This window comes from Flavobacterium sp. (assembly GCF_031381455.1).
Lineage (GTDB): Bacteria > Bacteroidota > Bacteroidia > Flavobacteriales > Flavobacteriaceae > Flavobacterium.
Genome location: NZ_JANMXZ010000014.1, coordinates 1 through 57,671, shown reverse-complemented (window position 1 = coordinate 57,671; position 57,671 = coordinate 1). Strand labels below are relative to the sequence as shown.

The 57,671-nt window shown below is 34.4% G+C and carries 58 protein-coding genes and 1 pseudogene (1 of these 59 running past the window's edge); 21 read left to right on the top strand and 38 right to left on the bottom strand.

Going from position 1 to position 57,671, the window contains the following annotated elements:
* The 9 genes and pseudogenes from RMN97_RS04690 to RMN97_RS04645 all read right to left on the bottom strand — a co-directional run.
* On the bottom strand, positions 1-3,308 hold the 5' portion of the coding sequence (locus RMN97_RS04690) for a T9SS type B sorting domain-containing protein (protein WP_309613370.1). It extends 1,822 nt beyond the left edge of the window; only the first 3,308 of its 5,130 coding nucleotides appear in the window; its start codon is at positions 3,306-3,308; its stop codon lies beyond the left edge, outside the window.
* A gap of 84 nt (positions 3,309-3,392) precedes the next feature.
* Positions 3,393-4,229 (bottom strand): ABC transporter permease, encoded by an 837-nt coding sequence (locus RMN97_RS04685; RefSeq protein WP_309613369.1) that lies wholly within the window; start codon positions 4,227-4,229, stop codon positions 3,393-3,395.
* A gap of 1 nt (position 4,230) precedes the next feature.
* Positions 4,231-5,127: an ATP-binding cassette domain-containing protein gene (locus tag RMN97_RS04680; RefSeq protein ID WP_309613368.1), complete on the bottom strand. Its 897-nt coding sequence runs from the start codon at positions 5,125-5,127 to the stop codon at positions 4,231-4,233.
* Positions 5,128-5,175: 48 nt separating this feature from the next.
* Positions 5,176-5,439 carry a hypothetical protein gene (locus RMN97_RS04675; protein WP_309613367.1) on the bottom strand — a complete coding sequence of 88 codons (264 nt, stop codon included), beginning with the start codon at positions 5,437-5,439 and terminating at the stop codon, positions 5,176-5,178.
* A gap of 124 nt (positions 5,440-5,563) precedes the next feature.
* Positions 5,564-7,246 carry a hypothetical protein gene (locus tag RMN97_RS04670; RefSeq protein ID WP_309613366.1) on the bottom strand — a complete coding sequence of 561 codons (1,683 nt, stop codon included), beginning with the start codon at positions 7,244-7,246 and terminating at the stop codon, positions 5,564-5,566.
* A gap of 331 nt (positions 7,247-7,577) precedes the next feature.
* Entirely contained in the window at positions 7,578-8,636 is a 1,059-nt protein-coding gene (locus RMN97_RS04665; RefSeq protein ID WP_309613365.1) for a nucleoid-associated protein, read from the bottom strand.
* A gap of 41 nt (positions 8,637-8,677) precedes the next feature.
* Positions 8,678-9,028 (bottom strand): annotated as a pseudogene (locus tag RMN97_RS04660) (four helix bundle protein).
* 83 nt (positions 9,029-9,111) lie between these two features.
* Positions 9,112-9,648 carry an IS1096 element passenger TnpR family protein gene (locus tag RMN97_RS04650; RefSeq protein ID WP_309613363.1) on the bottom strand — a complete coding sequence of 179 codons (537 nt, stop codon included), beginning with the start codon at positions 9,646-9,648 and terminating at the stop codon, positions 9,112-9,114.
* 81 nt (positions 9,649-9,729) lie between these two features.
* On the bottom strand, positions 9,730-10,692 hold the full coding sequence (locus RMN97_RS04645; protein ID WP_409024875.1) for a lipid A deacylase LpxR family protein: 963 nt from the start codon (positions 10,690-10,692) through the stop codon (positions 9,730-9,732).
* 407 nt (positions 10,693-11,099) lie between these two features.
* On the opposite strand from RMN97_RS04645, the gene RMN97_RS04640 reads away from it, so the two are divergent.
* The 7 genes from RMN97_RS04640 (at position 11,100) to RMN97_RS04610 (ending at position 17,266) form a co-directional block, all read left to right on the top strand.
* A complete protein-coding gene (locus RMN97_RS04640; RefSeq protein WP_309613361.1) occupies positions 11,100-13,241 on the top strand; it encodes a TonB-dependent receptor in 2,142 nt (713 codons plus the stop codon).
* Between the two features lie 281 nt (positions 13,242-13,522).
* On the top strand, positions 13,523-14,143 hold the full coding sequence (locus tag RMN97_RS04635) for a hypothetical protein (protein WP_309613360.1): 621 nt from the start codon (positions 13,523-13,525) through the stop codon (positions 14,141-14,143).
* A gap of 71 nt (positions 14,144-14,214) precedes the next feature.
* Positions 14,215-14,385 carry a hypothetical protein gene (locus RMN97_RS04630; protein WP_309613359.1) on the top strand — a complete coding sequence of 57 codons (171 nt, stop codon included), beginning with the start codon at positions 14,215-14,217 and terminating at the stop codon, positions 14,383-14,385.
* 10 nt (positions 14,386-14,395) lie between these two features.
* Entirely contained in the window at positions 14,396-15,727 is a 1,332-nt protein-coding gene (locus tag RMN97_RS04625) for a 2TM domain-containing protein (protein WP_309613358.1), read from the top strand.
* Positions 15,728-15,825: 98 nt separating this feature from the next.
* Entirely contained in the window at positions 15,826-16,125 is a 300-nt protein-coding gene (locus tag RMN97_RS04620) for a 2TM domain-containing protein (RefSeq protein ID WP_309613357.1), read from the top strand.
* Positions 16,100-16,429 (top strand): 2TM domain-containing protein, encoded by a 330-nt coding sequence (locus tag RMN97_RS04615; RefSeq protein WP_309613356.1) that lies wholly within the window; start codon positions 16,100-16,102, stop codon positions 16,427-16,429. Before RMN97_RS04620 ends, RMN97_RS04615 begins: the two co-directional genes overlap by 26 nt.
* An 81-nt stretch (positions 16,430-16,510) precedes the next feature.
* On the top strand, positions 16,511-17,266 hold the full coding sequence (locus RMN97_RS04610) for a LytTR family DNA-binding domain-containing protein (RefSeq protein ID WP_309613355.1): 756 nt from the start codon (positions 16,511-16,513) through the stop codon (positions 17,264-17,266).
* A 16-nt stretch (positions 17,267-17,282) separates the two neighbouring features.
* Here the strand turns inward: RMN97_RS04610 and RMN97_RS04605 are convergent, their stop codons facing one another.
* Positions 17,283-17,870, bottom strand: coding sequence for a hypothetical protein (locus RMN97_RS04605; protein ID WP_309613354.1), 588 nt, complete (start codon positions 17,868-17,870; stop codon positions 17,283-17,285).
* Positions 17,871-18,549: 679 nt separating this feature from the next.
* On the opposite strand from RMN97_RS04605, the gene RMN97_RS04600 reads away from it, so the two are divergent.
* Both RMN97_RS04600 and RMN97_RS04595 read left to right on the top strand, forming a co-directional pair.
* Positions 18,550-19,035: a TlpA family protein disulfide reductase gene (locus RMN97_RS04600; protein ID WP_309613353.1), complete on the top strand. Its 486-nt coding sequence runs from the start codon at positions 18,550-18,552 to the stop codon at positions 19,033-19,035.
* Between the two features lie 6 nt (positions 19,036-19,041).
* Positions 19,042-19,647, top strand: a complete 606-nt coding sequence (locus RMN97_RS04595; RefSeq protein ID WP_309613352.1) for a thioredoxin family protein — start codon at positions 19,042-19,044, stop codon at positions 19,645-19,647.
* 87 nt (positions 19,648-19,734) lie between these two features.
* Here RMN97_RS04595 and RMN97_RS04590 read toward each other — a convergent pair whose 3' ends face one another.
* From RMN97_RS04590 to RMN97_RS04555, 8 genes are all read right to left on the bottom strand, one after another.
* On the bottom strand, positions 19,735-19,917 hold the full coding sequence (locus RMN97_RS04590; RefSeq protein ID WP_309613351.1) for a CsbD family protein: 183 nt from the start codon (positions 19,915-19,917) through the stop codon (positions 19,735-19,737).
* Positions 19,918-20,004: 87 nt separating this feature from the next.
* Complete coding sequence (locus tag RMN97_RS04585; protein WP_309613350.1) at positions 20,005-20,775, bottom strand: CDP-alcohol phosphatidyltransferase family protein; 771 nt, start codon at positions 20,773-20,775, stop codon at positions 20,005-20,007.
* A 48-nt stretch (positions 20,776-20,823) separates the two neighbouring features.
* Entirely contained in the window at positions 20,824-21,843 is a 1,020-nt protein-coding gene (locus RMN97_RS04580; RefSeq protein ID WP_309613349.1) for a COX15/CtaA family protein, read from the bottom strand.
* Between the two features lie 144 nt (positions 21,844-21,987).
* On the bottom strand, positions 21,988-23,409 hold the full coding sequence (locus RMN97_RS04575) for an HD domain-containing protein (RefSeq protein WP_309613348.1): 1,422 nt from the start codon (positions 23,407-23,409) through the stop codon (positions 21,988-21,990).
* Between the two features lie 27 nt (positions 23,410-23,436).
* The gene (locus RMN97_RS04570) at positions 23,437-23,820 is read right to left on the bottom strand and encodes a GxxExxY protein (protein ID WP_309613347.1); all 384 of its coding nucleotides are present in this window, start codon (positions 23,818-23,820) and stop codon (positions 23,437-23,439) included.
* A gap of 39 nt (positions 23,821-23,859) precedes the next feature.
* Positions 23,860-24,426, bottom strand: a complete 567-nt coding sequence (locus RMN97_RS04565) for an L-threonylcarbamoyladenylate synthase (protein WP_309613346.1) — start codon at positions 24,424-24,426, stop codon at positions 23,860-23,862.
* A 3-nt stretch (positions 24,427-24,429) separates the two neighbouring features.
* Positions 24,430-26,406, bottom strand: a complete 1,977-nt coding sequence (locus tag RMN97_RS04560; protein WP_309613345.1) for a sulfatase-like hydrolase/transferase — start codon at positions 26,404-26,406, stop codon at positions 24,430-24,432.
* A gap of 21 nt (positions 26,407-26,427) precedes the next feature.
* On the bottom strand, positions 26,428-27,279 hold the full coding sequence (locus RMN97_RS04555; protein ID WP_309613344.1) for a glycosyltransferase: 852 nt from the start codon (positions 27,277-27,279) through the stop codon (positions 26,428-26,430).
* A 130-nt stretch (positions 27,280-27,409) separates the two neighbouring features.
* Here RMN97_RS04555 and RMN97_RS04550 point away from each other — a divergent pair, with 130 nt between their 5' ends.
* From RMN97_RS04550 to RMN97_RS04540, 3 genes are all read left to right on the top strand, one after another.
* Complete coding sequence (locus tag RMN97_RS04550; protein WP_309613343.1) at positions 27,410-28,225, top strand: glycosyltransferase family 2 protein; 816 nt, start codon at positions 27,410-27,412, stop codon at positions 28,223-28,225.
* 150 nt (positions 28,226-28,375) lie between these two features.
* Positions 28,376-29,191, top strand: coding sequence for a glycosyltransferase family 2 protein (locus RMN97_RS04545; RefSeq protein WP_309613342.1), 816 nt, complete (start codon positions 28,376-28,378; stop codon positions 29,189-29,191).
* A 234-nt stretch (positions 29,192-29,425) separates the two neighbouring features.
* Complete coding sequence (locus RMN97_RS04540; protein ID WP_309613341.1) at positions 29,426-30,541, top strand: glycosyltransferase; 1,116 nt, start codon at positions 29,426-29,428, stop codon at positions 30,539-30,541.
* Positions 30,542-30,569: 28 nt separating this feature from the next.
* On the opposite strand, the gene RMN97_RS04535 is transcribed toward RMN97_RS04540, so the two are convergent.
* Positions 30,570-31,385 carry a 2,3,4,5-tetrahydropyridine-2,6-dicarboxylate N-succinyltransferase gene (locus RMN97_RS04535; RefSeq protein ID WP_309613340.1) on the bottom strand — a complete coding sequence of 272 codons (816 nt, stop codon included), beginning with the start codon at positions 31,383-31,385 and terminating at the stop codon, positions 30,570-30,572.
* Positions 31,386-31,496: 111 nt separating this feature from the next.
* Between RMN97_RS04535 and RMN97_RS04530 the strand changes: the two genes are divergently transcribed.
* From RMN97_RS04530 to RMN97_RS04500, 7 genes are all read left to right on the top strand, one after another.
* Positions 31,497-32,390, top strand: coding sequence for a copper resistance protein NlpE N-terminal domain-containing protein (locus RMN97_RS04530; protein ID WP_309613339.1), 894 nt, complete (start codon positions 31,497-31,499; stop codon positions 32,388-32,390).
* A gap of 102 nt (positions 32,391-32,492) precedes the next feature.
* Entirely contained in the window at positions 32,493-33,074 is a 582-nt protein-coding gene (locus tag RMN97_RS04525) for an META domain-containing protein (protein WP_309613338.1), read from the top strand.
* A 99-nt stretch (positions 33,075-33,173) separates the two neighbouring features.
* Positions 33,174-33,590: a Holliday junction resolvase RuvX gene (ruvX, locus tag RMN97_RS04520; protein WP_309613337.1), complete on the top strand. Its 417-nt coding sequence runs from the start codon at positions 33,174-33,176 to the stop codon at positions 33,588-33,590.
* A 30-nt stretch (positions 33,591-33,620) separates the two neighbouring features.
* Positions 33,621-34,211, top strand: a complete 591-nt coding sequence (def, locus tag RMN97_RS04515; protein ID WP_309613336.1) for a peptide deformylase — start codon at positions 33,621-33,623, stop codon at positions 34,209-34,211.
* A gap of 199 nt (positions 34,212-34,410) precedes the next feature.
* On the top strand, positions 34,411-34,890 hold the full coding sequence (locus RMN97_RS04510) for a DUF5606 domain-containing protein (protein WP_309613335.1): 480 nt from the start codon (positions 34,411-34,413) through the stop codon (positions 34,888-34,890).
* 147 nt (positions 34,891-35,037) lie between these two features.
* Positions 35,038-35,811: a nucleoside triphosphate pyrophosphohydrolase gene (mazG, locus tag RMN97_RS04505; RefSeq protein WP_309613334.1), complete on the top strand. Its 774-nt coding sequence runs from the start codon at positions 35,038-35,040 to the stop codon at positions 35,809-35,811.
* A gap of 98 nt (positions 35,812-35,909) precedes the next feature.
* Positions 35,910-37,352: an amino acid permease gene (locus RMN97_RS04500; RefSeq protein WP_309613333.1), complete on the top strand. Its 1,443-nt coding sequence runs from the start codon at positions 35,910-35,912 to the stop codon at positions 37,350-37,352.
* A 51-nt stretch (positions 37,353-37,403) separates the two neighbouring features.
* On the opposite strand, the gene RMN97_RS04495 is transcribed toward RMN97_RS04500, so the two are convergent.
* Genes RMN97_RS04495 through rluF form a run of 6 tightly spaced genes read right to left on the bottom strand, consistent with a single transcriptional unit; the run spans position 37,404 to position 42,667 of the window.
* The gene (locus RMN97_RS04495; RefSeq protein WP_309613392.1) at positions 37,404-38,645 is read right to left on the bottom strand and encodes a peptidylprolyl isomerase; all 1,242 of its coding nucleotides are present in this window, start codon (positions 38,643-38,645) and stop codon (positions 37,404-37,406) included.
* Between the two features lie 51 nt (positions 38,646-38,696).
* The gene (locus tag RMN97_RS04490) at positions 38,697-39,827 is read right to left on the bottom strand and encodes a peptidylprolyl isomerase (protein ID WP_309613332.1); all 1,131 of its coding nucleotides are present in this window, start codon (positions 39,825-39,827) and stop codon (positions 38,697-38,699) included.
* Complete coding sequence (gene gldI, locus RMN97_RS04485) at positions 39,820-40,407, bottom strand: gliding motility-associated peptidyl-prolyl isomerase GldI (protein ID WP_309613331.1); 588 nt, start codon at positions 40,405-40,407, stop codon at positions 39,820-39,822. Before gldI ends, RMN97_RS04490 begins: the two co-directional genes overlap by 8 nt.
* A 4-nt stretch (positions 40,408-40,411) precedes the next feature.
* On the bottom strand, positions 40,412-41,416 hold the full coding sequence (locus tag RMN97_RS04480) for a bifunctional oligoribonuclease/PAP phosphatase NrnA (protein WP_309613330.1): 1,005 nt from the start codon (positions 41,414-41,416) through the stop codon (positions 40,412-40,414).
* Positions 41,417-41,476: 60 nt separating this feature from the next.
* Complete coding sequence (gene crcB / locus RMN97_RS04475; RefSeq protein WP_309613329.1) at positions 41,477-41,860, bottom strand: fluoride efflux transporter CrcB; 384 nt, start codon at positions 41,858-41,860, stop codon at positions 41,477-41,479.
* Between the two features lie 6 nt (positions 41,861-41,866).
* Positions 41,867-42,667 (bottom strand): 23S rRNA pseudouridine(2604) synthase RluF, encoded by an 801-nt coding sequence (gene rluF, locus RMN97_RS04470; RefSeq protein ID WP_309613328.1) that lies wholly within the window; start codon positions 42,665-42,667, stop codon positions 41,867-41,869.
* A 127-nt stretch (positions 42,668-42,794) separates the two neighbouring features.
* Between rluF and RMN97_RS04465 the strand changes: the two genes are divergently transcribed.
* Together RMN97_RS04465 and RMN97_RS04460 are read left to right on the top strand one after the other, a co-directional pair.
* The gene (locus RMN97_RS04465) at positions 42,795-43,667 is read left to right on the top strand and encodes a cyanophycinase (protein WP_309613327.1); all 873 of its coding nucleotides are present in this window, start codon (positions 42,795-42,797) and stop codon (positions 43,665-43,667) included.
* 85 nt (positions 43,668-43,752) lie between these two features.
* Positions 43,753-44,595, top strand: coding sequence for an isoaspartyl peptidase/L-asparaginase (locus RMN97_RS04460; RefSeq protein ID WP_309613326.1), 843 nt, complete (start codon positions 43,753-43,755; stop codon positions 44,593-44,595).
* A gap of 59 nt (positions 44,596-44,654) precedes the next feature.
* Here the strand turns inward: RMN97_RS04460 and RMN97_RS04455 are convergent, their stop codons facing one another.
* The 13 genes from RMN97_RS04455 to RMN97_RS04395 form a co-directional block, all read right to left on the bottom strand.
* Complete coding sequence (locus RMN97_RS04455) at positions 44,655-46,514, bottom strand: M14 family metallopeptidase (RefSeq protein WP_309613325.1); 1,860 nt, start codon at positions 46,512-46,514, stop codon at positions 44,655-44,657.
* A 10-nt stretch (positions 46,515-46,524) separates the two neighbouring features.
* Complete coding sequence (locus RMN97_RS04450; RefSeq protein WP_309613324.1) at positions 46,525-47,775, bottom strand: DUF418 domain-containing protein; 1,251 nt, start codon at positions 47,773-47,775, stop codon at positions 46,525-46,527.
* Positions 47,776-47,777: 2 nt separating this feature from the next.
* Positions 47,778-49,100 carry an APC family permease gene (locus RMN97_RS04445; protein WP_309613323.1) on the bottom strand — a complete coding sequence of 441 codons (1,323 nt, stop codon included), beginning with the start codon at positions 49,098-49,100 and terminating at the stop codon, positions 47,778-47,780.
* A gap of 5 nt (positions 49,101-49,105) precedes the next feature.
* Positions 49,106-50,401 (bottom strand): DUF418 domain-containing protein, encoded by a 1,296-nt coding sequence (locus RMN97_RS04440; protein ID WP_309613322.1) that lies wholly within the window; start codon positions 50,399-50,401, stop codon positions 49,106-49,108.
* Between the two features lie 69 nt (positions 50,402-50,470).
* Positions 50,471-51,007, bottom strand: coding sequence for a GNAT family N-acetyltransferase (locus RMN97_RS04435; RefSeq protein ID WP_309613321.1), 537 nt, complete (start codon positions 51,005-51,007; stop codon positions 50,471-50,473).
* Between the two features lie 61 nt (positions 51,008-51,068).
* Positions 51,069-52,514 (bottom strand): amidohydrolase family protein, encoded by a 1,446-nt coding sequence (locus RMN97_RS04430; RefSeq protein WP_309613320.1) that lies wholly within the window; start codon positions 52,512-52,514, stop codon positions 51,069-51,071.
* 10 nt (positions 52,515-52,524) lie between these two features.
* Positions 52,525-52,974: a DUF4440 domain-containing protein gene (locus RMN97_RS04425; RefSeq protein ID WP_309613319.1), complete on the bottom strand. Its 450-nt coding sequence runs from the start codon at positions 52,972-52,974 to the stop codon at positions 52,525-52,527.
* A 15-nt stretch (positions 52,975-52,989) separates the two neighbouring features.
* Entirely contained in the window at positions 52,990-54,165 is a 1,176-nt protein-coding gene (locus tag RMN97_RS04420) for a heparan-alpha-glucosaminide N-acetyltransferase domain-containing protein (protein ID WP_309613318.1), read from the bottom strand.
* Positions 54,162-54,608, bottom strand: coding sequence for a VOC family protein (locus tag RMN97_RS04415; protein WP_309613317.1), 447 nt, complete (start codon positions 54,606-54,608; stop codon positions 54,162-54,164). Before RMN97_RS04415 ends, RMN97_RS04420 begins: the two co-directional genes overlap by 4 nt.
* A gap of 104 nt (positions 54,609-54,712) precedes the next feature.
* Positions 54,713-55,426 (bottom strand): hypothetical protein, encoded by a 714-nt coding sequence (locus RMN97_RS04410; RefSeq protein WP_309613316.1) that lies wholly within the window; start codon positions 55,424-55,426, stop codon positions 54,713-54,715.
* Between the two features lie 101 nt (positions 55,427-55,527).
* Positions 55,528-56,382 carry an SDR family oxidoreductase gene (locus RMN97_RS04405; RefSeq protein ID WP_309613315.1) on the bottom strand — a complete coding sequence of 285 codons (855 nt, stop codon included), beginning with the start codon at positions 56,380-56,382 and terminating at the stop codon, positions 55,528-55,530.
* 29 nt (positions 56,383-56,411) lie between these two features.
* Entirely contained in the window at positions 56,412-56,549 is a 138-nt protein-coding gene (locus RMN97_RS04400) for a hypothetical protein (protein ID WP_309613314.1), read from the bottom strand.
* A 34-nt stretch (positions 56,550-56,583) separates the two neighbouring features.
* Positions 56,584-57,522, bottom strand: coding sequence for an NAD-dependent epimerase/dehydratase family protein (locus RMN97_RS04395; RefSeq protein ID WP_309613313.1), 939 nt, complete (start codon positions 57,520-57,522; stop codon positions 56,584-56,586).
* Positions 57,523-57,671 lie beyond the last annotated feature (149 nt).

The window sequence follows — 57,671 nt, the reverse complement described above, 5'->3', positions numbered from 1 at the left end:
GTATAATAAGTAAAAGTTTCAATCAGATAATTAGTCGAAATGACATCATTTTTTTGTGTCAGATTGAAAGTTGAAATACCATCAGTATCATCATCACATTGTTTTAATGTGATTGGCGTTGTAATAACGGGTAAAGGATAAGTCGTAAGTGTTGCTGCAGACGAATATAATCCACAAGCATTTCCGTTTTTGATTAAATATACACGATACTGATAACCAACCATTGATGGTGTTACATTCGAAACGGTTAATGCATTGGTTCCAGCGCCAGAGTAAGTAGCATTGTTAAAAATCAGCGACCAAGTTGCTCCGCTATCTGTTGATAATTGCCATTGATACGTGTTTACCACATTGCTAGTGATGGTAAAAGTGACACTTTGGAGCTCGCATGCAGTACTACTTTGGGGTTGTGTATTAATGATTATTGGTGCAGCAGTTATATAATCCGGATTTGGATTTCCATAGCCGATTCCGCTTGTTACTAGTCCGTTGTTGGAATTAACAGTCGGAGGCGTTGTTCCTCCCAATAACCCATCGAGATTGCTATCTAAATAACCCGCTTCGATTACGTCATTACATAAATCGTTGTCGCTGTCTAATTGTATAGCATTGTAAATCCCGTCCGCATCTGTGTCGGCAAGAACATAAATAGGTTTTAAAATTCCACTATCGGCAGCAGTTTCTAATGGATTAAATAATCCGTTCGCACCAAAATTTCCACCGTCTATTACCCCATTGCTATCAGCATCAGTGACATTAAAACCGCCTTCGTCTAAATCGTGAATTCCATCGTTGTCTGAATCTAAATCTAAATAATTCGTAACTCCATCGGTATCAGTGTCAGCGGGAACAATTCCACTACCAAAAATATCATCAATTCCGTCACCATTAACATCAATATTCGAAAGCGTTATACTGCTTTGTGCTTGAGCTTCGTATAAATCTGTAATAGAATCATTATCGCTATCATAATCGTTTTGGTCAGCAACTCCATCTAAATCTGAATCTTTTGGTATACAGGTTGCAATTAAACGTAACCCAACTCTACTCGTGGCTGAGTCTGATAGATTAATGTTGGTTATAATAATCGAATTTATCAAATTTCCTCTGACTGAAAATAGTCCAGTTCCAGCGGCTAATGAAATACTGCTATTCAATCGGAATCGGATTTCAAAAGAAGAATATTGTGTGATGCCGCTTTCAAAAATCCCATCATAATTGGTGTCAATCAATAGTTCATTAATCGGATTTAAAACAGTCAATGTTTTATTTACGGGACATGTTATTCTGATTTCTGTTGAAGAAGTAAATAAATCACTAGGATTGGCGACAGTGGTATATTCAATCGCTAAACTTATTGGCGAGGTGAAATTTGAAACGGTATAACTCACGGAATTGTCTTTCCCTAGTGCTGCTTCTGTTACAAAATTTCCAGTAGCGTCACCAACAATTGGAGTAGTAGAAGGTATTGCTGTTCCTGAAAAAGCAATTGCTCCAGTATAAGGATTACTATAAGTGCTCCCAGCCACAATTGCTCCAGCGGTTGTATTGGTCAGATTGAAATTTTGATCACCAAATGATTCATTGCAATTGGTAATTCCGTCATTGTCATTGTCAAGGTCAACATTATCATTTACACCATCATTATCACTATCATTTGGACAAGAGCTTACGGGTATGTTGTCTGAATCTTTCGGAGTGGTGCAACCAGCAATAGTTGCTGAAACATAATAATATCCTGGACCTAAACCTGTCGGAGCATTCAAAGGTTGGTACGTATTATTCGTAGCGCCAGGAATTAGACTTCCGTTAAAATACCATTGAAAGACATCAAAAGGGCTGAGTGAATTTACACTTAATACAGAGTTTGGGATACAACCCAATTGTGTTATATCAACTTCGTTAAAGGATATTTCGGGTTTGAAAGTAAAACCGGAATAATACCCTCCAAAGGTTGCAGCTTGTTCAGAACCATAAGCCGCTAAATACAATTCGCCAGTGGAATAAACAGAAACATTACCACTTAAACCAGTCATCACATAGGTTTCATAATTTGGATTTCCAGTTACGGATAATGGCCCATCTACTGTTACTCCAATTCCAGCTAAGCTTGCCAAATTATAGTTTGTACCATTGATGATAAAATTGAGTGTAGCAGCCGTAGTTGTAACTAAGGTTACTCTTCCGGTAAATTGACGAGTGCCAATAAAATCAATAAATGGAATATTGTCAATTACCCTTGGGGTTTGACAACTTAATGGTGGTACAAAAAAGAGTTCTTGATTTCTTTGATCTATAGCACCATCATCACCAACGCTTTGATAGGCAAAAATTTTATTAGTTGAACTAACAAATAAGTTTCCATTGGCTGAATAATCTGCTCCGGTTAATGCTAAATATTCACCGGCAAGTATGTTATAAACCGGTGCAGAACCGTTTAATGTTATTTGGGTGTCTTCATCAGCGACCAAAAGTATTTTTTCTACAGCGTCAATTCCAGTACTTTTTATAAAAATATAATCGTTCGTAGTCAATCGTTCTGCAGGAACTATTTGATCAAAACCCAAATCAAGATTCCCTACGGCATTGCTACCTCCAAACGAACCGCAGTTTACCGCAATTGGCTTGTCTGCTAATACTAAAGAACCAATTAACCCATTCCTATTGGCTGGAGTTGGTCCTTGAACTGCCATGACATAACTTTCACCTCTATTTAAAACGATGCTATAAGGGTTGCTTCCTGTTCCGCTATTAACTAATTCCACTCCAGTTCTAATTCCACTAAAATTGACAGTTGTGTTATTCTCTGTTGCTAAAACAGAAACAAAAGTATAATGAATATCTATATAATTTGTAACCAAATTATTTTCAAAAGCTCCAATTCGAAAGCGAAGTCCTAGTGAAGCCAAACCTTTTGATACTAATTCTCCGGCTTGATTACCGGTTACGTCGGTAACTCTGGCCGAGACATAGACTAAGTCATCAGCTTCAACAATATATCCTTTATTGTTTAAAATGGAACTTACCAAACTGGTATCGACACTTAATTGAGTACTACTTCCAAAACCAACACTATACACATAAGGAACATCTCTAGAAACAGATCCTGTGATTACAGTACCTCCAAGTTCAATGATCCTAAAATTGACTGGATTTACGTTTGGTGTTGAGATGTATAAAAATTGTTCATCAGGAGTTACACTTGCTGAACAGGAAAGAGCCGGAATATAATGGGTTTTACTAAATTGTGACAGACAATTCAACGAAAAAAGCAAAACAAAAAGTAAATAGAGTAACTTCATTTTCATTCGCTAAAATTAGCAAATAAATAAGAAAACATAAAGAGAACTTGGTCTATTTATGTTTTCTTTAAGAATTGATTGATGATTGAACTATAAATCTCTCTTTTTGATGATTTTATGGGATAAGAAAACAAATAAAGCTGTCCAAACCAAAACGATTAGAATGGAAGAAAAATGGACATCATAATCTTTGACATTTGTATCACCAACCGCAGTTTGAATATTTTTTATAACACTCAATCGTGTAAACGGTTCCACAATTAAATTACTCATTGATTCTAATGGAAAGAATCGAGTGATTTGTGACGCGGTATCACTTTTTGGAAAAATTTTAAACGTTAAAATTCCGTTAGCGATACCTTCTATAATATTCCAGACAAAAAGGAATCCTATTGCAAAAGCGGAACGTTTTACCAAAACTCCCAAAAACAAACAAAAAGAAAAAAATCCGACCAACTTAACAAAGTAACCTAGTAAATAGTCCATGTCAGAAAAGACAATGCCTAACTCGGTATAAGATGAAAAGCTAAAGCCTAAAATCAATGACATTACAAAAACAAAAACAGTAGAAACAAAAGCAAAAAGAACAACGGTCAGGAATTTAGAAAGTACGAATTCTTTCTTACTCATTCCGTCAATGAGGTTTTGTTTTAATGTTCCATAACTGTATTCATTAGCCATCATCGAGACGATTACAATGGCCAAAAAGAATTTAAGAATTGCAGCGATATAGGTGTTAAAATGCCAAATAAATGGGAAGTTAAAAATCCCCATTTCGGCAAAATGCAATTGAAAATTTCCAATATTTATATTAATGGAAGCTATCAATGCAATAAACGACAGTATCACAAAATAGCTTATTGTTAATACTCTGCTGGCGCGATTTTTCCAGATTTTTTGTAATTCTATGGCGAGTAATCTTTTCATATTAGTTTTTTGTTAATTCAAGAAATTGTTCTTCTAAGCTCATTTTTTTAAACACCAAATGGTTGAGGTAAATTCCTTTTTCTGCCAAATAGCGATTCAAAAGGGAAGCATCAAATTGCGTTTTAAAATGAACAATTACTTTTCCTTCTGCTTCCGAAATTTTTTCAACTTCGGGATGATTTTTTAGTGTTTCTATAAGTTTAGAATTACTATCTGCTTGCAATTCAAAAAAACCACCTTGATTACTCATACCATCAACGGTTCCGCTATAAAGGATTTTACCAAATCGCAAAACCAAAACATGACTGCACACTTTTTCGACTTCATCTAATAAATGCGACGCCAATAAAATAGTTGTTCCTTGTGAAGCAATCAAACGAATAATATCGCGAATTTGATGAATTCCTTGTGGGTCTAAACCATTAGTTGGTTCATCGAGAATTAAAATTTCGGGGTCATTTAAAAGGGCAGAAGCAATGGCTAATCGTTGTTTCATACCCAAAGAAAAGGTTTTGAATTTGCTATCTTTTCTATCTGTCAGCCCGACAATTTCTAGCTTTTCATTTACTTTAGAATAATCAATGTTTTTTATTTTACAAACCAATTCCAAATTTTCTTGGGCTGTCATGTATGGATAAAAATTCGGACGTTCAATAATGGCTCCCACTTTTTTCAGCGCTTCATGTGTTTGCATTTTTCCGTCAAACCAACTGTAATCGCCAGAAGTTTTGTTGACAACATTTAAAACAATTCCCAATGTTGTAGATTTTCCCGAACCATTGGGTCCAAGAATTCCATAGACATTGCCTTTATGTATTTCGAGAGAAACGTTATTTACGGCGTGAATTTTACCGTAACGTTTGTGAAGATTTTTGATAGAAAGTATGGTAGATTCCAACGACTATTTTTTTAAAGTTTTGAATAGGACGATAAAAACCTTATTTTGTTACGAGTCTTTACGAAAGTAGAATTTGGAAAGAAATTGTTTCTTTAAATTCAGATAAAAAAGCGTTTCATTGATGTCTTTAAGTTTTGATGTCAATGTAATTTTTTGACCTCTCATGTCGTTTGTTACCTGCATTTTACAAGTTTTACACTCAAACTCACTAAAATGGTTGTTTACTTTTTTGGTCTCTACAAAGCGATGTCCAAGTAGGGAACAGCGATAATTTTTTTTCACCATTCCATCAGTTATGTAATTTGTTTCCATGAAGTTAAGGTATTGGTTTGGTGAAATAAACATAACAATTTACTGATGAAATGCCAAAATTAATCGATGAATTACACTATTTTCATAGTTTGTAATTAATATACTTACAATTTATAAACCTAAATTAATTATAAGGAACAATCATTGGCTCACCAATTTGGAAATCAGGCAAGGATAAATCATCGTTTTTAAAAGTATTAGTTTTAAAAACATTGGTTCCCTGAAAAGGAATTGAAGGGTAGAAAGAGAATGAAATCTGGAAACTATTAAATACTAAATAGTCGTTATTTATCAAAACGCCCAAACTAAAAATGGAATACAATTTATCATTAAGAATTTTATTGGTTTCATCACCAAGCATTCCTAAAGTCATATTGAAGAATGGACTAAAATGGAATCCATGCCAATTTCCTGGGACATACGTTTGCGTTTGAAAAGTTGTGAAAAGTTTTTTCGTTCCATTAATCAAAGGGTTATTAAAGCCGGAAATCCCATTTTGTTCAGAAATAGTGACTCTGTCTGCTATAATTGGAACTCTGTGATTTCCCATTACAAATGTGGGTTTAATAAATTGCCTTACTCTCCAACTGCCAATAGAAAGCAAATTGGTAAAATAATTAGCCTCAATTCGTAAAGTCGTTTCTTGTGAATTGCCACCATTGAAAAAACTTCCTAATTCGACATTAATTCCAGCATAACCAACGGGGAAATAAGTACCATACGCAAATCGTCCACCAAAATAAGTCCTTCTCCTATTATTCTTGTCTTGAAAACCACCTGTTATCGCATAAACTTGGCCATAGGGTACATCTTCAATGATGCCAAAATTGAATAAATATTTGTCTTCAGAAAATTTTTGGGTATTGACACCAATGGTAGCTAAATATAATTTTTCGGAAGCAAAAAACTGTGATGAATCATACTGTAATGCAGGTTTATTGAAATAAGCTACGTTTTTAAACCCTAAAGTGGTAACAAGATTTGTAGTTCTGAAATCTTCACTTTTTCCGCCAAATATTTTAAAAGAATGACCAGCCCAATATTGTTGTGTTTGTAATTTGAAAATTTGATTTGCAAAAACACCGGTTGCATCCGGAAGTGAATCTACATAAAATCTATTTTCAAAATAGGCACCACCAGCCAGCCTTGTTAATGGAGAGAAAAATTGTCTTTCAATTCGAGCGCTTCGGGTTATATTATCATTCAAATCATTCTCATAAGCAAAGGTCGTTTTTATAAAAGTATTTTTGATGTTATTTATCGTATAGCGAACATCGTAAGCTTTTTTTCCGTCATCAAATCTTTTTGTAAAATTATTTTCAATTTCATGACCCAAGCCAAAAAAATTTCTTTCGGTTAAATCAAAATTCCCTCTTGAACCGGAAATCGAACCACTTGGAATCAAGCTCCACGAATCTAAAACACGAACAGAAATATCTACAGAATCTTTGCTATTTGGAATTTCGACAGGTTTAATAATAACGCTTCTAACATAGCGTTGCTTTCTGATTAAACGCTCCGATTCTTTGGCAATAAGAGAATCTAAAGGTTCATTTTTTTTGAAAAGTAATAAATTTCGAATCGTCCAATTTTTGGTTTTTAAATGCAAACCATTTCCAAATTTTTCAAATCCTTTTTCGGGTTGATCTTTATAATTATCAACAGCATATCCAAAAGGATCTAAAGTTTCGATTATAATTTCCCGAATGATTTTGCCTTCGTTTCTGTCAAATGTTTTTTTTATCAAAAACCGCTTTCGGGCACCTTTTTGAGATTTAGTTTCGCTTCTTTTGGATTTGAAAAGCATGCGATAAACTAACTTATTGAACTTATTTTTCTTGGAATAATTTTCTATGTTTTTATAAACTTTAACCGAATCGTTACCGCTGTTTTTTTCCTTTACCTGCGCATGAAGGCAAGCAGATATGAAAAATAAAATGAAAAATAGGTATTTGTATTTCATAGCAAATTCGAATCAAGCAAATATAATAGCTTTTGACAATCTGATAATTATATAATTCTTAGTTTTATTTATGTTTTACAATTATAAAAAAACCCCGATAGTTTATCTATTGAGGATTTTGTAATATAAAAGAGCACTGTTCACTGCTACTGAAAACCTGCCTACCGGCTCAACACTAACTTTTCTGTTCTTTATTGAAATATACTAAGTAGTAATACATTTGTTTTTCTTCATCCCAACCTTTTTCTACATATTTTTCGGCACTTTCAGGATTTATAAAATCGAGTTTGATTTGGATATTGGTGTCCAAATTAATTACATTTTTTATCGATTTTCGAGCATCAGAAACAGCACTATTTGCAATGGGGAAAGTGGTAACATCTTCAATACTGTATTTTTCGCCTTTATCAACTTTGTAGTTTTTGAATTCCGGAATTAAGTCTGGATTATCCAAAACTTCATTTAGGAAATTACTTTCTTCAAACTGATCGTTTTTGGCAAAATAATTTACCGAACGATTCATAAACATTACTTCTTCTTTCTTGTCTTCGGCTGGAAAAACAACATCTTTGGCAAATCCCTGACAGAATTTTAAATACTTCTTTGTAATGAAATTTTCATCCTGAAAGGCATCAACCGAAAGGAAATGTTCCAACCAATAACGCGTATCATAACGATTGCTGTCGATGCTTAAAATTTTATAGCCTTCTTCTTTTTTGTAGTTAAAAATTAAACAACCTTTATCCAATTTATTAAGATTAATTCCTTGTTGCAGAATCATTTCAAGTGATTTTCCTTTTTCTTCAAACTGCATAAAGTCAGACATGATTTCACTTTTGAAAACACCAATAGCATCAACAACATTGTTATCGATGTTTAAGTTGGTCAAATACGCCACATAAACTTCGCCGTTCTTAATGTGTGGATGATTGGATTGCTCAAAAAGATGGTTTGTAATCTTCTTTGAAACTTCGTGAACATCACTTGGATTCGTGAAAATTTCAGTTGCAAAATTGAACATGTCGTTATATTCTAAATCAACTTCGTGGGCAAACTGGAAATAGTTCTCCTCTTTTTCGCGAAACGATTTGAAGAAATATTCCTTAAGCAAAGGAACAATTTCGTCGTTTAAATTATAAGGCTGTACCGAGAGAAATAGGGATTCATTTCTGTTTTTGTTTCCAACTCGGTGTATTGATAAACTCTCAATATGAGTGTTAAATAGGTTGATCATAGTTTTAGTTGCTGAGTAACTGAGTGTCTGAGTTGCTTAGTTTATTTCAATTTTTTTGAAAAGGAAACAATCATGGCTTCTAGCTCTCTAGTTTCTTCATATAAATTTTTAAATTCGTTTTCGTTTAAGTAATTAATATTTTTTGCAATCTCGATTTGTGTTTGAAATTCAAATAAAGAGCTGATGGCAATATTTATAAATCTGAAAAATTCTTTATTACTATCTCTCCCAAAACCTTCTGCAATATTACTTGGGAGTGATATTGCGCTTCTTCTAATTTGAGATGTTAAACCAAATAATTATTCCTTTGGAAATTTTTGTGTTATTTGATAAGTGTTTGTTACTAAAGCCATTGCTTTTTGCCAAATAAATAAGTCTCTGAATGTTTTCATGGTGTACATTTTTAGTTTGTACAAACATAAGAAAAAACCTAAAAACTCAGTTACTTAGTCACTCAGCAACTCAGCAACTTAGTTTAATTCCAATTCTCTTCAAATCCGAAATCTTCAAAACTATCATCACCACCAAAAGCATCCAAATCATCTTCATCTAAATCGTCTTCAAATTCAGAATAGAAATCTTCTCCTTCAGCCTCGAATTCTTTTTCAGGCGCGATAGCAGGTAATTCACCATGAGTAAACAACAAACTTGGATATGTTAATCCAACTTCAGCTTCTTCAACTGCTGCAAGTTCAACAAGGAATGTCCACATATTGATAAAATCATATACATAAATAATCTTAGTTTGATCTTCGCCAAGCAATTGATTTAAGGTATAATCGCTCATTGTTTTTTGCTCGCCGGGAATATCGCCGGTATCAAACATCGGAATTTCCTCTTCTTGATTCCAGGTGTCATCACAAGTATAAAACGAAGCAACTTCTAATCCGTCAAAACCAAAAGCATTAACGATAGCGTTGTGTAAATCTTCTAAAGTGTCTTCTTCCTGAATAGCAATATCTCTGAAAATATCATCTTCGGCATCAAGAATTGCTCTGAATTTATAAATCATAATCGTAATTTTAATAAGCGAGCAAAGGTAAAATTTAATTTATGATATATGAATTGCGAAATGCTAATTGTTGAAAAGATTTTAAAGTTTAAACCCAATCCGAATTCCGCCCCATTTAAATTGACTTCCATAACTGAATTCTCGTGTAAGAAGTGTTCGGGAATATTCCAAATAAAGCCAACGGTATTGAAGCACAATTCCATAATTATTTTGAAACGTAAATCGTTCTATGTCACTTTCTTTAATAGTGTAGACACTTTTGTGATTAAACAATCCGCCCTGAAGTGTGGCGTCATAACCAATCAAATTTACAAGTGGTTGTGTATACAAATACAATTGGAATTTACTTTTGTTTTTTAAAGTAGTGAAAGGCGAATTGATAATCCCCAAAGTAGCATTCAATCCAACTGAAGCATTCGTAAACAAAGTTCCTATTCGCAAAGTAGTATTATATTGAACAGTAAAAAAATCATTAAATCGGAGCAGTTGTTTTTCATAGCTAATTTCATAATTCACTATAGCATCATTTTTAATTTGATTGTACCAGCCCAAGGGCATTGTATTTCCAGTTGCTTCATGAATTGCCGTTTGCATATCACCACCAAAAGCCCCCGGACCAATAATTCCAAGATTTAAAGAAGATATAATTCGAGATTTGTTGATGGTATCGGTGGCAATTAAAAAACTTTTCAGCATAATTGCAGCCGCAAAAGGACGATCATAAAACTGAATTTGGTTACTTGCGATATTATTAGCAGTAAAACCGATGTGTTCCAATGAAAGGCCGTATTTGAATTCGCTGTTTTTTGGAGTGATAAAAAGATGGTTAACTGGATTTTTGGCTAATCTTGGAGAAACCAATTCAAAATTATAGCCTTGTGTATACTCTTTATCTGTCGATGTGAAGTAATCATTATCGTAATGAAACCTGAAATAATTGGTGCTTTTCATATCTCGGAATGACGCCATATTATCAATCTTTTGTGCCATAAAAATATTTGGCATTGTAAGGAAAAGAAGCAACAAGAGTTTTACTGTTTTCATTTCATCATCTACGAAATTTTATGTTGTTAAGTTTAGAAGTATTATAGGTTGTCTTTTCAGATAAGCAAATTTCTACTGATAAAAAAAACATCGACGAAAGGTATCAAATTTTAATTTTTTGTATGTCTATCGAGTTTTGCGGTAGTTTACCGATTAAGTTAGATTTAGAAATGGCGAACAACTAATTTAGCTTCAGTTAATTAGATATAAACAAGAAACAACTACCAAGTAGATTTCTTTTAAAGATAAATATCCTGTCAGATAATTAATAATTCAAACGAAAAAAACCTGTTCATGAGCGAACAGGTTTTTTTTTGCAGTTCATCCCCAAAAAATAACAATTCGGTAAACTTAAATTGTATAGTTTTAATGCGAGATACACCTTTGCTGCATCAAAACTTAAACACATGAAATCTCTTTACACTTTAACATTTCTACTAATTGCTTTCATCAGTAATGCACAACAAACCATTTCAGGAACTGTAGTCGATGAAAAAAACAAGCCAATTGTAGGCGCCAATGTTTTTATTGATGGTACTTACGACGGCGCTTCGACAGATGAAAAAGGAAATTTTAATTTTAAAACCACAGCAACCGGAAATCAACTTTTGGTGATTAGTTTTTTGTCTTTTGAAACGATTAAAGTTGCAATAGAAGTTGAAAAATTTCAGAATCAAACCGTTAAGCTTAAAGAAAGTGTTAATACACTTGATGCCGTTGTGATAACAGCCGGAACGTTTAGCGCCGGAGAAAAAAGCAGGGTTTCGGTATTGAAACCTTTGGATATTGTAACAACAGCCGGTTCAGCCGGAAATATTATTGCAGCTTTACAAACATTGCCCGGAACACAAAACGTAGGTGAAGATGGTCGATTGTTTGTGCGTGGAGGCGAAGCTGATGAAACGCAAACTTTTGTAGATGGAATTCGGGTAGCACAACCTTATGGTGCAACAACTAATAATTTACCAACCCGTGGGCGATTTTCTCCGTTTTTGTTTAGCGGAATTTCATTTTCTACTGGTGGTTATTCGGCTGAATATGGAGAAGCTTTGTCGAGTGTTTTATTATTGAACACACTAGATGAACCCGACCAAAATAAAACAGACATTTCGTTTATGACTGTTGGTTTAGGATTTAGTAATACGCAAAAATGGAAAAAAAGCTCGTTGAGTGTCAATACAGCTTATATAGATTTAGCGCCATATCAAGTGGCAATTCCACAGGATGTTGATTGGAATAAACCTTTTCAATCGCTGTCAGGTGAAACGGTGTACCGCTATAATTTTGCCAATGGAATTTTCAAAGCGTATGCTGCTTTTGATGCTTCTCGTTTCGATTTGAACCAAGAAGATATTAATCAGCCGAAGAAAGTGAGAGTAAATTTGAGAAACAATAATTTTTATTTGAACAGTTCGTATAAAGGGAATTTTGGTGGCAACTGGCAAGTTTTTATCGGTTTGAGTTATGGTTATGGTCAGAATAAAATTGGCATTGATGCCAATGATGTAAACAATGCAGAACACGCTTCACACCTGAAATTAAAATTCACCAAAAAACTTTCAGATAGAGTGAAATTGAATTTTGGAACCGATTATTTTATCACCAAATTTGATGAAGATTACAATACGACTTTCAAAAGTGGCTATGATTCTAATATAGCGGCTGTTTATACCGAAGCGGATATTTTTTTCTCTAAAAAGTTTGCCGCTAAAGTTGGAGTTAGAGCTTCAACGAATGATTATATAGATGAAAACAGTATTTCACCAAGAGCTTCTTTGGCGTATAAGATTTCAAAAAACAGTCAGTTTGCTTTTGCCTACGGAAACTTTGAGCAAACACCAAGACAAGAATACCTGAAATATTCAAGTGATTTTAAAACCGAAAAAGCGGCGCATTATATTTTGAATTATCAATATGCAAAAGGCAACAGAACGCTTCGCACTGAAGTTTATTTCAAACAATACAACGATTTGGTGAAATATGATACCGATAACGTGCAATTCGATTCGCAATTTTCAAATGATGGAGAAGGTTATGCCAAAGGATTGGATGTTTTTTGGAGAGATGGCAATAGCATTAAATATTTAGAGTACTGGATTTCCTATTCGTATATCGATACCAAAAGAGATTATAAAAATTACACAGCCGAAGTAACGCCAAGTTTTGTGTCAACGCACAGTTTGTCATTGGTAACAAAATATTGGATATCGGATTGGAAATCACAAGTTGGTTTTACGCAACAATTCAGTTCAGGACGACCTTATAATAATCCGAATGAAACGGCTTTTATGAACGGCAAAACAAAATCGTATAGTAGTTTGAGTTTCAATTGGGCTTATTTATTATCACAACAAAAGATATTGTATTTCTCTGTTTCCAATATTTTAGGAACACAAAATATCTTTGGTTACAATTATGCTGACACTGTAAACGGAAGCGGAATTTATGACAGAAAAGCAGTTACGCCAACAGCCGATCGTTTTTTCTTCGTAGGCTTCTTTTGGACGATTAGCGACAACAAGAAAGATAATCAGTTGAAGAATCTTTAAAGTAGTTGAGTAACTGAGTGGCTGAGTAACTAAGTAAAAAGCTCAGCGACTCAGCCACTCAGTTACTCACAAACTTAAATAAAACAATTCATCCATCAAAAACAACAGTTCAGTAATTATAAATTTTATAAGAGTTACAACCACAATACTTTTACATCAGAATTAATAAAGCAGCTGAGTTGCTAAGTAACTTAGTTCCTGAGTTAAAGAAAAAACTCAGTTACTCAGCCACTCAGTTACTCAGAAACTTAAAAGAAATATCTAACTAAAACAATTTAAACATGAAAACAATTATCACATCAATCGCACTTTTTATCTGTTCGCTGTTATCAGCACAATCTCAGTATGAGCAAGGAATGGGAAAAGCCATGCAGCTTTGGGGCGCAGGAAATGACACAGAAGCAGTTGCCACTTTCGAACGAATCGCATCTGTAGAAAAAACAAATTGGTTGCCAAATTATTACATCGCTTTCATCAACACTATTGATGTTTTTGGAGCCAATGACAAAACTAAAATTCCTGCAATGTTAACCAAAGCTCAAGATGCTATTGACAACGCAACAGTTATTAGTCCAAACAATCCAGAAATCATGGTAGTTCAAGCAATGCTTTACACAGCGATACTGGTTCAGGATCCAATGACAAACGGGCAGAAATACGGAGCATTGGCAATGGAGCAATACAACAAAGCATTAATTATAAATCCAAAAAACCCAAGAGTTTTGTTCTCAAAAGCAGAGTTTGAAATTGGTGGCGCCAAATACTGGGGAACCGATACCAAACCAATGTGTCAAGCAATCGCTAAATCAATTGAACTTTTTGCTAACTTTAAACCTGAAACTCCCTTTCATCCAAGTTGGGGATTGGACAGAGCTCAACAAGCATTAATTAGTTGTAAATAATAAAAAGTAACTAAGTGCCTGATTTTCTTAGTAGCTAAGTCTCTCAGTAACTCAGAAACTTAAAAAAAATCATGGAAAATCAACAAAAAGACACTAACAAAATCGCAGGAACCATCTTCTTAGGATGCATGTTTCTCGTAATTGCAGGAGGAATGCTAATGGACAAAACAGGCGTTGGAACTCTAATCGGATTAGGCGTTGGATTTTTAGCTTCTGCGATGTATAAGCCAGAAAAGAATTAATAACACGAATATGAAATTCACCATAAGAGAACTATTAAGATCATTAGGAATAGGAGTAATTATTTTTCTGATAGTTATTTTGATAAACTTCATTTATGGTGCCAAAATAGCATTCAACAATGAACTTGGCATATTGTTTTTATATACGATGTTGTACTCTGTTACCTTAGGATATGCCAATCAAATGGTGTTTGTTTATTTAGATAGAAAATTTGCAGCCGAGAGATTTTCATTGAAAAGAATGGTAGTTGGATTTGTATCATCCTTTGTGGTTACGCTTTTTATTATTTTTTTATTAAGGATTTTTACAGATGTAATTATTGAAGGCGGAACTTTTGAAAAGTATTGGGCAAACGAAAGACTAGCCAATTATGTTTTTGCCGTTGTAATGACTTTTATTGTACTGTTGTGCTTTTACACTTTTTACATTTATAAAGCCTATAGCGATAGCAAAGTAAAAGAACAAAAGATTATTGCGGGAACTGCTTCGGCACAATTTGAAAGTCTTAAAAACCAAATCGATCCGCATTTCTTATTCAATAGTTTGAATGTGTTGAGTTCATTGATTGAAGAAAATCCAGATAATGCACAAAAGTTTACCACTTCCTTATCTAAAATATACCGTTATGTTTTAGAACAGAAAGACAAAGAATTGGTTTCGGTTGCTGAGGAATTGGCTTTCGCCAAAACCTATATGAACCTTTTGAAAATGCGTTTTGAAAACAGCATCACTTATGAAATCCCAGCTAATTTCGATAATCTCGATGCCAAAGTCGTTCCGCTTTCGTTGCAGCTTTTATTAGAAAACACGATAAAGCATAATGTAGTAAGTGAACAAAAACCGCTACATATCAAGATTTATATCGAGAACAATTATCTTATTGTAGAGAATAATCTACAAAAGAAAGAAGTGCTAGGAGATAGAAAAGGTGTTGGTTTGCAAAATATTGTCAACCGTTATGGCCTGATTTCGGGACGCAAAATGCTGATTGAAGAAAGTCCAACATTCTTCAAAGTAAAAATTCCAATATTGACTAAACAAATTGCTTTTATGGAAACACAAAATATATACAACGAAAACATGGCTTTTATGCGAGCCAAAGATCGCGTAGAAAAACTCAAAGGATTTTATGGCAATTTGATATCTTATTGCTGTGTGATTCCGGTGTTGGTATTTATTAACCTAAAAACTGGCGGATTTCAATGGTTTTGGTTCCCAATGTTTGGTTGGGGAATGGGAGTAACGTTCCATGCTTTCGAAACTTTTGGATATGGGAAATCTTGGGAGGAAAAGAAAATTCAGGAGATTTTAAATAAAGACAAACAGACTAAATGGAACTAACAAAGTAACTAAGTGCATAAGTTTCTGAGTAACTAAGTTTCTGAGTAACTAAGTTTCTCAGGCACTAAGTCACTCAGCGACTCAGCAACTCAAAAAATATGGAACAATTTAATCAAGAATTCGAAAAATACCAACGCGCCCAAAAGCAGGTTGAAGAAATCAAAGGTTTTTACGGACATTTGCTTTCTTATATACTTGTGATGCTCTTTTTTCTATTCATCAACTTAAGATATTCGCCGCAATATTTGTGGTTCTTTTGGCCAATGTTAGGTTGGGGAATAGGATTGTTATTTCACGGACTAAAAGCGTTTAAGTATACGCCATTTCTAGGAAAAGATTGGGAGCAAAGAAAAATAAAAGAATTTATGGATCATGAAAAACAAAATAAATATGAATAATACGCTAACTCCGGACGAAATTAAATACCAGCAGGCATTAAAACGTGTCAAAAGAATCAAGGGATTTTATACGCACTTGATGGTCTATATCGTAATCAATATTGGTCTTCTGATTGTAAATAACAATAACTCTACTGAAAACTTTTGGAGATGGCAAAATTTCAGTACGGTTTTGTTTTGGGGAATCGGATTACTCGCACACGGAATGTCAGTCTTCATGCCAGCTTTGCTAATGGGTAAAGACTGGGAAGAAAGAAAAATTAAGGAACTGATGGAAAAGGAAAAACAAAATAAATGGGAGTAATTTAGTATTCAGTTGGCAGTAGCAGTCTGCAGTTTTGACTCAGCCACTCAGCTCCTTAGTAACTCAGCAACTCAAAAAAAAATGAACATAATAATCATCGAAGACGAAAAACCGGCAGCACGATTACTCCAGCGCAAAGTAGAGAAATTGGGGTTGCAGGTTAATCAAATGTTGCATTCTGTAGAAGAATCTATTCATTGGTTTAATGCCAATCCGCATCCCGATTTGATTTTTCTCGATATACAATTATCCGATGGTTTGTCGTTTGAAATCTTTGAAACCATTACTATCAAAAGTCCGGTGATTTTCACAACAGCTTATGACGAATATGCGTTGCGTGCCTTCAAATTAAACAGCATTGATTATTTACTAAAACCTATAGACGAAGACGATTTAGCAATTGCAATATCAAAATTCAAAAATCAATTTCAAAAAAGTATAATTTCAAATTTAGATTTTGATGTCATTAAAAGGATGTTGGTGAACCCAATGGATAGAAACTACAAAAAACGTTTCACTATCAAAATGGGGCAACAGCTCAAGATGATAAACATTGAAGAAGTAGAATGTTTTTACAGCGAAAACAAAGGAACGTATCTGCACACTTTTGACAACCGCGATTATCTTTTAGACAACACATTGGAACAACTCGAAACCGAACTCGACCCAAAGGATTTTTACCGTGTTTCTCGCAAATTCATCATCCCGATGAAAGGAATAAAAGAAATCCAGATGTACAGCAACTCCAGATTAAAAGTCATGCTTCCAACGTATAAAGACGATGAGGTTATTGTTGCCCGCGAACGTGTGAATGATTTTAAAGAGTGGTTGGGGTAGGGGTTTAAGCACTGAATTAATATTTTGGAGTTCTACTTTGAATTTTATTAATCAAGCTATCTTCACTTTTTATCTTATTTTCAAATTCTTTTTTGGCGGGTAAATTCTCATTTTGATATTTAACCATTATTGGCATTGTCAAAACTATTTTTAAAACCGTATGACAATCTTCAATAGATTTTTGTTTATCATTTATTGTTTTAAAAAGACCGGTTATTTCCTCATTCTTTTCAAAATATTGGTTGTTGCTTTTCTCAATAAAAGCAAGAATTTTTTTTCTGGTTATACTGTCTTTGATATCTTTTGCTTGATATTTAGCTGAAGAATAATAATTTTCAGATTTGCTATTGTAATTATAGAATTTCTTTTGGACTTCGTCAGTTTTAAAATTATCAATTTCAGTTTCTAATTTTTGTAATTCAGGTGATTTTGAAACTAAATCTTGATATAATTCTTCAACCAGATTTCCTCTAGAGCTTCCTCTCGAAAATGATTTGTCTTCTAATGCTTCTGGAATCTCTTTTTTACTTTCAGGTTTTACAGTTTCCTTTTTGCAAGAAAATAATGTGATAATGATAATTGACAAAAGTATTTTTTTTCTCATTGTATTTATGTTTAGACTCAAAGTCGTGAAGTATTACCTATAACGTGCCGCCGCTTGGTGCAGTGGCGACTGCGTGACTTATTTGTTTCTGCTAATATAGAGATTTTCCAGCGGAAAATTGACAACCGGCTTAAGCAACAACCAGCCATTGCACCAAACGGCTGTTAGCAGACGTTTCTTAACTTTCAAGCGATATAGCTACAAAACAATAAATCCAAAATATCAGTGGAATTATACTGAACATCAACATTAGTAAGTTCAATTTCCAATTCCGTTTTAAGTTAACAATGATTGCAATAGAATTGAAAATGGAAAAATATAGTGCGCTAAAACTAAAAATATAACAAGAAACCCAACCAATGTGATATAGCCATCTATGATTTGACATTCTAAAAACTGAAAGCAAACTTGCACAATACCATAATACGCAAAGTATAATTATAATAATCGTGTTTCTTTTCGCGTTTTTATATTCCATGTTTTTAGCAATAATGTTCTGGAAATGTCTGCTAACTAATAAATGGACGCATGTTTCATTTATGAGTATTAATAATTGTAAAAATAGAAAAAAAATAGTACAGAAATAGTTTCTTTAAAGTCAAATGGTATGGTAAATTTTTGTTAAGTAGTTTTCAACCTTGACGTTAAGTTAGTAAATTCGTCAGGCTTAACTTTTTCAATGAAACGATTTTTACTTATATGCTTTTTCTTGACTTTTGTTCAAACTTCTATAGGACAGGAACTTGCGGTATATGATACCTTTGATGATTTCGAAAAAGCAATTATCAAAAATGATGATAAGGTATATGTGGTTAATTTTTGGGCAACTTGGTGTGCGCCTTGCGTAAAAGAGTTACCTTATTTTGAAAAACTGCATCAGCAAAATAAAAACGTAATAGTAATTCTAGCCAGTCTTGACAGTAAAAAAGATATCGAAAAGAAACTTATTCCGTTTATCAAAAGAAAAAAAATAACGGTTCAAGTTGTTTCGTTAAATGATAAAGATTATAACACTTGGCTTCCTAAAATAGACCGAGATTGGTCAGGTTCTATTCCGGCAACATTCATTTTTAGCGGAAATCAAAAGCTGTTTGCCGAACGTGAATTTGATAATTTCACTCAACTTAACGACTATGTCAACACATTCATTAATCAAAAAAAATAATTTATTATGAGAGTTATTCCAATAGTTTTTGCATTTGTTTCTTCCTTTTTAATAGGAGAAACTATGGTTTCTGAAGGGTATCAACCCGGAGACAAAGCCACTGATTTCAAACTAAAATCAGTCGACGGAAAAATGTATAGCATGTCTGATTATAAAGATGCTAAAGGTTTTATTGTTGTCTTTACTTGTAATACGTGTCCGTTTGCCATTAAATATGACGACCGTGTTAATGCTTTAGCCAAAAAATACAAGGCTAAAGGTTATGTGCTGTTAGCCATAAATCCGAATAATCCTGATGTGCAACCTAAAGACGCCTATAACTTGATGCAGGCAAAAGCCAAAGAAAAAGGTTTTGTTTTCCCGTATTTGGTAGATGAAGCACAAAAGATTTATCCTCAATATGGTGCAACGAAAACACCTCATGTATTTTTACTTGATAAAAACTTAGTGGTAAAATACATCGGAGCGATTGATGATAATTCGGATGATTCTTCTGCTGTCAAAGAAAGATATCTGGAAAATGCTATAGCAGCATTGGAAAAAGGAAAAGATCCTTCACCAGAAATAACCAGAGCCATTGGCTGTTCGATAAAAACAAATAAGAAAGTATAAAGAAAAAGTCCCGACATAATCGGGACTTTTTTATTGGAAAAAACTCATTGATGCAGCATTTCCGAATACAATCAAAGTCTAATTTAATTAATCAAATAAGGCTTTAATTTCTTTTTCTGTCTTTCCTATTTTTTCTTGCAATCTTCCCCACATTTCTTGTTCTTTACCTTCATCATAAAGCAAATCATCATCAGTTACCTCTGCATATTTTTGTTTCAATTTTCCTTTTAATTGTTCCCAATCTCCTTTAATTTCTGTTGAATTTGGCATGATTTATAGTTTAAAATTTGTGTACTATAAATTTCATCATTTAGTAAGAAGCCGGTGTTATGAAATTATAAATCAATATTATATAATTCACAGTATTATTTTTTTTCGAATCCCGATGAATGCAAAAATCAGTAGTGTATAAGCGATAAAAAACGGCACTATCCATTCAATCCAACCTAAAGAGAGCATTACGGCAATGATTAATAATTGAAATCCTAATCCATACAAAGAAAGCAAAGTCATAAACCAGTTTGGAAAGCTTTTTACTTTGTAAGCTTGTTGGTCTAAAGCGTGTATAATTTTGTCAAATGCTCCGTAAACAACAGTATAAATTCCGAATAAAATGTTGACCGATTGTTGACTTTCGCCAGGTAAAGCTTTTGGGGTTTTGTATTCGAATATTTTACTTGTACAGTCACCACCAACCGATTTGTTTCTCAAAATAACATAGTAGTAATTGTATAATGTTCCCTGTAATTGAATGCCAACAAAGGCTAAAATAGTGAACCAAATAGAAGTTTTAGAAACATAACAGATTGCCATTAAAAACAGGAAATTCAAAATGATATCAAACACACTGTCTAAATAACGTCCCGAATAGGAAGGTGTTTTTTTTAGTCGGGCCAATTCGCCATCAGCAGCATCAATCCCTGATTTTAAAAGGATAAAAAATCCGGCAAGGAAATAATGATTAGTAAGGATGCAATAAATAGCAATCAATCCGGAAACACCAAAAAGTAGGGTGACATGAATAGGCGTAAAGCAAGTATTCTTTAATTGATGGGCAAAAAACCTTCCGAAAGATCTTCCATAATCGGATAAATCTAAAAATTTATCTTGAGCGGCAAGTTTAGACATTTAAGTTAATAAACAAGGAACTGTGACAATATAGTCTGGGCAAGCATATTATTTTGATAATCTATGTAATGTAAACGTCATTGCGGTCAATAAGAAGAATGCCATCACTTGATGAATTAATCCCAACCAAAGCGGAACGCTATACAATAAAGTAAAGACGCCTAAGGTAAACTGCAAAAAGACAATCAACACCAAGGCATTCAATCCGTTTTGTTGTTGCGCAGATAAAGTATATTTTTTGGATTTGAAATACAAAAACAAAATCAATCCAACCACAACATACGCCATGGTTCTATGCACAAACTGAACGCCACTTTTGCCTTCAGTAAATCGGGCTAACCAAGAATCTTTTTCCAATACAATGCTTTCGTGAAAAAATGTTCCGTCGCTCATTAATGGCCAGTTATTGTGAATCAAACCCGCATTTAAACCGGCTACAAATCCACCATAAATAATCTGAATTAAAAGAAAAACCAACGTTATCCGAGCTAATTTTTTCAACTCGACCACAACAAATTTCTTTTCGGGATAAATCAAATCCAACGCTACCCAAAGTGTATAAGCAAAGGTTATAAAAGCGAAAGTAAGGTGCAACGCTAAACGAAAATGGCTCACATCTGGATTGTCAACCAAACCGCTTTTTACCATAAACCAACCAAAAAAACCTTGTAAAGCACCCATTCCTAGAAGCACGTAGCATTTGTTTAACGTAGCTTTATCGATTCGTTTTTTTATCAGGAAATAGATAAAAGGAATGATAAAGACTAAACCAATAATTCGTCCTATAAAACGGTGAAACCATTCCCAGAAATAAATAAATTTATAATCTGAAAGCTGGAAATCATTGTGAATATTGATTTTTTGGTATTCAGGAAACTGCTTGTAAGCCTCAAAAGCTTCCTGCCATTTAGAATCAGTCATAGGCGGCAACGTATCGGTAACCAAATGCCAATCGGTCATCGATAAACCCGAATTGGTCAGTCGTGTAATTCCGCCAACCACAACCATAATAAATACTAAAACACAACCGGAAAGTAGCCAATAAATAACGGTCTTATCTTTTTTCATTTTTTTGAGTAGCTGAGCAACTGAGAGTCTGAGTAACTGAGTTGCAAATTTAAAACGTAATTCTATTTCTTCAACTGAAACAAATTATAATAATTACTTAATTTTTTTAAGAAAAACGGACTTCTTAGCCACTCAGTAACTCAGCTACTCATCAACTCTTTTCAAACCCATCTTCTCAGCTTTCGCCAAAACAAAATCATAAGCTGCCTGATATTCATTCGGAATTTCTCCTTCGAGAATTGCTTCTTTTACGGCTTCTTTCAAAACACCAATTTCACGTGATGGTTTCAGATTGAAGATTTCCATAATTTCTTCACCGGAAATTGGTGGCTGAAAATTACGAACATGATCGCGTTCTTCCACTTCAATTATTTTATGGCGTACAATATCAAAATTGTTGTGGTACTTTTTAAACTTAGTTGGATTTTTGGTCGTAATATCGGCTTCGCACAAAGTCATTAAATTATCGACATCTTCACCAGCATCAAAAACCAAACGACGCACAGCCGAATCGGTAACAATATCTTCTGAAAGTACGATTGGACGTGAACTCAACATTACCATTTTGGCCACAAATTTCATCTTATTGTTCAACGGCATGTGCAATCTTTCGAAGATTTTCTTTACCATTTTTCCGCCAAGGAATTCGTGTCCGTGAAACGTCCAGCCTTGTTTTTTATTGAACTTTTTGGTAGGTGCTTTTCCAATATCGTGTAGTAAAGCTGCCCAACGCAACCAAACATCATCAGTATTCGGACAAATGTTATCAACGACTTCCAATGTATGATAAAAATTGTTTTTATGGGTATGACCTTCAATTTCTTCCACATTATTCAATGCTGTAAGTTCAGGAAGAATAATATCTAAAAGCCCGGTTTTGTATAAATGTAAAAACCCAATCGACGGTTTGTCTGTTGATAGAATTTTATTCAATTCATCCACAATTCGTTCGCCTGAAATAATCTTGATTCGGTCTTTATTTCTTTCAATGGCTTCCAAAGATTTTGCTTCGATAACAAAGTCCAATTGCGTTGAAAAACGAATTGCACGTAGCATTCGCAAAGGATCATCAGAATAAGTAATATCTGGATTTAAAGGCGTTTTGATGATTTTTTTTTCTAAATCGGTCAAACCGTTGAAAGGGTCAACTAAATCACCATAGTTATTTTGATTTAATGAAAAGGCCAACGCATTAATGGTAAAATCACGACGGTTTTGGTCGTCTTCCAATGTGCCATTTTCCACAAGTGGATTTCGACTGTTTTCAGCATAGCTTTCTTTTCGGGCACCAACAAACTCGATGTCGATTTCTTTATAACGTAACATTGCCGTTCCATAATTCTTGAAAACTTGAACTTTGGGTTTGTGCGGTAATAATTCCGAAACTTTTAAGGCCAAATCAATTCCGGAACCAATAGCAACAATATCAATGTCTTTTTTGAAATCGCGCTGCAAGAAAAAATCACGTACAAAGCCGCCAATAACGTAACTTTCAAGGTTAAGTTCTTGTGATGCTTTTGAAATGATTTCAAAGATTTTATTGTCTAAGGCTTTGTTGTAATTCATAATTTTTCCACCGCAGATTCGCAGATTTTATTTTATTGAATGAGCGATACGTTTATATTCTAATGAAACAGAATTGAAATTTACTAAAAGAGCCAATTCATTATTTGATATTTTCAAATAGTTTAGACATTGATTATAATGAGAATTATTGAAACAATCCACAGTTTTAATTTCTAGGATTATATTATTATAAACCACAAAATCAGCATAAAATTTATGTTTCAGTATTACTTCTTTATATTTTACTGAAAACTCTTTTTCTCTTTCAAAAGGAATGCTTTGGTGTGAAAATTCATATTCTATAGCATCTTTATATACAATTTCAGAAAATCCTTTTCCTAAATTTTTGTGTACTTCGAATAGTATACCAATAATTTGATAGGTTTTGTCTTTATGTAAAAAATCCTCCATAATAACATTTTAATCTGCGAATCTGCGGTTGATTTAAACTTACTTGCGTATAATCTTAACCTGATTATCCAACGAAAGCTTAATAATCGTTGATGGTTTGTTGCAAATTTTTTCGTGCTGCAAATTTACTACATAGTCGACACCTTTTATAATTTCGGGAGCAATTTCTTTGAAAGATTTTGGTGTAAACATTCCCGAGATATTTGCTGAAGTCGAAACCAATGGTTTTTTCATGCGTTCCATCAGTTTGAAACAAAACGGCTCTTTCACCATACGAACGCCAAGTGTTTTGTCATCAGCGATAATATTGGCTGCTACATTCCGAGGATTATCCAGAATTAGAGTAGTTGGCTTCTCCGATAGATCAAGGATTTGCCAAGCGGTTTCCGGGATTTCTTTGAAAACATTGTACATCATTTTTTCGCCATTCATCAACACTATCATGCTTTTAGATTCTTCGCGTTGTTTCAAAGCGTAAATCTTTTTTACCGCTTCGACATTGGTCGCATCGCAGCCAATTCCCCAAACGGTATCGGTAGGATAGAGGATGATTCCGCCATTTTGTATGACTTCGAATGCCTTGTGTACTTCAGAATTTATATCCATTGCTTAATGCTTTACAGTCTTTTTTGTTGCTTTTAAATCGTTTCCTTTCATTGTATAATACCAAGCCAAAGCCATTAGTTTGTTGTGCTTTAATTCCAAATTACTTTTCTTGATATTGGTTTCTTTGAAAGTATTTAAATCAATTGCTTCGATATTCGAACCTTTTGGAAAATAATACAAATTGTTGCTTTCTATCATTTTGTCAAAAGCGATGCCTTCGTTTTTTCCTTTTGTAAACATTGATTCGCCAAAGCTATAGTATTCAAAACCTTTTGGAGCAACTAGTTCGATTAATGTCGGCATAATATCAATATGGCTTCCCGGAGTTAAATTGAGTGATTTCGGAATTGATTTTCCATACATAATATAGGCAACAGACGACTTCTCGTAAAGATTTGGCTTACTGTTGATGAACTTTCGTCCAAAATGATCGCCGGTAAAATTGAATATAGAACTTGTAAATTCTTTTTCAGCTTTCTTTACAAAGTCACCAATCGCTTTATCGCCATACCAAAGATGTCCTAATTCTTTGCGATTCATCGCGCCATCATACTGTTTTTTCATTGCAGGCGGAAAATCATCAGTCGATTTATATGGAAAACCTTTGGCTTCCAGATCAACCGTATAAGGCGCATGATAACTTGTGGTTAGAATGATATTTAACGAATATTTGTTTTTGTCCGTATGTTGCATCACTAAGTTGAAGAGTTTTTCATCTTCAATTCCCCAGCCGCCAGTATCGGTTTTTCCACCGCCATCAACACCTGAATAAATGTTGTCAACGCCATAATATTTAGATAAATCGCCAATGTTTTCCCAGGATAAAAATCCACCGTAATAAAAGTTAGTTTCGTAGCCTAATTTTTTAAACTGGGTGAAAATCGATGTTTCAAACGGAACTCCAGCCGTTCCAATGTGACTCAGATTTATACCACAATTTGGCACGTTGGTCATTATAGCTCCAAAGGAATCTATGGTTGTATTTCCGGATGCTAAAAAGTGATTAAAATGTGTCCCGTTTTTGGCAATAGCATATAGATTATCTGCAAAGTGAAAGCCCTGATATTTATCCATCAAAGGCCACGAATCGTAGCTTTCCATTACTACTAGGAATATCTGTTTTGGCTTTTCTATTGTTGAACCTTGTGCTGTTTTCTTTAAAACATCGGTGACTTTATCCTTTGGAAATGCTGCCTTAAAAAGGTTGTCATCCATATACGGATTTTTGCCACTCAACGCATTCAATCTATTAAAATCTTTAATGGCGTATTTCAATGAGCGAAACGGATTGATAATGGTTTTATTTAAAAAGTTATCTGTAGAAATTCCCGAATATTCGCGTAAAACCGGAATAGAAGTGACCGAACCGCGAATTCCAAATACAAATAAAATAAGAACAATTGTAATTAGTACAAACTTACTTTTTGGGAAATTTAATCGACGTAAAAATCGATAAATCCGTTCTTTATTTTCAAAATATTTGAAGATGAAAATCCCTAAAATAATGGTTATGATTATGATTAAGCTATTGATAATTGGATGAAAATCCACGAGAATTGTATTTAAAACTGCCTTTTTATCATCATACAATCCCAAGAAAAGAAAGTGGTTGAATTGGTCGCCGTATTCCTTGAAATAATTGATAGTTACCACACAAATCAGAGTCGATGAAATGACAAACAAAACCTGATGAATCTTTCGAATGATTTCAATTATTTTGAATTTGCCAAATGGTGAAAGTATCAGCAATAAAATCAGTGGGAGCAATAAGAAGTAGGCAATAGCGGTGCAATCAAAACGAAATCCCATCAGGAAGACATTTATCCATTCGCCAAAATCGATGCTATGTGCTATTTTTTTGTGAAAGAACAGGATAAAAACTCCTCTGAATATTACAAAGAAAAGCGCTCCAAAAAACCAAAAGAAAATCAGATTGCTGAGTTCTTTTAGAAAACCATTCCACTTTAATGCTACAGACATATACTCTTTTTTAGACACCGATTATTTGGCGTTATACAAACCAAGTTTTCTTTTTAGAAGTTTGAAATTTAATTCAAATGTTTGTACAAACTGATTTTTGACGCTGGTAAAAAACCAACCGCTATAGGGAATAGTTTTTTCCATTATTAGTTTATTGATTTCTCCTGAAAGGGCAAAATCCTTTCTTAACGCTTCCCATTTTACCAATCCGTAACCGTCAAATTTGTTGATTTTATTTCGTTGATGAATGATTGACAACCACAATCTTTTTTCTCTAAGCTGTGTTACTTTTTTGTCTCTTTTCCAAAATCGGTGGTCTTGATAAAAAGCGGTATTTGGATTTTCGTTTTTCTCAATCAAACTGATAAACGGATTGAAAAGCTGTTCTTTTTTCCCAAGTATATAAATTGGTTCAATTTGCAACGAATAGCCTTTTATAAAATCAATTGCGCGATATTCTTGTTGGTTAAACTGTTTCTGAACTTCATTGATAAAATCCACATGAATACTATCGTCATTGTCGATTCTAGTGGTAATCAAATAGGGAATATCTTTTGTTTCCTGAGCAATGTATTTCAATAATTCAGGCATAAACGAAGGCATCGCATCCACAAAAAACACTTTGAAATTGGGTTGATTGGCAACTAATTCCAGAATTCTGTTTTTATAAATTTCTTTGGTGTTGGTATCAAAATACAACAACCATTCAAAATTCTGATTCGTTTGTCCAACCACAGAAGGAAAACAAAAATTTTCAAACAACCACATTCGGTTGTCCATCCATTCATCGGTTAATAACTGCTCATTGTTTTTGGTAACATCCCAATAATCGGCTCTTAGATTAAATCGGGTAATTAAATAATGTTTAAACATGGATGAATTTTTTTACTTCGTACAGTTTGACCTTCGGTCTCGGGTGGTAAAATTAACTTTTTTTTTGAAGTCCAAAAACGATACGGTTACTTTTGCTTAAAATCCGAATTATTCTTTATGTTTGTATAGTATGAAGTTGTCTATAATTATCTCGACTTACAATTCAGAAGAATGGTTGCACAAGGTGTTGCTTGGCTATACTATTCAAACTGCAACTGATTTTGAGATTATAGTTGCCGATGATGGTTCGACCAATAAAACGAAAGCTATTGCCGAATCATTCCAAGATAAATTTAAGTATCCTATACTTCACGTTTGGCACGAAGACAAAGGTTTCAGAAAATGCCGAATCCTAAACTCAGCCATTCTAAAATCGAATTCAGATTATTTATTGTTTACCGATGGCGATTGCATTCCGAGGAAAGATTTTGTTGCCAATCATCTTAGGCAAAAGGAGAAAGGCTATTTCCTTTCTGGTGGTTATTTTAAACTTCCAATGAAGATTTCAAAAGCTATTACAGATGAAGACATTCTTGCCCAAAATTGTTTCAAAGCTTCGTGGCTCAAAAAGCAAGGATTGAAACTCAATTTTAAAATTACCAAACTTGTTCACAATCTTTATTTTGCTGCTTTTATGAATTGGGTAACGCCAACAAAACGCTCTTGGAATGGGCATAATTCTTCCGGATTTAAATCGGATATATTGGCAATAAATGGTTTCAATGAATTGCTGGATTATGGTGGCGAAGACCGGGAAATGGGAGAGCGATTATTTAATTTAGGATTGTTTTCAAAGCAAATTCGCTACAGCGCGATTTGTGTGCATTTAGATCATTCCAGAAGTTATGTTAATCCAGAAAAGGTTGCCTATAATATCGAAGTTCGGAAATTCAATAAAAAGAATAAAATCACCCGAATAGAAGCGGGAATAGATAAACACAATTAGAACACAAATGTCAGTCTGAGCTTGTCGAAGACAATGGGAAAGCACTTCGACAAGCTCAGTGTGACAAATTGCTGTAAATTGGAAATATAAAATAATTATACTCAACGCTTCAAAATAATATATAATTTTGCAACGATTAACAGAACAACCATGACAGCATCGGTTATTTTTAGTACATATAATTCGGAAGATTGGCTCGAAAAAACCATTATAGGTTTAAGTGTGCAAACCTTCAAAGATTTTGAAATTATCATTGCCGATGATGGTTCGCGTGAAGCTACAAAAGTTTTAATTGACAGATTACGTTCTGAAATTTCCATTCCGATAATCCATGTTTGGCAGGAAGATAATGGTTTTCAAAAATCGCAAATTCTGAACAAAGCGATTATAGCTTCGACTTCTGATTATTTAATTTTTACCGATGGCGATTGCATTCCGAGAGAAGACTTTGTTGAAGTTCATATGAAATATAGAGAAGCAGGTTATTTCCTTTCGGGCGGCTATTATAAACTGCCGATGGAGATTTCAAAAGCAATCACTAAAGAAGATATTGTTGCCCAAAATTGTTTCAACCTGAATTGGCTTAAATCACAAGGATTAAAATCGAGCGGTAAGAATATAAAATTTATTGCTTCTGGAATTTCTGCCAAAATCCTGAATTTCATAACACCAACAAATGCTTCTTGGAACGGTCATAATTCTTCAGGCTGGAAGAAGGATTTAGTTGCTGTAAACGGATTCAATCAGGAAATGCAATATGGTGGGCAAGACCGTGAATTAGGCGAAAGATTATTTAATAAAGGTTTGAAATCAAAGCAAATCAGGTATTCCGCTATTTGTGTGCATCTTGACCACAAACGAGGTTATGTAAACAAAGAAACCTGGAAGAAAAACTACGATATCAGAGCCAACACTCTAAAAAATAAAGTAATTAAAACGCCAATCGGAATAGATTCTAATCTTTAACCCGTAGGTCGTAATTAATATAAAATTAGAATTAGTAAATAATCATAAAATTTAAACACATAGAAACATAGAAAAAAGAATGGGATAGACCAATTCTTGGTTTCACAAAGCTATGATTTGCTTCAAAAAAGTGAAACGCCTCTAAAAAAACATTAAAAACTATGTTTCTATGTGTTTAAAAAAAATCAAATTTGAATTACACCCAACGGGTTAATCTTTAATAAAGTCTTACTTATGCGTATTTGTATAACACGTTCGAGTCGAAATGCTTACTCCGAAACGTTTATTCGGGACCAAATAGCAGTTTTTTCAAATTGGGCCGAGGTTTATACTATTCATAGCGGACGACTTCCTGAAAAAAAAGAAGATGGGACATTACTCAATTCGAAATTGTTTTGGGGTTTGCATAAAGCGCTAAAAGTAGTTTTAGGACGAAATAATTTTTTTGGGAATTACGGTGTGAAAAAATACCTGAAAGACAATAAAATAGATGTTGTCTTGGCAAACTACGGAATGCCTGGCGCACACATGACGCCTGTTTGCAAAGCGTTGAACATACCGTTATTGGTTATTTTTCATGGTCACGATGCCACAGATAAAAAACTCTTGCAGGAATACAGTAATAAGTACAAGGAAATGTTTGCTTATGCAACCTATACCATCGCCGTTTCGGAAGAAATGAAAAAAAGGCTTATTGCTGCCGGAGCCATTCCGGAGAAAATAAAACTTATTCCTTATGGTGTTGATGTTGACAAATTCAAACCTTCTGGAAATAATACGAACAAAAATACGTTTCTTGGCGTTGGTCGTTTTACAGAAAAAAAAGGACCACTTTATACCATAAGAGCATTTTATAAGGCTTTGCAGCAGTTTCCGGATGCTAAATTGGTTATGGTTGGTGGAAAAAACGGAATGTACGAAGAATGTGAAAAGTTAGTTCAGGAATTAGGCATAGCAAATGCTGTTGATTTTCCGGGAATAAAGAATTCGGATGAAATTGCGAATCTTATGGCAAATTCACTAGCATTTGTGCAACATTCAATAACTGCTCCAAATGGTGATATGGAAGGAACGCCACTTGGCATTTTGGAAGCAAGCGCTTCAGCACTTCCGGTTGTCAGCACATTGCATGGCGGAATAAAAGAAGCTGTAATTCACGGAAAAACAGGCTTTTTAGTTGAAGAAAAAGATGAAAATGCAATGGCAGATTATATGATTCAGCTTCTGGAAAATCCCGAAAAAGCAAAAGAAATGGGAATGAGCGGACGAAACCACATTGTTGAAAATCACTATCAGGAAAAACAAATAAAAAAAATCTATGAACTCGCTAAACAAGCAATCAGTTCATAGACTTTAATTTTATAAAAAACGTATTGGATTATACCGCTACATCATATTCTCTCAAGGCATTATTAAGCGATGTTTTCAAATCGGTAGATGGTTTTCTGGTTCCAATAATCAAAGCGCAGGGCACTTGAAAATCGCCTGCAGCAAATTTCTTAGTATAACTTCCCGGAATCACAACCGAACGAGCTGGTACAAATCCTTTGTATTCTATAGGTTCGATTCCTGTAACATCAATGATTTTAGTGGATGCAGTCAGACAAACATTGGCACCAAGAACAGCTTCTTTTTCGACACGAACACCTTCAACAACAATACAACGCGAGCCAATAAAAGCGCCATCTTCGATAATAACTGGAGCAGCTTGCAACGGTTCTAAAACACCACCAATTCCAACGCCACCTGAAAGATGCACATCTTTACCAATTTGGGCACAACTTCCAACCGTTGCCCATGTATCAACCATAGTTCCTTCGTCTACATATGCTCCAATATTTACATAACTTGGCATCAAAATCACACCTTTAGAAATGTAAGCGCCATATCTTGCAGTTGCTGGAGGAACTACACGTATCCCTTTTTCGGCATAACCGGTTTTTAGCAACATTTTATCGTGGTATTCAAAAATTCCGGCTTCCCAGGTTTCCATTTTCTGAATCGGGAAATACATCACAACCGCTTTTTTCACCCATTCGTTTACTTGCCAACCGTCAACAGTTGGTTCAGCAACACGCAAAGTACCTGAATCAAGTAATGCTATAACTTCTCGGATGGTTTTTAGTGTAGTTTCGTCTTTTAATAATTCTCGGTTATCCCAAGCTTTTTCAATAATGGATTGTAAATTGGTCATGTTTTTTGAATTTGCACAAAGATACCTTTTTTAGACGATTGTTAAAATTGAATTTTATTTAACTTTAACTTATGAATTGATTTGATATTTTTGAAACTTACTATTATTTCTATGAAAAAATATACTTTACTCTTTTTATTAGTACTTATAGCCAGCTGTCAAAAGCCATCAAAAAATGAAGTTGAATTAAAAACGGATTCCATAATGAATGCTGTTGCTAATTCCCACAACGCTAAAAATTCTTTAGATTATATTGGAACTTACAGAGGAATTCTTCCTTGCGCTGATTGTGAAGGTTTAGATACTGAAATCGCAATCAATGAAAATTCAACGTTTAGGGTTAAAACAAAATACGAGGGAAAAGGTGATAAAGTATTTGTGAAGAAAGGAAATTTTACATGGAATAAAAAAGGAACAATTATTATTTTAACGGATGTGAAAAATGGGCCAAATCAATATTTAGTTGGTGAAAACACATTGACACAACTCGACATTTATGGTAAAAAAATAACAGGAAACTTGGCCGGCGAATATGTCTTTTCAAAACAGCCCAACGATACTTCTGCTATTGAAACTAGTGAAGAAAATAATGTCACTGTCGATTTAAACAGCAGAATAGAAGCTACAACCGTGATTAAAAATGTAAATCCAGCAGTTGGAAGATTTACTTTGGCGGAAACTAAATGGAGATTAGTTTCATTAAACAAAAAGACAGTCAAACAAATAGGCAATAAAGTTTACTTTTTGAAACTGAATTCCAAAGATGCAAGATTTACCGCGTTTGCAGGTTGTAACAGCATTGCAGGAAATTATGTTATGCCATCATCTGATATATTGGATTTTTCTGAAGTGATAATGACCAGAATGGCGTGCCCGGATATGACATTGGAGGATAAATTTGGAGCCATGTTAGTTCAGGTGACAAGCTACAAATTAGATAGGGAAATCTTGACGTTCTTTGGTGAAAGAAAAAATGAGCTAGCAAAATTCTTAGCTACTAAATGATGTTGAGATTGTGTAATGAATCATAAAAATTGTATAATTTTTTACTCTTCACATACGTTTACTTTTGTCGCATATAGTACAAATTACTATACCTTAAAATTTATGAAGAATATTTATTTTACCATTACAGTTTTATTTTTTGCTTTAACAAGTTGTAAGAACAATGAGTCAACAGAGGTTGAAAGTACAAATGATTCTACCGAAGTTCAACAAGATAGAGTTGAAGTTACAGATACAGTTAGCTATGATTCTACATCAACAGAAAGTGATTCGTCGGATGTTAAATTGTTAAACAAAAATTCAACATCAACATCGACAACATCAACTGACCCATCAAAAGGTAGATTTGCTTTAGCCGAAACCAAATGGAAATTAGTTGAATTAAATGGAAATGCTGTTGTACCTGCTACTAAAAGAGATTATTTTATAAACTTTGATTCTAAAAGTGGGAAGTTTGAGGCTTTTACAGGATGCAACACTATTAAAGGAACTTTTTTTATGAAAGCAACTAACAAATTAGGGTTCTCAAAAATTGTGGGAACTAAAAGTTCATGCGATAACATCAGTTTTGAAAATGATTTTATCAAAACCATTCAAAAAACAGATAATTATATGATTGAAGGAAGCATGCTTCATTTACATAGCGGAAAAAAGGCAGTAGCTAAATTGGAAGCAATTAAATAAAGCAAACCTATTCTAATATATAAATCCTTGCCTTTGGTGAGGATTTTTTTTGTCAAATCTTAACTGACTTGAGTATATTTGCTTGGTAATTTTATAAATATGTCAAGAATTCTCGCTATCGATTATGGAATAAAACGCACCGGAATTGCCGTTACCGATGAGTTGCAAATCATTGCTTCCGGATTAACAACGATTCCATCAGAAACCGCAATTGCTTTTTTAACTACTTATTTTTCAAAAGAAAATGTTTCCAAAGTACTTATCGGTGAACCAAAGCAAATGAATGGCGAACCATCGGAAAGCACTCCAATTATTGAGAAATTTGTTACTGCTTTTAAAACCGCTTTTCCCGAAATGCCAATAGTGAGAGTAGATGAACGATTTACTTCAAAAATGGCATTTCAAACGATGATTGATAGTGGATTAAAAAAGAAGCAACGTCAAAATAAAGGATTGGTTGATGAAATTGCAGCCACCATTTTACTTCAAGATTATCTGACACGAAAAATGATTTAATTTCCGTATTTTTGCAAAAAAAATCAAAAAATGATTATTCCTATTTACGGTTATGGTGAGCCCGTTTTGCGACAAGTTGGAGAGGAAATTTCTTCTGATTATCCTAATCTTTCGGCCATTATTAACAATATGTATGATACAATGTACAATGCTTTTGGAGTTGGATTAGCCGCGCCACAAGTAGGTTTGCCAATTCGTTTGTTTATAATCGATACCGAACCTTTTAGTGATAGCAATGATTTGACAACAGAAGAGCAACTGCAATTAAAAAACTTTAAAAAGACTTTTATCAACGCCAAAATGCTTTTGGAAGATGGTGAAGAATGGGGATTTAATGAAGGCTGTTTAAGTATTCCTGATGTTCGCGAAGATGTGTATCGCAACGAAAGAATAACCATTGAATATTGCGAAGAGAATTTTGTCAGAAAGACTGAAGTTTTTGATGGCTTGATTGCCCGTGTAATTCAACATGAATATGATCATATTGAAGGAGTTTTGTTTACCGATAAAATTTCGACCCTAAAAAAAACACTGATTAAAAAGAAGTTGCAAAACATTATGGATGGCAAAGCTTTCCCTGATTACAGAATGAAATTTGCCAATAAAAAAGGAAGAAACTAAAAAATTTCAAAATGCAAATAACAAATTCCAAATAATTAACAAGTAGCAAAACTAAAATTTCAAATGGCAAAACTATTTTTTGAAATTTTAAATTTGATGCTTATTTGGAACTTAGTCCCGAAACTTCGGGATTAAGATTTGGAATTTATAAAAATGGAATTTGAATTATATATATTTGTCCCATAAATTAAATTAAAAAATGAACGTAGAAAAAATATTAGCTATTGCCGGAAAACCAGGATTGTTTGAATTGAAATTACAAACGCGTTCGGGTTTTTTAGCAGAATCATTACTAGACGGAAAGAAAATTACAGTTGGATTGAGAAGTAATGTCAGCTTGCTTTCAGAAATATCGATGTACACTTATTCAGAAGAAAAACCTTTGGTAGAAATCATGCGAGCAATTGCTGTCAAAGAAAATGAAGGGCTAACGTCGGTTTCACACAAAGAAGACAATGCTAAATTAATTGCTTATTTTCAAGAGATTTTACCTGATTATGATCAAGACAGAGTTTATGCTTCAGATATCAAAAAATTATTGAATTGGTACAATATTCTTCAAGCAAAAGGAATGGTTTCTAAAGAAGAGCCAAAAGTAGATGACGTTGAAGAAGTAAAAGAACAAGTTATAGAAGAGGTTAAAGCTAAGAAAGAAGCTAAACCTAAAACCAAAAAATAGTTAATTACTTTCTAATAAATATTAATCCTATTGCTAAATTTCAGTGATAGGATTTTTTATTTTTACGAGTAATATTAAATATCAGATATCAAATTTTAAATATCTTTTGACATATTTAATATCAGAAATTTAAAATCTAATATTTCAATGAACACACGCCAACAGCAACTTGAAGCTTTCAACAGATTACTTGATATTATGGATGATTTGCGAGAAAAATGTCCATGGGATGAAAAGCAAACGTTTGAAAGTCTGCGTCATCTTACTATTGAAGAAACCTATGAATTGGGTGAAGCGATTTTAAATAACGATTTGCCCGAAATCAAAAAAGAACTAGGCGACTTGTTGTTGCATATTGTTTTTTACGCCAAGATTGGTAGCGAAACCAGCGCTTTTGATATGGCTGATGTTTGCAATGACATTTGTGAAAAATTAATCCATCGTCACCCACATATTTACAGCGATGTTGTCGTTGCAGATGAAGAAGAAGTAAAGCAAAACTGGGAAAAGCTGAAACTGAAAGAAGGAAAAAAATCAGTTTTAGAAGGTGTTCCAAAGAGTTTGCCAGCTTTGGTAAAAGCAAGTCGAATTCAGGATAAAGTAAAAGGTGTTGGCTTCGATTGGGAAGAACCGCATCAGGTTTGGGACAAAGTGCAGGAAGAATTACAGGAATTACAGGAAGAAGTTAAATCAGGAAATCAAGAGAAAATAGAAGCCGAGTTTGGAGATGTATTGTTCTCGATGATTAATTACGCCCGATTTCTAAAAGTAAATCCAGAAGATGCCTTGGAACGCACTAATAAAAAATTCATAAAGCGATTTATGTATCTCGAAAGCAAAGCTGGCGAACTCGGAAAACCACTAATGGATATGACTTTAGCTGAGATGGACGTGTTCTGGAATGAAGCGAAGAAGCTCTAGTGTTCAGCCTGACTGCCGGCAGGCAGGTTTGCAGTAGCAGTAAACAGTGAAATGTTTTAAAACAACTAACAAAAAACCAAAAACAAAAAACCAAAAACATGGAAGAAAAACACGAATTAAAACGCTCTTTAGGATTATTAGACGCCACGAGTTTGGTGGCAGGTTCTATGATAGGTTCGGGAATCTTTTTAGTAACCGCAGCTATGGCGAGAGATGTTGGTTCTGCTGCGTGGATATTAGTAATTTGGTTAGTCACAGGATTGTTGACTATGTCAGCTGCCTTAAGTTATGGCGAGTTGGCCGGAATGATGCCCAATGCCGGCGGACAATATGTTTACATTCAACGTGCTTACGGAAAATTGATTTCATTCTTATACGGCTGGACCGTTTTTACAGTAATTCAAACCGGAACTATTGCTGCGGTTGCAGTAGCTTTTTCTAATTATACGGCGGTTTTCTTTCCGTTTTTAGAAAATAAAATCCTGAATATTGGTGAAAGTTTTTCGTTCACGAACAAGCAGTTTTTAGCCATGTTTATTATCGCTTTACTAACTTATATCAATACCAAAGGCATCAGAAGCGGAAAAATAATTCAGGTGCTTTTTACATCTGCTAAGTTGATTGCATTGTTTGCCTTGATAACGTTAGGTATTTACATAGGTTTCCACACCAATACTTTTGCTGATAACTTTGCCAATATGTGGGAAGCAAAGAAAACAGTTTTGGAAGAAAATGGTACTTTGACTATTACCAAATTATCAGGAATCGCGTTGGTTGGGGCAATGGGAGCAACGATAATAAATTCATTGTTTTCGAGTGATGCTTGGAACAACGTAACCTTTATTGCAGGTGAAATTAAAGAACCAAAAAAGAATATCCCGAGAAGTTTGTTTTTAGGAACATTGATTGTTACCATAATTTATATTTTGGCCAATATTGCTTATCTGGCGTTATTACCATTAAACGGAACACCGGATGGAACTGTAGTTCAAAACGGAATTATGTTTGCCAGCCAAGATAGAGTAGGAGCTGCAGCAGCCAGCGCTATTGTTGGAAATATCGGAGTTTTAGTTATGGCAGGATTAATTATGGTGTCTACTTTTGGATGCAATATTGGATTGATTTTGTCGGGAGGAAGATTGTTTTATGCGATGGCAAAAGATGGTTTGTTCTTCAAACAAGCGGGAGAATTAAACAATTATGATGTTCCTGCAAAAGCGTTATGGGTGCAATGTCTTTGGGCTTGTTTCTTGTGTTTGACAGGGCGTTACGGAGATTTGTTGGCCTATGCGACTTTTGCCTCCTTGCTGTTTTATATTTTAACGATAGGAGGTTTATTTATTCTCCGCAAAAAAGAACCCGATACCGAACGGCCTTACAAAGCATTTGGTTATCCTTTTGTTCCCATATTGTATATGATTATTACGGGGCTAATTTGTATTGATTTATTGATTTATGATACTCGAAATACTGGTTTAGGTTTGTTTATTGTAGCATTGGGAATTCCGGTATATTATCTTTTTATGAAGAAAAAAGAATAAAAAAAGCCCCGATTTGAAACTTCAAATCGGGGCTTTTTTTAATTATGTTTATTATGGTTTTGTTGCTGGTACTGGAAGTGTTTCCAACATTTCAACTTCAAAAATAATGTTCGAGTTTGGTGGAATTACATTTCCTGCGCCTCTTTCTCCATATCCTAATTTTGAAGGAATGTAAGCCAAAAGTGTATCTCCATAATTCATCAAACTTAATGCTTCAAGGAATCCAGGAATTAAACCATCTTTCTTCCCGTAAGGAAAAGGAAACGGCTGATAGCCGTTCTGTTTCGCTCTGTTTTCATCATATTTACCGCACTCTTTATTTACGCTTTCCATGCTACTGTCAAAAAGACTTCCATCTTCCAAGTAACCTGCATAGTTAATATAAACATTGGTGCCTTCTGCAGGTTTTTTACCTGCACCGGCTTTAATGATTTTATATTTTAAACCACTGGCAGTTTCGGTTGCATTAGCTTTGGTGTCATTTAAATATTTTGCTTTTGCCGCAATAACAGGACCAAATTTAGTATTGTATTCTGATTTTTTTTGGGCTTCTAATTCTACTTGTTTTTTTTGATTTTCAGCAGCAATGGCTTCTTCTTTTGCATCATCACCAGCTTTGTTTGCCATATAATCTGCAAACGTTTTAACAGCATCAAATTTCTTAGCCTCAGCACCTTTTCTAACAATAGTGATTTTATTTATTACATCATCTTGAGCAATTTTATTTACCACATCTTGTCCAGTAATAACATAACCAAAAATTGTGTGTTTACCGGTTAACCAATCTGTATTTTTATGTGTAATAAAGAATTGAGAACCATTTGTTTTTGGACCCGAATTTGCCATTGCCAAAATTCCCGCTTTGTCAAATTTTGCATCAGTAAACTCATCTTTAAATGCATAACCTGGACCACCAGAACCATTTCCTTGTGGGTCACCACCTTGTATCATAAAGTCTGCAATTACTCTGTGGAACTTTAATCCATTATAAAAGGGTTTCCCTTTTAGTTTTTCATCTACTACAGAAGCATTTGTTCCTTCAGCAAGCGATACGAAATTGGCAACCGTAATTGGTGTTTTTTGATATTCTAACTGAATAACGATTTTCCCTTTTGCTGTTTCAATTTCAGCAAATATTCCCTGATCAGTTGAAGGTGTTGCTGGTTTTTTTTCTGATACAGTAAATTTTTGTACTGTTGATTTTGTTGCTGGTTTCGCAGCTGGTCTCTTTTTAGTTTGTGCTGTGGCACTTATCATACCAAGACAAATTAAAAGAAGAATGTTGAATTTAATTTTACTCATGATTTATAAATTTATTACTTATGGATTATTACTATTTATATTTTACTTTTTTAATTCGACTTCAAAAATTAAGTTGGCATTGGGTGGAATCACATTTCCAGCGCCTTGTTCTCCGTAACCTAGATTGAATGGAATAAAGAAAACTGCTTTTTCACCCTTTTTTAATTTACTTAATCCTTCTACAAAACCTGGAATCATTCTATTTGAACCCATTACATATGGCAAAGCCGAATATCCATTTTGCATCGCTCTTTGTTCGTCAAACTTACCAAATTCTTTGGCAACATTTGGGCTGCTCGTATCAAAAAGTGTTCCGTCCTCTAAAAATCCCGCATATTCTATGTAAACGTTTTCACCATCTTTTGGTTTATCAGCATTCGATTTTTGAGTGATTTTAAATTTAAACCCAGAAGATGTTTTGGTAGCTGATTTTTTTAATTCGTTGAAAAATATAATTTTTTGTTCTTTTACTATTTTATATTTTGCATCATAGATTTTTTTGTTTTCTTCATCAATGGTAACTTGTTTCTTTTGATTTTCAGCTTCTGCTTTGAAATAATCACTAAAGATTTTTACTGCGTCAAACTTCTTAACTGCTTCACCTCTTCTAATGATAGTAATTTTCTTGATGTAATCATCTTTAACAATAGAACTAGCTACAGTCATTCCGTCGCCTATAATACAGCCAAAAACAGAATGTTTACCGTCTAACCATGGTGTTGGAACCAAAGTAATAAAAAATTGACTGCTGTTTGTATTTGGGCCTGAATTTGCCATCGATAAAACACCTGGTTTGTTATGATGCAAATCGGTAAATTCATCTCTGCACTTGTAACCTGCGTCACCTGAACCATTTCCTAAAGGATCACCAGTTTGAATCATAAAATCTTCATTGTCGCCATTTAATTTAGAGATAACTCGGTGAAATTTTAAGCCGTCATAAAAAGGTTTTCCTTTAAATTCTTGAGATACAAATTGGTTTTTGCCTTCGGCTAACGTAACAAAATTGGCTACAATAACTGGCGCTTTTTGGTATTCAAGTTCTAATAAAATGGTTCCTTTTGAGGTTTCAATTTCGGCATATAAGCCATCTTTTAAGTCTTTATATTCGTCTTTACAGGAAGTAAAACTCAGCGTAATAACGGACATAAGAAGATAAATCGTTTTATTCATTTTTTGGTAAATTAACTTGAGGTATTATTTTTTCTTTTGGTTTAAAATCATTCAAAGTAACTGTGCAAATGATAGGTTCGTTTGACTTAATAAGTTTGTTATCTCCATGATAACCATAAGCCATATGCGACGGAAATAGGAAAGTTACTTTTTCATTTTTACGCATTAATTTAATTCCATCACGCAAGCCCATTAGGATATTTTGTTTGTCAACAAGATAAGTTTGTGGGCGCAATTCAACTTCTGAATACACCACATTCCCTTTCAAATCCATGATTTCATAATCAAACTGAGCCACATCTCCTTTTTTAGGGCGAAGCGTATCGCGTTCGTTTTTAATTTGATAATGATACCAATATCCTTTTTTGGATGCGATGTATTGTATTTTTGGATTGCTCTTAATGATAGAATCAATTTTCCCTTCTTCGCCGGCAATTAATTTTTTATTTCGCTCCGCTGATTCTTTCATAAATGTTCCTGATGAACGCGAAATCGGCATTCGAGCTTGTTGCTGTTGTTTACAACTTAGGAAAGTCACAAAAAAGATAAAAAGCAATAGTATTTTTGATAGGTTTTTCATGCTTTTAGATTGTTATTTTTGAAATTAAATCTTCAAATTTATTCGTTGTGGCTTTCATACTTTCGTTTGATTTTCCTCCGGCCGCATTGATATGTCCACCACCATTGAAATGTTCCCTGGCAAATTGATTCACATCAAAATTACCTTGCGAACGGAATGAAATTTTAATAATATTTTCATCTTTATGTTCGATAAAAATAGCAGAAAAATGAATTCCTTTTATGCTTAAACCATAATTTACAACGCCTTCGGTATCTCCTTTTTGATAATGAAATTCATCCAATTCTTTTTGCGAAAGCCTGATATAAGAGGTTTTATATTCCGGAAAAACTTTTATGTTTTGTAAAGCTCTTCCAAGAAGTTGTAATCTGTTGGCTGAATTATCGTCAAACAATAGATTGTGAATCTCACTATTATCAATGCCTAAATCAATCAAATCGGCCACAATTCGGTGCGTTGTACTTGTTGTTGACGGAAAACGAAACGAACCCGAATCGGTTGTAATTCCGGTATAAATACATGTCGCTATGGTTTTGTCAAGCAATGCTTTTTTATCCAAAAACGAAATCAGATTATAAATCATCTCGCAGGTCGAACCAATCGCAATATCAGAATACGTAATAGTTGCATAAGTATCCGGTTTTTGATGATGATCAACCATAATCATTGGCGCCGAAAGTTTATTTAAAACCTGTTCCATTTCACCGGTTCTGTGTAGCGCATTAAAATCTAAAGTAAAAACCAGTTCGGCTTCTTTCAATATTTTAGTGCAATTTTCTCTATCATTTTCATAAACCAAAACGGTTTCCGAACTTGGTAACCAAGCTAAAAAATTTGGAAAATCATTTGGAGAAATTACAATTGGTTTGTGATTTAATTTCAAAAGAAAATGATACAATGCCAAGGTGGAACCCATAGCGTCTCCGTCTGGGCTTCGGTGTGGAATAATGGCAATTTTTTTCGTTGTTGCCAATAAATTTTGAATGGCTAAAATGTCTTCTTTTTTCATCGTTGGCGAATGTACTAAAAAATGAAATACAGTTTATACAGATTAAGGAGATTTTAAGTTTTATTTGGACAGCAAAAGACCAAACCAAACCGCAAAAAGTCCAAGAAGAATGCTCAATGCCATGTATCCAAATGCCAGTAGAGAATTATTGTTTTGAAACAGATTGAAATTCTCCATTCCAAAAGTAGAAAAAGTCGTGTAACCACCACAAAATCCGGTTACTAAAAACCATTTTAATTGGCTTTCAGTTAAATTGTTTTTGGCTAAAATCCCAATGAATAAACCAATTAAAAAGCAACCAATAACATTGGCAATAAATGTCGCTAACGGAAAATTGAATCCCGAAGTTTCGGGACAAAATTTGGAAACTAAAACTGATGTCAGATAACGAAGCACGCTTCCGATTGCCCCACCAATGGCTATGTATAGAATTGTTTTTAGCATGTTGATTTAGGAATTAGGATTTTTATTTCGTCTTCCATCTTCAAACTTCCGACTTCCAGCAGGAGCTGATTTTGGCAAACTTGCTTCTTCAGTTTTGCTCGAAGGTTCAATCAGTTTGTTCAATTGTTTGATTTCGTCATCAGTTAATTCTCTGTAACGACCAACATGAACATCCAAAGAAATATTTATGATTCTGGTTCTTTTCAAAGCGGTAACTTCATAATCAAGATATTCACACATTCGACGAATTTGTCGGTTTAAACCTTGTGTCAATATGATTTTAAAGACAAATTTGCTGATTTGTTCGACTTTACATTTTCGGGTAACCGTATCCAAAATTGGAACGCCGTTGCTCATCTTTTGGATAAATCTATCGGTAATTTCTTTGTTAACGGTAACCACATATTCTTTTTCGTGATTGTTTCGGGCACGTAGAATTTTGTTAACAATATCGCCATCATCAGTCATAAAAATCAATCCTTCGCTGGCTTTGTCCAAACGTCCAATCGGGAAAATTCGCTTTGGATAATTGATGTAATCGACAATATTATCACGAACACTTTGGTTTGTAGTGCATTCAATACCAATGGGTTTGTTGAATGCCAAATAAATTGGTTTTTCTCTTTTTTCTCTAACCAATTTTCCGTCCACGCGAACTTCATCATCTATGGAAACTTTTGTCCCCATTTCAGGAACGATTCCATTGATGGTGATTCGCCCTTCATCCAATAATTTATCGGCTTCACGACGAGAGCAATATCCGGATTCGGAAAGAAATTTATTGATACGCGTCTGATTGATTTCCATTGGGCAAATATAAGATAATTTACGAAGTTGATTTTAAATTCTATTTCTTGATAAGTAAGTTAATAAAAGGTTTCAAAAAAGTAAAAAAAAGGTTTGTAAGTAGTAAGATTTTGCTATTTTTACCCACATGAATATACAAGGAAAACTAATAATTATTGGCGGTGCTGTTGACAAAGGCAGTTTCACTGAGACGGATTTGGATAAAAGTGCAGCAAAGAATTTAAACTTTTTTGAAGCAGGTATTTTAAAAAGAATCATTGACGAATCAAAACATAAAGGCAACTCTCGTATTGAAGTTATTACAACCGCTTCAAAAATTCCAAAAGAAATTGGTCCGGAATACGTAAAAGCACTTCATTATCTTGGTGCAGACAACGTTGATGTTTTGAATATTGAACGTCGTGAGCAAGCTATGAATCCTGAAGTTTTGGCTCGTTTGAAAGCTGCTGATGTCGTTATGTTTACTGGTGGCGATCAGCTGCGATTGACTTCTATTCTTGGCGGAACAGCATTTCACGATATTTTATTGGACAAATACCATAACGAAGATTTTGTGTATGCCGGAACTTCCGCCGGTGCCGCTGCGGCTTCTAATAATATGATTTATCAAGGAAGTAGTAGCGAAGCTTTGCTGAAAGGCGAAGTAAAAATCACGAGTGGTTTGGGTTTAATTGACGGCGTGATTATCGATACGCATTTTGTGCAACGTGGCCGAATTGGACGTTTGTTTCAAGCGGTTGTTGGAAATCCAAAAGTACTCGGAATCGGACTTGGAGAAGATACAGGTTTGTTGATCACACACAATACAAAAATGGAAGCTATTGGCTCAGGATTAGTAATCTTAGTTGATGGAAGAGAAGTTAAAGACACTAATCTAACGCAAGTCGAATTGGGTCAACCAATATCAATTAACCATTTAGTTACACATGTGTTGAGTATTAATGACACTTTTGATTTGACTACTTTCAAAATGACTATTAAATCGTCGCAATACGTTTAAATTTTAAATATCAAATTTTAGATATTAAATATGTTTCAAAATTTAAGATATCTAATATTTAAAATCTAATATCTAATATTTCAAAATGAAAATTATAATTCACGGCGGATTTTTCTCTGAATCTTCAACCAATCACGAAACCAAAGTTGCCAAACAGCAGGCATTGCTTCGTATAGTTAAAGATTCCTATGATTATTTGAAAACACATTCCGCTTTGGAAACTGTGGTTTATGCGACCTCATTTTTGGAAGATGATGAATTATTCAATGCTGGGATTGGTTCTCAAATTCAGGCTGATGGAAAAATCAGAATGAGTGCTTCGTTGATGGATGGTTCTACAATGAAAATGAGTGGCGTTATCAATATTGAAGAAGTAAAAAATCCGGTTCAGGTAGCTGAAGTTTTATTGAATTATGATGATAAAGTTCTGGGTGGAAGCGGAGCAACCAACTTTGCCAGAGAACACGGATACAAACAATTTTCTACCGAAATTCCACAACGACGTTCAGAATATGAAGCCAAACTTGCCGCAACGCGAATTGGAACCGTTGGTTGTGTTGCTTTAGATAAGGATGGAAAAATTGCAGTAGCGACATCAACAGGAGGAAAAGGTTTTGAAATTCCGGGAAGAATATCAGATTCGGCAACAGTTGCCGGGAATTATGCCAACGAATTTTGTGGCGTGAGTTTAACCGGCGTTGGTGAAGATATCGTGAGTGGAGCAGTGGCAGCCAAAATTGTAACCCGAGTTACTGATGGTTTTACACTAGAAAAAGCTTTTGAAAAAACATTTAAAGAATTACTTCCTTTTGATGGTTTTGCTGGTGCGATTGCCATTGATAGCAAAGGAAATGTCTTCTACCAAGATTCGCATCCGAGTATGGTTTTTGCCAGTTTTGATGGCGAGAATGAGGAAGTTTTTAATTAGAAAATTATGTTTTATAAAGTTACACCTAACAGGTTTTTAAAACCTGTCAGGTGTTTTTATTATAAATATCTTCCAACAGGATAGAGCAAATAACGTTCGTCATAATATTTTGTTTTGCTGTAGAACCATGTCAGAATTGCATTTTGGTCATTGGCAAAAGCTTTGTCTTCAGCCTTCTTTTTCTCGAATTCTTTTTGTAATTCGGGTGAATCTTCCAGCATCTTTTTCGCCATAGGTTCCATTACGTAGGCTTCAATATATTCTGTTCGTTGGAAAATTTGGTCAAAAAATCCCCAACTTAAAAAGGAATCAGGTGATTTCGGTTCCAGTAACAACATCGCTAAATCTCCTAAAGGCTGGTCTGTTGAAATATATACAGAACCTGCAGCGAAAACTTGTTTACGGGTTTCAGGAATTGGAGTTCCTTTTACTTGCATATGGCCTTCAAAAGGAAGTGGTTTCCCTCCATCATTTTGGAATTTAACATCCTGAATTCGGTACATTTCCACCGTTACTTCACGCGGTTGTTTTACTATTTCCATTTGTATTCCGTGCAATTTTAAGCGTTCAATCACTTCAGTACAAGTTGGCGGCACATAATACGCTTTTGGTCGATTCACAAAATCTATAGGTTCTGAACCTTTAAAATTGGCAACAGTCATAGTTGTTGGCTCACCAGTCCAAGTAACATAATCGGCATTTGTAATAGCTGATTTTAAAATCTTTGATGTTATTCCTAACAGTTTCAAGCTATCCGGCGCTTTTGCTAAATCATTTTTCTTTACCGAATTGAACTGTGAATCTAATGACATCGCATTGGCCATTTGTGGTACTCTCCATCTCATATTAACTTTCGGTTCTCTTTTTGCTCTATCGGACAGTGTGTTTTGTTTTAGTAATTGCCCATCAGAAGCTAATATTTTCAAGACACTTTCCAGCAACACATAAGTTCCTAAAACTCTTTGCTTGTATGGTTTTAAGGAATGTGTTTCTATGAGCACAGTGGCCATATGCCGCAAGTCACCATAAGCATTGGAAAATCTGGGTTCGCCAATTGTCAATAAATTCCCTTGTGAAAAATCCCTGTCGTTTACCGGAGTTAATTGTTCTCCAGGTACATGACCATTGGCAGATAAATCTCTGTCAACATTGGTTTTAAACTTTGAAGTTAGCCAGTTGGAGATGGATTTCGAATAGCCTTGATTTTCATATAATGCATAAGTAATATCATATTGATAATCGGCGCCATCGGTAACGTGAATGTCCATGTAAAGTAGTGGATCGTATTCATTCATAACTTTAATTACGGCACGTACTTCCCTAGTGTCCAGCTTGGCGTAATCTCTGTTAAGATTTAGATTTTGTGCATTGGTTCGCCAACCCATATTTTCCGGACCACGTTGATTGGGTCTGTTGTAAGCTGAAAAACGTTCATGCGCATCGACACTTAAAATAGGAATAAATAATAAATTCACTTTGTCCAGCAATGACTTTTTATTTCCAAAAGCAATATCGCGCAACAACATCATTCCGGCATCTTTACCATCAATTTCGCCCGAGTGAATTCCCGCCTGAACCAACAATAGAGGCTTCCCGGATTGCTGCAATCCTGCTGGGGTTACTGTTTTTTCAGTTGAGGCAATTATCATAAAAATATCCCTTCCTTCCGGACTTTTACCAATAGAAATTATCGTTAGTAATGGGGATGCATCGGCTAGTTTTTTTAACCAACTCATGGTTTCATCATAACTTGGTGTAGTTACAAAATTTGTTTTTTCTGTTGGTGTTATCCAAGGATTATTGGTTTTGGCGATTAATAATTCGCTTTTTCCATGCCATTCGCTAATTGGCGGAAGTATTGATTGTGCTGAAAGTTGTTGTGCCAATAAAACACTAATTAGTAAAACTTGTAGCTTCATTTATTTTGATTTAATGATTTGAATTCACTCGAAATGGTTGTCTTTTGTTATACGTTAACGAACGCCAAACCCATTCTATCGGTCCGTATTGGAAATAGTGTAACCAAATAGTGCTCAATATAATTTGGAACACAAAGACTAATATAGCAAAAAGAGTCAAATACACAGGGCCAACCTGACCCATATAACCCAATCCTGCTCCAAGGAATACAAAATTGCCAATGAGAGAATGCATCAAGTAGTTGCTAAAAGCCATTTTGCCAACGGGCGAAATTAAAAGCAGTATTTTATTTCCAATAGTTGTCTGAAAACTTAACATCAACAAACCAACATAGGCTAATGCTAAAGGCACAACTCCTAGTGCATAAGCAATAGTTTCATACCAACCGTTTATTTTTAACCCAAAATAATCATCCTCAAAATTTGACATATAATACGCTAATTGATAGTTGGCAGGCAAGCCAATTAGCAAACCAAGACCGATAATCCAGTAAACAACTTTTTTGTTTTGTACCAAATTCTTGTAAAAATCCGAACGACCAATTACATAACCAATTAGGAACATCCCCAGTACTTTTGGAATTCTGCTCACAAAAAATAAATAGCCGTAGCGATAAAAGAAACCGCTGATGTTGTTTTTAAGATGATCAAACCAACTTCCATGTTGCATAAAATCTATGTAAGTTGCTTGACTATTGATTCTATTAAGTTTTTCTCCCAATTGATCTCCGGTTTGATTTAATAACTCTGCAGGATAATTCAGTACTGGAAAAGTCATTTTTAACCAATACAACACTATTGGAGAAAGAATAAGTATGACCGCAGTGATGAGTAATGTTTTATTTGAAAATTTGCGAAACGGCAATAATATGAAACCTAACAACGCATAGAAAAATACGATGTCACCAATCCAAATAAGCAAATGAAGTGCGCCAAGCAACAACATAAACAAAAGCCTTCTTTTGACTGTTGGTAACGCATCAACACCTTTGTCTAAACCGCGTTTGACTTGCAAAGCAATTCCCCAACCAAACAGCAAACTGAAGATAGAATAGAATTTCCCTTCGATTAACCAATGATGGAAAAAGCTCATCGTATCATCTGAACCCGATAATAACCATGCTCCGGCTTTGTCTGAACCTTGATAATGACTCAGAAAACCTAAGTTGGCAATAAATATTCCCAAGATGGCAAAACCACGCAAAGCATCCATAAAGATTTCGCGTTCATGTGTTTTAATAGGTGTGTTAGTTGTTGTCATAATTATTCTTTTTTATTAGTTCGATTTAGTAATAAAAAAACAGGATACGAAAGCAATGTAATAATTCCAATAGTTAGCAAACTTTTACGGTCGCTATAGGCAAATCCTAAAAATAAAGCTATTGAAAACAGTATCATGATAATTGAAGTGAAAGGATAGCCCCAAGATTTGTGTGGTCTTGGTAAATTGGGTTCTGTAATCCGGAGTTTGATTAATGCGGCATATGCAAATCCCCAAACAATGACAGCCATAAACGCACCCAAAGAAAATAGGATTTCAAATGAACCGATACAAATCAAGACAAAAGCGATTGATGAAGAAATCAAAAGTGTTACGATTGGCGTTCCGCCTTTGTTTACAGTAGTTCCCTTTTGGATAAAAAATCCGTCGCGACTCAATCCAAATAAAATTCTAGCCGGAATCATCATATAAGCGTTTAGTATTCCCAAGATGGAGAATACAGCGATAATGGTTACGATAATACTGCCGTTTTCTCCAAAAACTACTTTGGCTACATCTGATGCCACGAATGTTGAATTAGCTAATGCTGAAACCGGCAAAACATACAGAAATGCCATATTCATAATTACATAAATCAGTATAACGACTATAGCTCCGGTATACAATGATTTCGGAATATTTTTGCTTGGATTTTCATCTTCTTCAGCAAAAAAGCAACCGGAACTCCAGCCTTCATAAGTCCCCAAAACCATTTGAAGTGATTTGAAAAAACCAATAATCACACTCATTTCAAGAATGGAGGAATGGTTTTCTGTAGGATTAAATTTCACGCCCGAATACATAAAACAAGCAACTATAAATCCGACAAAAAACAAGACTTTGATGATGCTTGTTATTTGTTGCATGATGCTCCCGCTTTTTACGCCGCTGGCATGAAGCAAGGTAAAAGCAACCAAAAGCCCAAGAGCAATAATGGTTATCTGACTTTTTAAACTAGGAAACAAGACCACCGCAAATTCACTAATGACAATACAAAATAGAGCTGGTGCTAAGGAATTATTGATAAAATCATACCAACCAGTTAAGAAGCCAGAGTAATTTCCGAAAGCCCTTTTGATATAATTATAAGAACCACCGGCTTTAGGAAGCATAGTCGCCAACTCGGCATAAGTTCCGACACCGATTAAAACATATAAGCCACCAACAAGCCAACAGGCAATTATAAGCCAATAATTATCGAGCATTCCTGCAATGGTTCCCGGTGTTCTGAGAATGCCGACACCGATTGAACTTCCGACTAAAATAGCAATACCAAAACCAACACCGAGAGCTTTTTTTAAATGATTCTTTTTTTCATTTACCATAATGCTTATTGTTTTTTGAATGGATATTTTTTCAGGTAACTCAAATATCTCCAACCCCATTCTAAAGGTCCGAAATAAAAATATTTAAGCCAAATCGGACTAAGAATCAATTGGAAAATCCAAACAGAAAATACCACATATAACAATTCGTGACGTTGTAACTTTCCGAATAAACCGAAACCTACACCGGTAAAGACAATCATGCAAATTATAGAATGCATTATGTAATTTGTCAACGCCATTTTTCCAACCGCTGCCAATCGGAATTTTAACCACATTAATATGGGCGATTTACAAAGTATCATTATCATTCCGATATGTCCTAAAGAAACGGTAACTCTGCCCAAATCATAAGTCATATACGATTTTGAAAATCCTAAGAAGGAAAAATTACTATCCATAATCGTTTTGATTTCATAATAATTCACGCTTAAACCAATGCCGTATCCTATTAACACCATGGTTAAATAAAAACGATACGATTTTTCAGCCGTTAGTATTTTTAATTTAAAAAAGGCAATGCCTAATAACATCATGCTCAAAACGTCCCATAAATCATATCGGTAAGAGTAGAATTGGTCGCCATGACAGTTAATTGGAGCCAGAAAAGCCACCAAATCAAAATAGCCTTTATGCATATTTTCGTTATACTCTTGAACACCTTCAGCTGATCTTTCTCCTTCTCTTTTTTGCCATTTCTGGTCGGCTTCTGTTAGTTCTTTAGTTAATGTTTTGTCTTGAGCTTTGTATGCTTTAATTTCTTCTACTTGACCTACCAATTTAATATCATTTTGATGATCAAAGTAAGTCCATAAAGCTCCTGCAGAGAATAAAAATACCGCAATAATGATTAATTTTCTGGGGGCCAAATTTCTAAACGAAAACACTAAAAATCCCATCAAGGCATAGTTATATAAAATTTCACCTGTCCAAAGCAACAAATAGCCGTGTATTAATCCGAAAACCAGCATCCAACTTAATCGTCTGAAATAGATGTTGGCTGCTTCCATTCCGGCGCCTCTTTTTTCAAGACGGTCTAGAAGCACAAACATGCCAACGCCAAATAAAAGTGAAAACAAACCTCTCATAGTACCTTCAAAAAACAGGTTGGTGGTAATCCAGGTGATTAAATCCCATCCTTCGGAACCGCCTGAAACGGTTGGATCATCATAGGCTTTGGCTAGACCAAAACCGTTTATGTTCATTAATAGAATGCCAAATAATACAATGCCTCGCATCACATCCAAGGATTGAATTCTGTCGGAGCTTTGCAATGGGGTAAGCGTAGTTTCTGTTGTCATAATGTTGGTTTGTTTTTGGTTAGTATTATTTTTAATGAATCATATAAACTTTTTAATTTCATTATTTTTTTACTTAAAGAATTTCGATAAATCCATTTCCATAAACAACAAATACTGTCTAAACGCTTCCGGAATTTCAACTTCTTCATAAACGGGAATATCTTTAAAACCAGCACTTCGGTATAGTGAATGAGCGGCTTCCATAAATTTTGGACTATCCAATCGTACTTTTCTGTAACTGGCTTCTTTTGCAGCATTTAATAAAGATTGAAGAATTTGATGACCTGCGCCAATCTTTCTGAAAGAGGGATCAACATACATTCGTTTAATTTCGCCTATTTCTTCGTTGATACCTTTTAGGCATCCTATTCCACAGGCTTTATTATCTACGAATGCAAGGATAAGACGTCCGTTTGGTGGGAGGAATTTGTCAATCATTTCAATATCTTGTTTAACCTGTTCCTTCGGATTATGTGGATGCACACCATAATTCAGTTGCATGTTGTCATTTCCCCAAGTTAGATAATCAGTCCATAATTGTTTGATACAATCAATGTCATTGGGAAGTTGTGCATCACGTGTTTTGACAACAGAATTGGTATTCATAGTTATAGTATTTATGGTTTCAATTTCAAATTTTATTCAAGTAAGGTTATTTTAATGAATCTTAATTAAACCCAACTTTTCCTTTTACAGATTCAAACAATTTCTTTGAATTAAATGCAACACCAGACTTGAACACCAACTGTACTTTCCGTATATCACTGATGTTTTTTGATGGATCGCCATCAATAATTAACAAGTCTGCTGATTTACCAATTTCAATGGTTCCGATTGTTTTTTCAAAACCCAATGCTGTCGCTCCATTTAGTGTGGCAATTTTTATGGCTTCTAACGGTGTAAATCCATCGACTTCTACTAGTAACTCTATCGCACGCCAAGTTCCGTAACCAGCTAATGTTCCGCCGTTACCTGTTGGGTCAGTTCCTACTGTGAGTAAGCCTCCCATATCATAAAACATTTTTTCCATTTTTGCATTATTGGCAAAAGCTTTATCGTAATCCCATGGGGTTTTTGCAGATTTTATTGCTGCAAAATTTTTCAAATAATAATCTCTTGTATCTGGCGACATGGCATTTAATACGTCTTCGTTTGGTTTGGGTTGCATAGTGGTAGCACCTTCAAAAACGGCTAACGAGGAAGTAACACCTACTTTTTTATCTATCAAAAATTGAATTCTCCTTTTTACACTTTCACTTTTGACATCAATAGTTCCCATCGATTCATAGGCTTTACCACTTGCTGGATTTTCATTTTCTTTTTTATCATCTACAAAATCGGTACAGACCATAAATCCGTGTTCTAAATTATCTATACCCAATTCGGCTGCTTCTTCGTAAGTAACCATATCTAAATGTCCAGTAATTTTTAGCTTTCTTTTATGAGCTGCATCAATGGCAGCTTTCAATGTTGGCTTGTCAACACCAATGTAAGCTTTAAAAGAAGTGAAGCCTTGATCTGCCCAATAGTTTACAAAAGCGGCTGCTTCCTCTGGTGTTTTATTTTCTTTCATTTGAGGAAAATAAGAATGTTTTCCTTCAATATAGGGTGCAGTCAATTCCATAAATGGTCCGGGAAACAAGCCTAAATCGATATCTTTTTTTATTCTAATATCTGAATACGGTTCAATGCTTCCGCAAGTTCTGATAGTTGTTGCACCTGATGCTAAATACATCTTTGGAAAACTCACGGGTAATTGTCTTAAATTTGGATATCTAGATTCTTTCGAACTTGCTGAAATGTACATGTGTTCGTGCAACATGACCAAGCCTGGCATAATTGCTTTTCCATTTAAATCAATGGTATTTGCACCATTAGGAATGTTGGCTTTGGAATCATCACCCAACCATTCAATTTTGCCGTTTTTGATAATAATGGTTTGTTTGGACTTTGGAGTGCCGCCTTTTCCATCAATTAATAAACTGTTTTTTAATACAATAACAGCATCATTGTATTCGATGTACTTTTTGGTTTCGTCGCTGTACTGTATTTGGGATAATAAAGTAGTTGAAAAAAGCAGAGAAAAGAGAATTGAAATTATTGATTTTTTCATAATGTTTTTTTTAATTGCGTTTTATAAGTGTGGAATGCAATAGTTTAATTTGCCATCTTTTTTTCTTTTTTAATACAATGACGGTTTCCATCCATTGCACAGTAACCTTTTTACCATCTTTTATTATTTCCGAAAGGAGATTATAAGATGTCCAAGCAGTATTTTTAGTAACTGTTGTACTGATAAAATCAAAATTATTAATTCGTTTGAAATCACTTGCCGTATTTAATTTGATGGCTTTACGGATAAGTGTATCTGCATTCCAAATGCTTCCATATTCATATAACACAATATCAGCAGTGCAGTATTTTTTTAAGGCAATGGAATCCCGTTTAGACAAAGCCTCAAAAAAATTGACAACTGTTTCCTGCACTTTTTGTTGGTCTTTGGTTAGTAACTGTTGTGCGTTTCCTACCTTTGGAATAGTCAGTAAAATGATTAGCAGTGTAATTTTTTTCATTATTTTCAGATGTTTTTACAAATAACTCAACCACCATTTTTCTTTGTGGGATTGTTTATAATTATCGAATTTTTTACATAAAGGATAAAGCAAAAGAATGACTACAATCCAAACCAGATACACTGTAATCAGATTAAAACCATAGCCTTTCAAAGCTTCTACTCGGGTAATAAATGTTGGTAACACCATTGCTTGCCAACCAAATCCTGTAAAGTAAGCCGCAAAAACTGCTAATAAATGAATGAGATAAAGGTGCAGGATGTAATAGAAAAACGGAACTCTTCCGAAGACGCAAAAGAAGTTGACCACTTTGCCTTTTAATTTTTCGGCATTCGCCAAAAAAAGCAAGCTGCAACCCAATGTTACCAGTAAATAAAACAACGATGGTGGATATTTACTAACATTAAAAATAGACATCAGCGTTTTGGAAGTATCGCTATAATTGGTCCATTGAACTGGATCGCCATAGGTATTGAAAGCAATAAGGATAAAGAAAAGTGCAAGACTGCCCAAACCTAAACTATTTAATAGACGCTTTCTTTTTTGAGCATCAAACGAACTGTCGTAAAGAGAACCAAAGCAATAGCCCAATGACATAACGGCAATCCAAGGCAATAAAGAGTACGCAAAAACAACAGTATGATCTTCGGCGAATTCAAATTTTTGACGTTCGTGGAGCATTGCCCATACATAACTTCCGTCAAAATGAATATTGTCTAACAAATTGTGTCCAAAAATAATCACAAGGCTAAATGCCAAAACAGCTTTCTTTGGTAGGTGAATTAATCCTGCCAAAACAATCATACTAATTCCCAACGACCAAATGGTTTGCAAACCAATATGACTAAAATGAATATCGAATTTCCATGCAAAATTGATAATGATTATTTCGACAAAAACCAGCCAAAGTCCACGTTTGAATAAGAAACTTGACAATTCAGCAGGTGATTTTCTTTTACCAATCATAAACGCCGAAGTTCCTGCCAAAAAACTAAACGCTGGCGCGCAAAAATGCGTTATAAACCTTGTAAAATAGATTGGCCATGTTGTTTGCTCAGGATCAGTAGCATCAAAAAAGAAAGCCGAATAATGAAAATAATCTCTAACATGATCGAGTGCCATAATGACCATGACCAAACCTTTCAAAAGGTCGATGGATTGAATTCTGGGTTTTGTAATTGTTTCTATCATTTTTGAACACTATTTACTTCAATCCAATAACCATTTGGATCTTGAAAATAAACTTGTTGTATTCCGTCAGCTCTCATCGTTACTTTATTAATAACTCCAGGCCAATCTGAATAGGTAATGTGTTTCTCTTCTAATCGTTTAATAAAGTTATCAAAATTTGAAGTTGATAGCGCAAAATGAACGGCTTTATTAATCGTAACCGGTTCTTTTAGAATAGAAATCAGATGCAGTTCTTTGCCTTCGCCAAATGAAAACCAACGAATGCCTTCTATTTTTGTTTTATTCGTAATTTCTTGTAACCCCAAAACTTCATTATAAAAAGTAGCTGTTTCGTCAAGATTTTTGACTGATAAGGCTAAGTGATTAAAGGCAAAGTTTGTTGTTTGTTGTGCGTGAAGCATTCCGAAAAATGGTAATACGATGAGTAATACAATTGTTTTCATTTTGATGGAATTATTATTAATGTTTTTTTATAAATCTATTACGCATTTTTGATAAAATCCTACAAGGTCAAAAAGACCTTGCAGGATAAACTGTTTTTATTTGATTACAAAACACTTGTATAAAAATCGATTACTGGTTTGCTAATTACACCTGCTTCGGTCATTAATTTTTTGAGTTCAGGAGCTTTCATATACGTTTTTGCTTTTGTCATATTGCTTACTGCAAAAGTTACATAAATCATATTTGGGTCATCAATACTTTGCGCAATTGCTCTGTCAATAAGTCCATTTGCTAATCGAATTTCTTTGCCTTCGGCATCATATACTTTACGCCAAGCATCAAAATCTTTTATTTTAATACTTACCCTTACTCTGTCTTTAAATTCGGCTGGCGACTCTTCAAAACGAACTACATTGGAATAAATAACTTCAGGTTCGCTAGTCACACCTGCTGTTTTTCTCACTTCTTTTAATTTTGGATTAGCAGCATACTCTTTTGCTTTTTGCATATCAGCTACGTTCAAGAAAAGATAGATTTTATTTGGATTGTCTGTTCCTCTTGCCAATGCTCTTGTGGTCAAACCACTTTCTGCACGTGTACTTTCGCGTTCGTCAAACACTTTTTTCCATACTTCATAATTTTTTACGGTATAGCTAATTGCCATAACTTGAAAAGGTTCAAATGCAGGAGCTTCATCGGCAACAGCTGTAGTATCGGTAACTGTTGTTTCTGTTGTAACTTCTTTATCACTCTCTTTTTTGCAAGAAGTGAAGGTGAAAATTGCCATTAAGGCAATCATTGTGAATGTTGTTTTCATTTTTGTGTGATTTAATTGGTTACTAATTTGCTTACTCTAATCGGTTTTCTGCTTTCCCGTTTATTATTCAAAGTAGTATGCGGATTACTGAATTTTAAATATTATCTGGCATTCAATCCAAAATCCTGCTCTACCGATTTATACCAATCTTCATCATTAGCAGCATTCCAATCTACCCATTGTTCATCAGACATAGAGGCTCGCCAAGCTATAAAAGGTTCCGCATCCGGACCAACAGGATGTCTTAATTTCCAAGTGCCACTTTCTGCAATATCTAAAATAGTATCGGCCACTAATGAAGGCGGTGTTGGGTTATTTAAGGACGCAGCAAACAATCCACCAAAACGTTTTGACTGTGGATAAATAGAATTACCTGCGACCTTGATGTCTCGAGCCATGTCGGTATTAATAATGCCTGGTTCTACAATAGCAACCCTAATATTAAATGGTTTTACTTCTTGTGCCAACGCTTCACTTATTGCCTCAAGCGCATGTTTACTAGCAGCATAACCACCCAATGGGCTGTTGGCAATATGACCGGCAACAGAAGCGACATTAATGATTGCTCCTTTTTGGATTTTGCGCATTAGAGGCAATAAAACCTTAGTGCAACGAAGTACGCCCAAATAGTTAGTATTCATTATAGCATTAAAATCGTCTATGGTCATTTCTTCTATAGAACCATGTCGCTCAATTCCTGCGTTGTTGACTAGAACATCAATCTGTCCGTTCGTGCTTAGTATTTCATCAAAACATTTTTTAACTGATGCGTCCGAGTCAACATCCATTTTAGAAACGGTTATATCTAATGATTCAGCTTTGATTTTGTTTTTAAAATCTGAAGCCATTTCCGGATTTCTCATGGTTGCGTATACTTTATAACCTGCTCGTCCAAATGCCAACGCTGTTTCAAGGCCAATGCCTTTACTTGTTCCTGTAATAATTACTGTTTTCATATTGTTGTTTTTATTGATAGATTATATAGCTACACTTCCGCTAAAGTCACCTGGAATGCCATAAAACAACATTCTTCTGGAACGCCTTGAGCAAAATATAAAGCAACAAAATTAAAATAACGTAAAAAAGTGTTTTCGGAAAGTGATGGTAAGGTTTTGGTTTTCATAGAAAAGTTTTGGTTGGATGCATGTTTTTAAATTTTAGTTGGAATAATTATTCAAAGTTTCTTTCACGGGTCTAAATTGAATTCTTAAATCGTTCTTGGCTAAATCATTTTTATAAACGATTCGTGCTTTTGAAATAGGCTCTCTTCCATTCAGCATTTCGTGCATATCCGACACTGTATATGTTTCGCTAGATAATAAATAATCTTTGCCATGCAAACCTTTGGTTGTGGTGGCTTTGAATATTGCAAGAGCCACATCGGCTACATCTACTATAGCAAAAGGCACATCATTATCATATAGAAATTGAATAAAATCATCGGGAGCAATTTTATTTTTGATTAAAAATTGTAATCCGCTCGAAGTAGAATCTTTTCTGTTAGATAATGCTTTTCCCATAACGGCTACTGGAGAAACAGACGTTATTTCAAAAGGTAAGTTAAAATTGTCTTTTATGAATTGTTCGACAAACTGATTGGCCATAAACTTCGCTTGCGCATACGGATGACTTTCGGTGCTGGTAAATCGTTCATCGGTTTCGTCAAAAGTGTCGTAGAAATCCTTTCCGCCAGCGGGCATTGGGAAGTTCGTATTCCATCCGGCAACGGAAGCGATTAAAACTACTTTCTCGATATCTGGAGTTTTATGAATGACTTCCAAAAAATTTTGAGTTCCTTTAATCGTAGGGTCAAATAATTCTGTTTCTGCATCTTGAAAGTCTAATATAAAAGGAGTTCCACCATGAATGACATAGTCACAATCGGTAACAAAATCTTCTAATTGGGCTTTATCTGTAACATCTAACTCGCTGATGTATAAGTTTTCTGCGTTTTTAAAGCGCATCAAGTGTTGGTATTTATCTTCCCGAGAAATATCGGTAGTTGCTACTTTAACTTGATAATTGTTTTCTAAAAACGTTTTGGTGATATAACTTCCAATGAAACCAGAACCACCAATGATGCCTACTTTTTTCATTTTTAATTTGGATTAATAATTATTTTACAGAAACTGCAGGTAAACTGGTATTCCATATATTGCTGCATATTTTCCAATCTCCATTTTCCTTTTTCCAAATATTTATGTATTTTCCTTTGTCAATTATATCATTTTCGCCATAACGTAAA

Coding starts and splice junctions, on each gene's coding strand:
- RMN97_RS04685 (WP_309613369.1), bottom strand. CDS start 4,229: ATGAAAAGATTACTCGCCATAGAATTACAAAAAATCTGGAAAAATCGC.
- RMN97_RS04675 (WP_309613367.1), bottom strand. CDS start 5,439: ATGGAAACAAATTACATAACTGATGGAATGGTGAAAAAAAATTATCGC.
- RMN97_RS04670 (WP_309613366.1), bottom strand. CDS start 7,246: ATGCTTTTCAAATCCAAAAGAAGCGAAACTAAATCTCAAAAAGGTGCC.
- RMN97_RS04665 (WP_309613365.1), bottom strand. CDS start 8,636: ATGATCAACCTATTTAACACTCATATTGAGAGTTTATCAATACACCGA.
- RMN97_RS04650 (WP_309613363.1), bottom strand. CDS start 9,648: ATGATTTATAAATTCAGAGCAATTCTTGATGCCGAAGATGATATTTTC.
- RMN97_RS04645 (WP_409024875.1), bottom strand. CDS start 10,692: ATGAAAACAGTAAAACTCTTGTTGCTTCTTTTCCTTACAATGCCAAAT.
- RMN97_RS04640 (WP_309613361.1), top strand. CDS start 11,100: ATGAAATCTCTTTACACTTTAACATTTCTACTAATTGCTTTCATCAGT.
- RMN97_RS04635 (WP_309613360.1), top strand. CDS start 13,523: ATGAAAACAATTATCACATCAATCGCACTTTTTATCTGTTCGCTGTTA.
- RMN97_RS04630 (WP_309613359.1), top strand. CDS start 14,215: ATGGAAAATCAACAAAAAGACACTAACAAAATCGCAGGAACCATCTTC.
- RMN97_RS04625 (WP_309613358.1), top strand. CDS start 14,396: ATGAAATTCACCATAAGAGAACTATTAAGATCATTAGGAATAGGAGTA.
- RMN97_RS04620 (WP_309613357.1), top strand. CDS start 15,826: ATGGAACAATTTAATCAAGAATTCGAAAAATACCAACGCGCCCAAAAG.
- RMN97_RS04615 (WP_309613356.1), top strand. CDS start 16,100: ATGAAAAACAAAATAAATATGAATAATACGCTAACTCCGGACGAAATT.
- RMN97_RS04610 (WP_309613355.1), top strand. CDS start 16,511: ATGAACATAATAATCATCGAAGACGAAAAACCGGCAGCACGATTACTC.
- RMN97_RS04605 (WP_309613354.1), bottom strand. CDS start 17,870: ATGAGAAAAAAAATACTTTTGTCAATTATCATTATCACATTATTTTCT.
- RMN97_RS04600 (WP_309613353.1), top strand. CDS start 18,550: ATGAAACGATTTTTACTTATATGCTTTTTCTTGACTTTTGTTCAAACT.
- RMN97_RS04595 (WP_309613352.1), top strand. CDS start 19,042: ATGAGAGTTATTCCAATAGTTTTTGCATTTGTTTCTTCCTTTTTAATA.
- RMN97_RS04590 (WP_309613351.1), bottom strand. CDS start 19,917: ATGCCAAATTCAACAGAAATTAAAGGAGATTGGGAACAATTAAAAGGA.
- RMN97_RS04585 (WP_309613350.1), bottom strand. CDS start 20,775: ATGTCTAAACTTGCCGCTCAAGATAAATTTTTAGATTTATCCGATTAT.
- RMN97_RS04580 (WP_309613349.1), bottom strand. CDS start 21,843: ATGAAAAAAGATAAGACCGTTATTTATTGGCTACTTTCCGGTTGTGTT.
- RMN97_RS04575 (WP_309613348.1), bottom strand. CDS start 23,409: ATGAATTACAACAAAGCCTTAGACAATAAAATCTTTGAAATCATTTCA.
- RMN97_RS04570 (WP_309613347.1), bottom strand. CDS start 23,820: ATGGAGGATTTTTTACATAAAGACAAAACCTATCAAATTATTGGTATA.
- RMN97_RS04565 (WP_309613346.1), bottom strand. CDS start 24,426: ATGGATATAAATTCTGAAGTACACAAGGCATTCGAAGTCATACAAAAT.
- RMN97_RS04560 (WP_309613345.1), bottom strand. CDS start 26,406: ATGTCTGTAGCATTAAAGTGGAATGGTTTTCTAAAAGAACTCAGCAAT.
- RMN97_RS04555 (WP_309613344.1), bottom strand. CDS start 27,279: ATGTTTAAACATTATTTAATTACCCGATTTAATCTAAGAGCCGATTAT.
- RMN97_RS04550 (WP_309613343.1), top strand. CDS start 27,410: ATGAAGTTGTCTATAATTATCTCGACTTACAATTCAGAAGAATGGTTG.
- RMN97_RS04545 (WP_309613342.1), top strand. CDS start 28,376: ATGACAGCATCGGTTATTTTTAGTACATATAATTCGGAAGATTGGCTC.
- RMN97_RS04540 (WP_309613341.1), top strand. CDS start 29,426: ATGCGTATTTGTATAACACGTTCGAGTCGAAATGCTTACTCCGAAACG.
- RMN97_RS04535 (WP_309613340.1), bottom strand. CDS start 31,385: ATGACCAATTTACAATCCATTATTGAAAAAGCTTGGGATAACCGAGAA.
- RMN97_RS04530 (WP_309613339.1), top strand. CDS start 31,497: ATGAAAAAATATACTTTACTCTTTTTATTAGTACTTATAGCCAGCTGT.
- RMN97_RS04525 (WP_309613338.1), top strand. CDS start 32,493: ATGAAGAATATTTATTTTACCATTACAGTTTTATTTTTTGCTTTAACA.
- ruvX (WP_309613337.1), top strand. CDS start 33,174: ATGTCAAGAATTCTCGCTATCGATTATGGAATAAAACGCACCGGAATT.
- def (WP_309613336.1), top strand. CDS start 33,621: ATGATTATTCCTATTTACGGTTATGGTGAGCCCGTTTTGCGACAAGTT.
- RMN97_RS04510 (WP_309613335.1), top strand. CDS start 34,411: ATGAACGTAGAAAAAATATTAGCTATTGCCGGAAAACCAGGATTGTTT.
- mazG (WP_309613334.1), top strand. CDS start 35,038: ATGAACACACGCCAACAGCAACTTGAAGCTTTCAACAGATTACTTGAT.
- RMN97_RS04500 (WP_309613333.1), top strand. CDS start 35,910: ATGGAAGAAAAACACGAATTAAAACGCTCTTTAGGATTATTAGACGCC.
- RMN97_RS04490 (WP_309613332.1), bottom strand. CDS start 39,827: ATGAATAAAACGATTTATCTTCTTATGTCCGTTATTACGCTGAGTTTT.
- gldI (WP_309613331.1), bottom strand. CDS start 40,407: ATGAAAAACCTATCAAAAATACTATTGCTTTTTATCTTTTTTGTGACT.
- RMN97_RS04480 (WP_309613330.1), bottom strand. CDS start 41,416: ATGAAAAAAGAAGACATTTTAGCCATTCAAAATTTATTGGCAACAACG.
- crcB (WP_309613329.1), bottom strand. CDS start 41,860: ATGCTAAAAACAATTCTATACATAGCCATTGGTGGGGCAATCGGAAGC.
- rluF (WP_309613328.1), bottom strand. CDS start 42,667: ATGGAAATCAATCAGACGCGTATCAATAAATTTCTTTCCGAATCCGGA.
- RMN97_RS04465 (WP_309613327.1), top strand. CDS start 42,795: ATGAATATACAAGGAAAACTAATAATTATTGGCGGTGCTGTTGACAAA.
- RMN97_RS04460 (WP_309613326.1), top strand. CDS start 43,753: ATGAAAATTATAATTCACGGCGGATTTTTCTCTGAATCTTCAACCAAT.
- RMN97_RS04455 (WP_309613325.1), bottom strand. CDS start 46,514: ATGAAGCTACAAGTTTTACTAATTAGTGTTTTATTGGCACAACAACTT.
- RMN97_RS04450 (WP_309613324.1), bottom strand. CDS start 47,775: ATGACAACAACTAACACACCTATTAAAACACATGAACGCGAAATCTTT.
- RMN97_RS04445 (WP_309613323.1), bottom strand. CDS start 49,100: ATGGTAAATGAAAAAAAGAATCATTTAAAAAAAGCTCTCGGTGTTGGT.
- RMN97_RS04440 (WP_309613322.1), bottom strand. CDS start 50,401: ATGACAACAGAAACTACGCTTACCCCATTGCAAAGCTCCGACAGAATT.
- RMN97_RS04435 (WP_309613321.1), bottom strand. CDS start 51,007: ATGAATACCAATTCTGTTGTCAAAACACGTGATGCACAACTTCCCAAT.
- RMN97_RS04430 (WP_309613320.1), bottom strand. CDS start 52,514: ATGAAAAAATCAATAATTTCAATTCTCTTTTCTCTGCTTTTTTCAACT.
- RMN97_RS04425 (WP_309613319.1), bottom strand. CDS start 52,974: ATGAAAAAAATTACACTGCTAATCATTTTACTGACTATTCCAAAGGTA.
- RMN97_RS04420 (WP_309613318.1), bottom strand. CDS start 54,165: ATGATAGAAACAATTACAAAACCCAGAATTCAATCCATCGACCTTTTG.
- RMN97_RS04415 (WP_309613317.1), bottom strand. CDS start 54,608: ATGAAAACAATTGTATTACTCATCGTATTACCATTTTTCGGAATGCTT.
- RMN97_RS04410 (WP_309613316.1), bottom strand. CDS start 55,426: ATGAAAACAACATTCACAATGATTGCCTTAATGGCAATTTTCACCTTC.
- RMN97_RS04405 (WP_309613315.1), bottom strand. CDS start 56,382: ATGAAAACAGTAATTATTACAGGAACAAGTAAAGGCATTGGCCTTGAA.
- RMN97_RS04400 (WP_309613314.1), bottom strand. CDS start 56,549: ATGAAAACCAAAACCTTACCATCACTTTCCGAAAACACTTTTTTACGT.
- RMN97_RS04395 (WP_309613313.1), bottom strand. CDS start 57,522: ATGAAAAAAGTAGGCATCATTGGTGGTTCTGGTTTCATTGGAAGTTAT.